The following is a 56,068-nucleotide window of genomic DNA, read 5'->3' as shown; positions in this document are numbered from 1 at the left end:
TGACGACCTTGAACGTGGCCCAGGCGCACTTGTTCTTGCCCCACCACTTGTGGTTGGTCAGCTTGACGTCGACCTTGAAGAATTCGTGGTGACGCCACTCGAACACGCGCTTCTTGACCCACTTGGTGACCGTCTTGCAGTGCTTGTTGCCCTTCTTGTCGTACCAGCAGTGCTTCTTCTGGACCTTGAACTTCTTCCAGTACCAGTGCTTGTACGGCTTCTTGTCCACGCTCACGTGGCCCTGGGCCTCGGCCTTGTGGTCGTGCGAGGGGTAGGCGCCCCAGTCCGCCTCGTAGGAGGACGAGGCGGTGGTGGTGGCGGACGCGGAAGAGGTGGTCGCGTTGGCGGCGACCGGAGCGCCGACGGCCACCACCGTGGCGGCCGCGACGCCGATCAGGATTCGTGAGACGAACCGCATGGTGAGGATCTCCTCGGGAGAGGTGTTGCTGTCCCCGTATTGATACGGCTCACCCATTGCCGCCTACTTACAAATCGCTTGATTCCCAAGAATCTTGGATAAGGCGACTTTCCTGATCTTCCTCCCTTTTCACATCCGTCACTCGGCGGCGATCACCGAGCCCTCGTACTTCTGCTTGATGAAGTCCTTGACCTTCTGGTCCTGCAGCAGCTTGCCGAGCGTGACGATGTTGGCGTCCTTCTCGTGGCCGGTCTGCACCACCAGGCCGTTGACGTACGGGTTGGCCTCGGTCTTCTCCAGCACCAGGGCCTGGCTCGCGGGCTTGAGCCCGGCCTCGATGGCGTAGTTGCCGTTGATCACCGCGGCGTCGACGTCTTCCAGCGAGCGCGGCAGCTGGGCCGCCTCGACCGGCTTGAACTGCAGGTTCTTCGGGTTGTTCACGACGTCGCGCTCGGTGGCGGCGGTGCCCACGCCGTCCTTGAGCGTGACGACGCCGTTGTCGGCGAGCAGCTTGAGCGCGCGGCCCAGGTTGGTGGCGTCATTCGGGACGGCCACGGTGGCCTCGTTCGCCAGCGCCGACAGCGCGGTGATCTTCTTGGAGTACAGGCCGAGCGGCTCCAGGTGCACCGGGGTGGTGAAGCTCAGCTTGGTGCCCTTGGAGGCGTTGAAGTCGTCCAGGTACGGCTTGTGCTGGAAGAAGTTCGCGGCCAGCTGCCCCTCGTCGAGCTGCACGTTCGGCTGCACGTAGTCGGTGAACTCGACGATCTCGAGCTTCAGACCCGCGGCCGGGGCCAGGTTCTCCTTGACGAAGTTCAGGATCTCGGCGTGCGGGACCGGGCTGGCGCCGATCTTGAGCACGGTGTCGGCGGACTCGGCCGTCTTGGCGCCGGTCTCGGCCGGGCCGGACGCGGACTGCGACGTTCCGCATGCGGCGAGCAACAGGGACAGCGCGGCAGCGCCCACAATGCTACGAATTTTCATGATTTTTTCCCTTTTATCTATGTGAAAGGAGTTATTTGTGTGAAAGACGCCGGGCGACCCAGTCGCCCAGGCTCTGCAGCAATTGCACGATGACGATGAGCAGGACGACGGTCACGATCATCAGCACCGTTTCGAAGCGCTGGTAGCCGTACCTGACGGCCAGGTCGCCCAGGCCGCCGCCGCCGAGCGTGCCCGCCATCGCGGAGTAGCCGATGAGCGCGACCACGGTGACGGTCAGGCCGGCCACCAGCCCGGGCAGCGCCTCGGGCAGCAGCACCTTCCTGACGATCTCGGTGCGGCTCGCGCCCATGGCCTGGGCCGCCTGCACCACGTCGGTGGCGACCTCGCGCAGCGCCGTCTCCACCAGCCTGGCGAAGAACGGCACCGCGCCGACGGTCAGCGGCACCACGAACGCGCCGGTCCCGAGCGTGGTCCCGACGACGAGCCGGGTGAACGGGGTGATCGCGATCATCAGCACGATGAACGGCAGCGACCGTCCCATGTTGACCACGAAGCCGAGCGCCGACTTCAGCGCGGGCAGGGGCAGCAGGCCGCCCCGGTCGAACACGACGAGCGCCACGCCCAGCGGCAGCCCGAAGAGCACGGTGAAGAGCGTGGCCCAGCCGACCATGACGGCCGACTCGCCGGTCGCCTCCCACAGGTAGGGCGCCATCTCGTCCCAGGTCATGCGGCCACCTCCACGAGCAGTCCGTTGTCACGCAGGTAGCTCAGCGCGGGCGCGGTGTCCGCGCCGGTGAGCGCGACCCGGAGCCGGCCGACCGAGCCGCCGGCCAGGTCCTCGATGGAGCCGCCGAGGATGTTGACGTCCACGTCGAACTTGCGCACCACCTCGGACACGATCGGCTCGCGCGGGTCCCCGGTGAACGTCAGCGTCACCGACCCGGCCGGGGCCGGATCGGGCAGCGGGAAGATCTCCCTGGTCAGCCGGGAGCCCGGCGTCCTGATGAGCTCGGCGATCGTGCCCGACTCCGTGATCCGCCCATCGGACATGATCGCGACGGAGTCGCACACGCTCTTGACCACGTTCATCTCGTGGGTGATCAGCAGGATCGTCAGGCCGAGCTCCTGGTTGAGCCGCTTGAGCAGCGACAGGATCGACTGCGTGGTGGCCGGGTCGAGCGCGGAGGTGGCCTCGTCCGACAGCAGCACCGACGGGTTGCCCGCCAGCGCCCTGGCGATGCCGACGCGCTGCTTCTGCCCGCCGGACAGCTGGTGCGGACGGTGCTCGGCCCGCCCCTCCAGCCCGACGAGTTCGAGCAGTTCGGCCACCCGGCGGGTGCGCTCGGCCCTGGGCACGCCCATGACCTCCAGCGGGAAGGCCACGTTGCCCGCCACCGTGCGCGAGGACAGCAGCGCGAAGTGCTGGTGGATCATGCCGATGCGCTGCCTGGCCCGGTTGAGCTCGCGGTGGCCGAGCGCGGTCAGGTCCTGGCCGGCCACCGTGACGGTGCCCGCGGTGGGCCGTTCCAGCAGGTTGACGCAGCGCAGCAGCGTGCTCTTCCCGGCGCCGCTCTGCCCGAGCACGCCGTAGATCTCGCCCTGGCGCACGTGCAGGTCGACACCGTCGAGCGCGACGGTCTTGCCGTACTGCTTGCGCAGGCCTGAAGCCTGAATCACGAAATATCCCCACGACTGAGAGCGGCCACCACCGGGGCCGCGCGAACCGACATCACCGAAGAGAAGGAGGGGTTACCGGGTGCCCGGGTGGAACGGCAGGTGGCTCAGCCTGCGCAGCACGAAACCAGGTGTGATCATGGTGAACCTTCGAGGAGGAGACGGGCGGGAGTTCGTCTTAGATGGCCTGCGCGCGCATTCGCCGGATCGGCGTCGCGGCGCTCATCGGCCGGGCCATCGCGGCCTGGCACATTCGCCCCATACGCATGCGACAACACAGCGCGCCGGCTGGGGCGCTCGGGTCGTTCGCGTATGCCTCGTTCACGCCGGTGCTAACGGTCTCTTTACTTCCCCCTATTCCCGACCGTTCCAGTGATGTACGTCACGCCCGGTAAGGATCACGCAGCGGAGTGACGCGCCCTGCGAACTCCTCCTTGAGCACGGCCATCCGCCGGCCGGGCTCGTAGCAGCGGCCCTTGTCCATTCAATGAATCATTTGTCCATGAATGTCGCCGCCCCGCCGCACGGAGTGTGCGGCGGGGCGGGCGGGACCGGGCGGGGTCAGGCGGCCACCGTGGTGGCGACCTGGGCCGGGGTGAGTGCGATGTCGAGGACCTCGCGCACGTCGCTGACCGTGTGGATGGTCAGCTCGTCGCGGACCTCGGCGGGCACGTCGTCCAGGTCCGGCTCGTTGCGTGCCGGGATGAGGACGGTGGTGATCCCCGCGCGGTGCGCGGCCAGCAGCTTCTGCTTGACGCCGCCGATCGGCAGGACCCGCCCGGTCAGCGAGATCTCGCCGGTCATGGCCACGTCGGCGCGGACCTGGCGGCCCGACAGCAGCGAGGCCAGCGCGGTGGTCAGCGTGACGCCGGCCGACGGGCCGTCCTTGGGCACGGCGCCGGCCGGGAAGTGCACGTGCACCGAGCGGTCCTTCAGCGCGGTGACCGGCAGTTCCAGCTCCGCGCCGTGCGAGCGGAGGTAGGACAGGGCGATCCTGGCCGACTCCTTCATCACGTCGCCGAGCTGGCCGGTCAGGGTGAGGCCGGTCTCGCCGGTCTCCGGGTCGGCCAGCGACGCCTCGACGTACAGGACGTCGCCGCCCGCGCCGGTGACCGCCAGGCCGGTGGCCACGCCGGGCACCGAGGTGCGCTGGCTGGACCCGGGCAGCGACGACTCGGGCACGAACCGCGGCCGGCCGATGTAACCGACCAGGTCGTCGTCGCCGACCGTGACGGGCAGTTCGTCCTTGGCCGCCACCTTGCGCAGGATGCGGGCGACCGAGCGCTCCAGCGAGCGCACGCCGGCCTCGCGGGTGTACTCGGCGGCCAGCCTGCGCAGCGCCGAGTCGTCCACCGTGACCTCGTCGGCGGTCAGGCCGGCCAGTTCGAGCTGCCTGGGCAGCAGGTGATCGCGGGCGATGGCGACCTTCTCGTCCTCGGTGTAGCCGTCGAGCGTGACGATCTCCATCCGGTCGAGCAGCGGCCCGGGGATGGCCTCCAGGACGTTCGCGGTGGCCAGGAACAGCACGTCGGACAGGTCGAGCTCGACCTCCAGGTAGTGGTCGCGGAACGTGTGGTTCTGCGCCGGGTCGAGCACTTCGAGCAGCGCGGCCGTGGGGTCGCCGCGGTAGTCGGCGCCCACCTTGTCGACCTCGTCGAGCAGCACGACCGGGTTCATCGACCCGGCCTCGCGGATGGCGCGGACGATGCGGCCGGGCAGCGCGCCGACGTAGGTGCGCCGGTGGCCGCGGATCTCGGCCTCGTCGCGGACGCCGCCGAGCGCGACGCGGACGAACTTGCGGCCCATCGCGCGCGCCACGGACTCGCCGAGCGAGGTCTTGCCGACTCCGGGCGGGCCGGCCAGGGCCAGCACGGCGCCGCTGCGGCGGCCGCCGACGACGCCCAGCCCCTTGTCCTGGCGGCGCTTGCGCACCGCGAGGTGCTCGATGATGCGGTCCTTCACGTCGTCGAGGCCGGTGTGGTCGGCGTCGAGCACGGCCCGGGCGCCGGTGATGTCGTAGTTGTCCTCGGTGCGGTCGTTCCACGGGATGTCGAGGACGGTGTCGAGCCAGGTGCGGATCCAGCCGCCCTCCGGCGACTGGTCGGAGGTGCGCTCCAGCTTGTCGACCTCCTTGAGCGCGGCCTCGCGCACCTTCTCCGGCAGGTCGGCGGCCTCGACGCGGGCCCGGTAGTCCTCCTCCTCGGTCTCGGCGGAGTCGCCGTTGAGCTCCTTGAGCTCCTTGCGGACCGCGGCGAGCTGCTGGCGCAGCAGGAACTCGCGCTGCTGCTTCTCCATGCCCTCCTGGACGTCCTTGCGGATCGTCTCGGCCACGTCGAGCTCGGCCAGGTGCTCGCGCGACCACTCGATCAGCCGGGCCAGCCGCTCGGCCGGGTCGGCGGCTTCGAGCAGCTCGACCTTCTGCGCGGTGGACAGCCACGGCGTGTAGCCGGAGCTGTCGGCCAGCACGGACGGGTCGTCGATCTGGTTGACCTGGTCGACCACCTGCCAGGCGCCGCGCTTCTGCAGGATGGTGGTGGCCAGGGCCTTGTACTCCTTGGCCAGCTCGTGCGCGCGCTCGCCGGCCGGCACCTTGTCGATGCTCTCGGCCTCCACCCACAGCGCGGCGCCCGGGCCGGTGGTGCCGGTGCCCACGCGCACCCGGTTCACACCGCGCACCACGGCGGCGGGCTCGCCGCCGGGCAGCCTCCCGACCTGCTCCACCACGGCCTGCACGCCGACCGCGCCGTAGCGGCCGTCGATGCGGGGAACGAGGAGGACCCGCGGCTTGTTGCCACCTGATGCCTGGGCGGCGTCTATCGCGGCCCGCACCTCGGAGTCGGACAGGTCCAGCGGAACCACCATGCCCGGCAGGACGACCTCGTCGTCCAGCGGCAGGACCGGAAGGATCAGGCTCTCACTCATACGAACTCCTTCAGCGGGGTTGAGTCTAACTGGCTCAATTCATTGGAGCCCGGCATTGTTCCCAACGTTGCGCCTGTTCGCTGTCAGCGATCGTAATGTTGTAAGCAATACCAAAGGGTGAGGTCTCGCGTCATCCCCGGGTGTGATGCCTGGACCAGGCCCGCGACCGTACGCTGGAGCCGATGATCTCGGCCATCGTGCGCCCGCTCAGGCTCGCGCTCCTCCTGGACGACACCGCCCCGCCCCGCGCCGGGCGGCCGCGGCTGACCTTCGCGGTGCCCGCGCCGCTGCGGCGGCTGGTGCCGTTCCGCACCGTCGAGCTGGTCCAGCTGGCCGACCTGGTGCTGGCCGTGATCCTGTTCCTGCTGATGATGGGATACGTCGGCGTCTGGGCCGCGAACGCGGCCAAGGAACGGGCGCTCGGCCTGCCCGCACCGGGTCCGGTCTCGGACGGCTACGTCTACCTGGCCGCCATCGCCGTGTCGCTGCCGGTGGCGCTGCGCGACCGGTTGCCGCTGGTCGCCTGGCGGCTCTCGGTGCTGCTGATGCCGGTGGCGCTGTGGGTGTCGGCCACGATCGGGCGGGGCGATCCGCCGTTCGTGCCGCCGGTGGTCGTGTCGTACCTGTTCGTCCTGTACTCGCTGGCGGTGCGCTCCGACCGGCGGATCGCGGTGGTGGCCTGGGTCGTCACGGTGATCATGGGGTGGATCACCCATCCCGGCTCGGCGCCGATGGTCGCCGTGATCGCCGCCGGCGTCCTGCTGTTCGGCCACAACCTGCAGGTACGCCGCTCCGCCACGGCCCGCCTGATCGCCGAGGAGCGGCGTACCAGGCAGGCCGAGGGCGCGCAGGCCGCGCTGGCCGAACGGGCCAGGATCGCGCGCGAGCTGCACGACGTGGTGGCGCACCACATGTCGGTGATCGCGATCCAGGCCGAGGCGGTGCCGCTGCGCGCCGCGGGCGACCCGGTCCAGCTCACGGCCGGGCTGGCCGAGATCCGCACGTTGTCGCTGGCCGCGATCGCCGAGCTGCGCCAGGTGCTCGGCGTGCTGCGCGACGACGACGGCCGCACCGACACCGCGCCGCAGCCCGGGCTCGACCGGCTGGACGACCTGGTCGACCAGGCCCGCGCCGCCGGGCTCAAGGTGCTGCTCGAACGGCCGTCGTCGCTGGGCGAGGTGCCGCAGGCGGTGGGGCTGTCGGCGTACCGGATCGTGCAGGAGTCGCTGAGCAACGCGATGCGGCACGCGCCGGGCGCGTCGGTGGCGGTCGGCGTCGCGCGCGACGACGACGGCGTGCGCCTGCGCGTCGCCAACGGCCCCGGCGCCCGTCCCGGGGACTCCCCCGGCGCCGGGCACGGGCTGGTGGGGATGCGTGAGCGGGCGGCGCTGCTCGGCGGCACGCTCGACGCGGGGCCGGTGGCGGGCGGCGGGTTCCAGGTGACGGCGACGCTGCCCATCGGAAGGGGTGACGACGCGTGATCGGGAGGGGTGACGACGCGTGATCGGGAGGGGTGACGACGCGTGATCCGCGTGCTGATCGCCGATGACCAGGGCATGGTGCGTACCGGGTTCACCGCGTTCCTGGGCGCCCAGCCGGACATCGAGGTGGTGGGCGAGGCCGCCAACGGCCAGGAGGCGGTCGAGCAGGTGGCCAGGCTGCGGCCCGACGTGGTGCTGATGGACGTGCGGATGCCGGTCATGGACGGCCTGGAGGCCACCAGGCGGCTGCCCGCGTCGTCGAAGGTGCTGATCCTGACCACGTTCGACCTCGACGACTACGTCTACGAGGCGCTGCGCGCGGGGGCCAGCGGCTTCCTGCTCAAGGACGCCTCCGCCGCGCAACTCGCCGAGGCGGTGCGGGTGGTCGCGGCCGGCGAGGCGGTGATCGCGCCGGGCATCACCAAGCGGCTGATCCACGAGTTCGCCCGGATGGGCGGGCAGCGGGTGCGGGCGAGCGGACGGCTGCGCGAGCTGACCGAGCGCGAGACCGAGGTGCTCATGCTGGTCGCGCAGGCGCTGTCCAACCAGGAGATCGCGCGCAAGCTGGTGCTGGCGGAGCAGACGGTGAAGACGCACGTGGGCCGGGTGCTGACCAAGCTGGGGCTGCGCGACCGGGCGCAGGCCATCGTCTTCGCCTACGAGACGGGGCTGGTGCGGCCGGGGGAATGACGGGCCGGGGGCGCCGACGTACAGTCGGCTGATGGATCCGGTTGAGCTCTTCCATCAGGTCGCGGCAACGGTGCCGGCGTACCGGTCGTTCCTGGCCGAGCAGCGCGTCGATCCCGCCCGCGTCACGTCGCTCGACGACTTCGCGCGCCTGCCGATGACGACCAAGGACGGCTACCTGCGCCGCCATCCCCTGCCCGATCTGTGCAGGGACGGGGTCATCGGCGACATGATCGCGGTTTCGTCGGGTTCGACCGGGGCGCCGGGGTTCTGGCCGCGTTCGGTGTCGGACGAGAGGATCATCGCCGACCGGTTCGAGGAGGTCTTCCGCGACACCTTCGCCGCCCGCGAACGCCGCACGCTGGCCGTGGTCTGCTTCGCGCTCGGCACCTGGGTGGGCGGCCTGTTCACCATCAACTGCTGCCGTCACCTGGCCGAACGCGGATACCCGATCACCGTGGTCGCGCCCGGCAGCGACCGGGCGGAGATCCTGCGGGTGCTGCCCGAGCTGGCGCCCCACTTCGACCAGGTGGTGCTGCTGGGCTATCCGCCGTTCCTGAAGAACCTGATCGACACCGCCGGGCTGCCGTGGGAGTCGTGGAACCTGAAGCTGGTCACGGCGGGCGAGGTCTTCAGCGAGGAGTGGCGCACGCTCGTCGCCCGCACGGCGGGCATGGCCGATCCGGTGCGCGGCATCGCGTCGCTGTACGGCACGGCGGACGCGGGCGTGCTCGGCAACGAGACGCCGCTGTCGGTGGAGATCCGCCGCTTCCTGGCCGCGCGCCCGGGGACGGCCAGGGAGCTGTTCGGCGAGTCGCGGCTGCCCACACTCGTGCAGTACGACCCGGACGTGCGCTTCTTCGAGCAGCACCAGGGCACGCTGCTGTTCACCGGCGACAACGGGATCCCGCTGATCCGCTACCACATCGCCGACGAGGGCGGGCTGTTCCCGTACGAGGACCTGCTCGATCACGTGCGCAAGCGCGGCTTCGAGCCCGCCGCACCGGGTCCGCGCCTGCCCTTCGTGTACGTGTTCGGCCGCGCGCACTTCACCGTGTCGTACTACGGGGCGAACGTCTACCCGGAGAACATCGCGGTGGGGCTGGAGCAGCCGGAGGTCAGTGAGCTGGTGACGGGCAAGTTCGTGATGGAGACGGTGGAGGACGCCCAGCGCGACCGCCACCTGACGATCACCGTCGAGCTGCGGCCCGGCGAGAAGCCGGCGGAGGAGACGGCGCGGGCCGTCGGCGAGTCGATCCTGACGCACCTGCTCCGGCTCAACAGCGAGTTCGCCCATTACGTGCCCGCCGCGCAGCAGGCCCCGTTCATCCGGCTGCGCGAAGCCGGTGACCCCGACTACTTCCCGCCGGGCGGGAAACACCGGTACACGAGGTGAAAGTCTCGTCGCTGGGTATATGACACGGTGTCGCCATCGAGTTGACGACCACCCCCGGGCTTTGTGACACTTCGTCATGAAACGTTGGTGCGAGTGGGGATGTGCTGCTGTGGCGATGTCGTTCTCCGAGACCTTGAAGGCCGCCACCTGGGGCGATCACGAGGCCGCCGAGGGTGAGAGCTACCTCGGTGAGTTGATGGGCGGGCGGTTGAGCGAGCAGGAGTACGGGGAGATGGTCGCCCAGCACTACTTCGCCTACCTCGCGCTCGACGGCGCGGCCAAGGCCCTGGCCGGACACCCCGTCGCCGGGCGTTTCGTCTTCCCCGAACTGTTCCGCGAGCCCGCGCTCGAACGCGACCTGGCCGCGATCTACGGCGCGGGGTGGCGGGAGCGGATCACGCCGTCCAAGTCCACCAGGACCCTGGTCGCCCGGATCGAGCAGGTCGCCGACTGGCCCGGCGGGTACATCGCCCACCACTACACCCGATACCTCGGAGACCTGTCCGGCGGGCAGTTCATCAGGATGGAACTGCAGAAGATCTACGGCTACCGCAAGGGCGGGGGCGTGGACTTCTACATCTTCGACGAGGTGGGCAGCCTGCCCCGGTTCAAGGACGAGTACCGCGCCCGCCTGGACGCGCTGGAGCTGGACGAGCGGGAGCAGCAGCGGATCATCCGCGAGGTGAAGCTGGCCTACCAGCTCAACACCGAGGTGCTGGCCGAACTCCTGCACGCGGTAAAGGCCGCTGCCTAACCCTCACCACCCGACCGCCACCGCCTGACCGCCGGCCCCAGCCGCCACGTGACCGCCGGCGTCTGCCGGTTACGCGAGCAGCCGACTCGCCGAAATCACGGGGTACCGAGGTCACGGGGTGCCGAGGTCGGGGAACTCGCCGGTCGCGCCGTCGATGAGTTCGCGGATGATGTCGAGGTGCCCGGCGTGCCTGGCGGTCTCCTCGATCATGTGGATGAGCACCCAGCGTAAGGTCACCGTCTCGCCGAACCAGGCCGTGCCGCGGTCGAGGAGGTCGAGATCGGCGATCACCTGGTCGGCGGCGGCCCGGGCGCGGGCGTAGAGCGCGAGGATGTCGGCGGTGGTCTCGTCGGGCTCCACCCGCATGTCGTCGCCGTCGGCCTCGATCTTGAACGAGTACGGCTCGCGCTCGCGCCCGAACGGCTCGCAGAACCAGCCGTACTCGACCACGGCCAGGTGTTTCACCACGCCGAGCAGGCTGGTGCCCGATGGGGTCAGCCGGCGGCGCACCTGCTCGTCGTCGAGGCCGTCGAGCTTCCACACCACCGCGTCGCGGTGGCGGTCGAGGCTGACGTGCAGGCTCTCCTTCTCGTCGCCCGTGAACGGCACCCGCCTTCTCATGCTCCGCCCTCCCGCCGTGCCCGGCCTTGCCCGTGCTCGGACCGTAGCAGCCGCCCCCGACAATCCGGCCCGGGCGTTGGATCGGCAGCGGGTCGGGTGCGGCACAATGGCCTTTCGTAGCCGCGGGCCGGATTCACGGGAGGCAGTCCATGGCCATCAGGAACTTCCGGAGCGGCGACGAGCCGGCGCTCTACGACGTCTGCCTGCGCACCGGCGCCAACGGCGGCGACGCCTCGTCCATTTACCGCAACGGACGGCTGCTCGGTGAGGTGTTCGTCGGCCCGTACGTCGCGCTCGAGCCGGAGCTGGCGTTCGTCCTGGACGACGGCGCGGGTCCGGAAGGCTACATCCTCGGCGCGCTCGACACGCCGGCCTTCGACGCGGAGTGCGAGGAGCGCTGGTGGCCACGGCTGCGCGAGAACTATCCGCTGGAGTCGGTGGCGCCCGACGTGCCGGACCGCTGGATCGTCGAGTGGATCCACCGGCCGCCGGCGGTCGTCCCCCCGGCCGTGACCGCCGCCTACCCCTCGCACCTGCACATCGACGTGCTCCCCCGGTGGCAGGGCGGGGGCTGGGGCGTCAAGCTCATGAACACCCTGCTGGACGCGCTCACCGAACGCGGCTCTACGGGCGTGCACCTGGGCGTGTCCACCGGCAACCCGCGAGCGATCGCCTTCTACCGCAAGTTCGGCTTCGAGGAGCTCGACAGCCGCCATGGCGCACTCTTCCTGGGCTACCGACTCAACGACGGCGAGCGCAACCGATGAGCGTCCCGGCTTGACGGCGGAGAACACGGGCAATGAGCGTCCCGGCCTGATGGCGGGGATCACGGGCGATGAGCGTCCCGGCCTGACGGCGGAGAACACGGGCAATGAGCGTCCCGGCCTGATGGCGGGGATCACAGGCGATGAGCGTCCCGGCCCGATAGCCGGGGAGCCCGGGCAATGAGTCTCCCGCCCTGACAGCGGAGGCACGGGCACTGAGCGTCTCGGCTGGATGACGGCGAGCGCGGCCGATATGCGTGCCAGCTCGAAGACGGCGAGCGCGACCGATGAGCGTCCCGGCTCGAAGACGGCGAGCGCGGCCTATGTGCGCTGCCGGAAGACGGCGAGCGCGACCAATGAGCGTCCAGGCCCAACGGGCGGCGAGTGTTTCGGCCTGACTGCGGCGAGCGCGGCCGATGAGCGTTCCGCGCATCGGCGCGGCGGCGCACGATGCGCCTGTTGGTGGCGCGCGATGGGCGGGGCGGTGGCGTGCGATGGGCTCTGCGGCGGCGCGCGCCTTACCATGGGGCCTATGCCCCGTATCTCCGCCGCGACCATCGGTGAGCACCGCGCGCAGACCCGCGATCGCATCCTCCAGGCGGTCTCGCGTCTGTCGCGGGTGCAGGGAATCGACGCGATCTCGCTGACCGACGTGGCGAACGAGGCCGGCATCACCCGCACCGTCCTGTACAACTACTACCCGGACAAGGCGGCGCTGCTGCTCGCCTTCACCGAGCGGGTCACCCAGTACTTCATCGACAGCTACGAGCGGGAGCTGCCGGAGGGCGCCTCCCCCGCCGAGCGGCTGCGGGCGTTCGTGCGACTGCAACTGGCCGGGCTGCTGGCGCATCCGCACCCGGGCGCGGCCGACCTGGGCGCCGCGCTCGGTCCGGACGCCTACCAGCAGCTCGCCGAGCACGTCGCGCCCATGCAGCGCATCCTGGTCGAGACGCTCGAAAGCGGCGTCGGCTCGGGCGACTTCCAGGTGGACGACCTGCCCGCCACCGCACGGATGATCATGGCGGTGATCGGTGCCGAGCGGGTGCCGCTGATCAGTGGCCAGGTCACGGTGGAGCGGGCGGAGGAGCTGGTGTCGGAGTTCGTCCTGCGCGCGCTGGGCAGCGCGTAACCACTGACGCCGGCAAGCCTGCCCGCTGAACGCCGGGCGACCCCGAGTCACTGATGCCGGGCAATCCCGAGTTGCTGGCACGGGAGAGCCCCTTACTCCGCTGACGCGGGCAGCCCCCAACCCGCTGGCCTCGGGCAACCCCAAGCCGCTGGCCTCGACCAACCCTCAACCTACTGACACTCAGGTGCCCCGCTGACGCTCAGGTGCCCCTGGGACGTTTCCTGTCGGAGGCCGGTGACAAGATTGCCAGCATGGACAACGGGCACGTCGAGTTCCAGTCGGCACGCGGGCGCTGGATCCTCACGGCCACGGTGCTGGGGTCCGGGCTGGCGCTGCTCGACAGCACGGTGGTCAGCATCGCGATGCCGTTCATCGGCAGGGAGCTGCACGCCGACATGGCCGGCCTGCAGTGGACCACCAACGCCTACATGCTCACCCTGGCCAGCCTGATCCTGCTGGGCGGCTCGCTCGGTGACCGCTACGGCCGGCGCAAGGTGTTCGTCATCGGGACGATCTGGTTCGCCGTGGCGTCGGCGCTGTGCGGGCTGTCGCCGAACATCGAGTTCCTGATCGCCGCCCGGGCCCTGCAGGGCATCGGCGGCGCGTTGCTGACGCCGGGCTCGCTGGCGATCATCCACGCCGCCTTCACCCGGCAGGACCGGCCGAGGGCGGTCGGCGCCTGGTCGGGGCTGGGCGGGGTGGCGACCGCGATCGGCCCGCTGCTCGGCGGCGTGCTGGTGCAGGCGGCCGACTGGCGGTGGGTGTTCCTGATCAACCCGCCGTTCGCGGCCGTCGTGGTGCTGGTGGCGCTCAGGCACGTGCCGGAGAGCAAGGACGAGCAGGCCGCCGGCCGCTTCGACGTGGCGGGCGCGGCACTGGCCGCGCTGGCGCTGGCGGGGCTCACCTACGGGCTGATCGAGCGCGGCGCGGCGCTGTGGCTGGTGCTCGGCGTGGTGCTTGCCGCCGCGTTCGTGGCGGTGGAGATCCGCAGGTCGCCCGACGCGCTGGTGCCCGTCGGCATCTTCAAGAACCACGTCTTCACCGCCGTGAACGTGGTGACGCTCATCATGTACGCGGCCATGGGCGTGGTGTTCTTCCTGCTGGTCATCCAGCTCCAGGTGGTGTCCGGGTTCGGGCCGACCGAGGCCGGCCTGGCGACGCTGCCCACCACGATCCTCATGATGCTGCTCTCGGCCAGGGCGGGTGACCTGGCCAAACGGGTCGGCCCGCGGTGGCCGATGACGATCGGCATCCTGGTGTCCGGGGCCGGGTTCCTGATGATGAGCACGATCGGGCCCGACGCGTCGTACTGGCTGCGGGTGCTGCCCGCCGTCGTGGTGTTCGGCCTGGGGCTGTCGGCCGCGGTCGCGCCGCTCACCTCGACCGTGCTGGCCACCGCCGAAGACCGCTACTCGGGCACGGCCAGCGGCGTCAACAACGCGGTGGCCCGCACCGGCAGCCTGCTCGCGGTGGCCGCGGTGCCGCCGCTGGTGGGCCTGGTGGGCGACGCGTTCAACAACCCCTCGGTGTTCAACGCGGGCTTCCGGATGGCGATGCTGGTCAGCGCCGCGATGATGGCGGTGTCGGCGCTGATCACCTTCTTCACCATCCGGACGAACGTGCTCGCCCCCGACGACTGACCACCCGACGACTGACCGCCGCCAAGGTGAGCCGCCGCGTCAGAAGGTGAACGGCTGCCGGCGCACGCTGTTGTCGAAGTTCGACAGCAGCAGCTCCGGCTCGCCCACCGACCGGATCTCGGGCAGGCGGGTCAGCAGTTCGCGGAACATGGTGCGCATCTCCTGCCTGGCCAGGTTGGCGCCGAGGCAGAAGTGCGGGCCGGGGCCGCCGAAGCCGACGTGCGGCTTGGCGTCGCGGGTGATGTCGAAGACGTCGGCGTCGGGGAAGACCGATTCGTCGCGGTTGGCCGAGCCGTAGAACAGCACGACCTTGTCGCCCTTCTTCAGCTCCAGCCCGCGCAGCGAGTAGTCTTCCGTGACCGTGCGGCGGAACTGCATGATGGGCGAGACGTAACGCACCATCTCCTCGATGGCGTTGTTGATGTGCCCGTCGAAGTCGTTCATCAGCAGGTCGCGCTGGCCCGGGTTGTCGGTCAGCAGCTTGATGCCGTGCGCCATCGTGTTGCGCGCGGTCTCGTTGCCGGCCACCAACAGCAGCGAGAAGAACGAGCCGAGCTCCTTGTCGGTCAGCTTCTCGCCGTCGATGTTCGCGGTGACCAGCAGGGAGACCAGGTCGCCCTTGGGGTCGGCGGCGCGCTCGTGGCCGAGCTTGATCACCATGCGCTGCAGGGCGAGCAGGGCGAGCATGTTCTGGCCGGCCATCTGCACGCTGCGCGCCAGGCTGGGGCGCACGCCGGTGTAGGCGGTGGAGATGTCGACGTGCTCGTGCACCTTCTCCCGCAGCTCCTGCGGGATGTCGAGCATGTCGCAGATGACGTGGATGGGCAGCCGGGCGGCCACCTGCTCGACGAAGTCGCGCGGGCCGTCCTTGACCGCGTCGTCGACGATGCGGGCGCAGGCCGCCTCGATGTCGCCCTGCAGGTTCGCCAGCATCTTGGGGCTGAAGGAGCGGGTGACGATCCTGCGCAGGCGGGCGTGGCGCGGGTCGTCCATGTTGACCATCGACTCGCCGAACACCTGCTTGATCCAGCCGGGCGGCTCGGGATTGGTGACCGCGGGTTCGCTGGAGAAGATCTTGGCGTTCCTGCTGGCCTCCACCACGTCGGCGTGGCGGACGAGGGCGTAGAAGCCCTTGCCCGAGCGCAGGAGCGGAACCTTCTTCTCCGGGAAGAACACTGGATGCTCCAGTTGCCGGAGCCGGGCGAACGCCTCATTCCGCTCTTTGAGGGGTTTGCGCCAGAAATCCAGATCGGCGAGGTCGATGTCCACCCGTCTATCCTGGCACGTTCCCGCCGTGTTAAGACCGGGTTCGGGTCGGGCGGACATTACTACCGGTATGAATGCGCTGCTCGCCGCCTGCCTGGCGCTTCCCCTCCTGTCCGGTACGTCCCACGCCCCGGCCGTCGGGTGCGGAGGACATCCGTCCGATTTCGACGGCGACGGCCGCGCCGACCTGGCGGTGGCCGCCCCCTACGCCGACCCGCACGGCCGGGCCAGGGCCGGGGCGGTGACCGTCCTGTACGGGTCGGGCCAGAAGGCCGAGCTGACCCAGCGGGACGCCGAGCCCGGCGACTCGTTCGGCTCCGCGCTGGCCGTGGGCGACTTCGACGGCGACGGGTGCGCGGACCTCGCGGTCGGCGTGTCGGAGGAGTTCGCCGGGGCGCGGGTGCCTGGCGGCGACGGCAACGGCGTGGTCCAGGTCTTCCACGGCTCCCCCGGCGGCCTGGCCGAGCGGCGGCGGCTGAGCCTGGACGCGCCGTCCAGCGACAGGTTCGGCGCCGCGCTGGCGGCCGGCGACCTCGACGGCGACGGCCGGGACGAACTGGTGGTCGGCGCGCCGAACCGGCGCGGCGGGACGGTGACCGTCTACGGCATGAAAGGCCGCAAGGCACTCCAGATCAGCCAGAAGACCCGGTGGGTGCGGCAGCGCGCGGCCGAGACCGACCAGTGGGGCGCGGCGCTGGCCACCGGCGACTTCGACGGCGACGGCCGCGACGAGCTGGCCGTGGGCGCGCCCGCCGACACGATCGCCCGCGACGGCCAGGGCTCGGTCACCGTGATCGACGTGCGGGGCCGCGGCGCGCGGCTGCTCACGCAGAGCACTCCGGGCATCATCGGCGCCGCCGAGAAGTGGGACGGCTTCGGCGCCGCGCTGGCCACCGGCGACTTCAACGGCGACGGACGCGACGACCTGGCGATCGGCGTGCCCGGCGAGGGCCTGAGCGCCAACCAGCGGGCCATGGACTACGGCGACGGCACGGTGGACGTGCTCTACGGCACGCGGCGCGGGCTGAGCACGTATCGCAGCGAGGCGTGGTCGCAGCGCGCGCTCAAGGGCGAGCCGCGCTACTCCGACAGGTTCGGCGCGGCGCTGGCCACCGGCGACCTCAACGGCGACGGCCGGGACGAGCTGGCCATCGGGGTGCCGGGCGAGAAGGCCGTGCAGGTGCTGACCGGGCGCGGCGCGGGCGGGCTGACCCGGGTGGGCAACCTGCTGATCAAGGGCCGGGGCCGTGACTTCGGCGCGGCGCTGGCCATGCTGCCCGGCTGGAACGAGCGCTACCGGACGCTGTCGGGCCGCCGGCCGCTGTACGGCCTCGTGGTGGCGGCGCCCGACCAGGGGCTGGTGCAGTTCGTCCCGGGGCGGCGCGGCGGGTCGGGGCTGCGGCTGGGCAAGGCGCGCGGCCTCAGCAAGGGCACCGGCCTGTACGGCTACACCTTCGGCTGACCCCCGAGCCTACCCCTCGGCACCTGCGCGGCGGGTACGGCCGGACGGGAACCCGGCGGCCACGGGACCGCAGCGTCCCCGCGACCGCCAGGCCGTCCGGACGTCCCGCCGCGCACCATCACAGAGATCCCTGGCCGCGAACTGATACATCCCCCGGGCCCGCGAATCGCCCGCCCGAGCCGGTCAGGAGGTGCCCGGCCGGCCGGAGGCGGCGGGGATGGTGAGGCGGTGCGCCGTCCTGGCCGGCGCGCCCCTGCGCGAGATGTACTCGAGCGTGCGGAAGTCCACCGAGAGCTCCTCGCGCGTCAGCCTGGCGACGAGGTACCCGCGCCGCTGGTCGAGGTACGAGATGTGCGGGTTCTCCTGCAGGGCCTCGGCGATCCACGTCCTGTCGCGGTAGCCGTCGCCGTCGCTGGCGATCGACGAGGTGACCAGCTCGGTGGCCACCACGGGCGAGTCCGGGTCGTCGAAGTCGGCCTTCAGCTCGGCCTGGTGGTGCATGTGCGCGTCCCCGGTCAGCACCACCGGGTTGGACGTGCGCGCCAGCGATCCCAGCAGCCGGGTCCGCTCGGGCGCGTAGCCGTCCCAGGAGTCCAGGTTCACCTCGCGGCCAGGACCGACCTTGTAGTCCCGGTGCGTCATGAGGATCTGCTGGCCGAGCAGGTTCCAGCGGGTGTCGGAGCCGCGCAGCCCGCTCTCCAGCCAGCGCCACTGGTCGTCGCCGAGCAGGGTGCGGCTGTCCGAGAGCCGGTCGTCGCAGCCGGCCCGGACGCCGTCCAGGCAGGCCTGGTCGTCGCGGAACTGGCGGGTGTCGAGCAGGTGGAAGCGGGCCAGCGACCCCCACGAGACGCGCCTGTTCACCCGGAGCGCGGCGCCGTTGAGGCTCTGGCGGCGCAGCGGCATGTTCTCGTAGTAGGCGCGGAACGCCTCGGCCCGGCGGCGCGCGAAGCCGGGCGCGTCGGTGCTGGAGACGGGGCCCGCCCAGTTGTTCTCGACCTCGTGGTCGTCGAAGGCGACCAGCCAGGGCGCCACGGCGTGTGCCGCCTGCAGGTCGCGGTCGCTCTTGTACTGGGCGTGCCTGAGCCGGTAGTCGGCGAGCGTGGCGCACTTGCCCGGCGTGTGCGTGCGGACCCGCCCGGCCAGCGCGGTGTAGCCGCTGGGGCCGTACTCGTAGAGGTAGTCGCCGAGGAAGACGACCAGGTCGGGCTCCTGCTCGGCGAGCCTGCGGTAGGCGGTGTAGTAGCCGTGCTCGTAGTGCGCGCAGGCGGCGACGGCGAAGGTCAGCGGCCGCTCGCCCACGGGGGTGGTCCTGGTGCGGCCGGACGGCGACAGCCTGCCCTCGGCCTTGAACCGGTAGAAGTAGTCACGCCCGGGTTCCAGGCCCTGAACCTCGACGTGCACGCTGTGCGCGGCGCCCGGGCGGGCGGTGGCCGTGCCGGAGCGCACGACGGAGGCGAAGCGCTCGTCGGTGGCGACCTGCCACTCCACGTCCAGGTCGCGGGAGGGCATGCCGCCCCGGCCGTCGCCGCCGAGCGGGTCGGCCGCCAGGCGCGTCCACAGCACGAATCCGTCGGTGGACGGATCACCGGAGGCGACGCCCAGGGTGAACGGGTCGCTTTTGAGGGTTCTGGCGGGCGGTGTGAGGAAAGCGAAGCTTGCCGCTGCGAGGAACGTTCTGCGGTCCACACGCAAGGTATGTCCGGCTCGGCTGACCCTGCCGTGACAGCGGAGTCAAGCGAAGGTGAACACCGTCGGTCGGCCTCCGCGGGCTCGCCGTACGAACCCGCCGTGCGGCGAACCGTGCGGCGAACCGTGCGGCGCCCCCGCCGCACGGGGGCGCCGCGCGGGTTCACAGGGTGGCGAGCTCGTCGCGCAGCGCCGGTGCGGAGGTGTAGTGCACGCCGGTCATGCCGAACGCCCGCGCCCCCGCCACGTTCTCCGGCCGGTCGTCGATGAACGCCATGTCCGCCGGATCGCCGCCGAGCTCACCGGCCACCCGCTCGTAGATCTCCCGATCCGGTTTCACCAGCCCCATCCGCCCGCTGTAGAACCGCTGCTCGATGGCGGCGATCCAGGGCAGCTCGTCGAGCCCGTCGGCGAGGCAGACGGGCGCGTTCGACAGCAGCGCCACACCCACCCCGCGATCGAGCAGCTCGTCGAGGACGGCGATCACGGGCGCGTTCGGGTGGGCCCAGCTCGCCACGTCCATGGCGACCAGTTTCGCCATCTCGGACGCGCTGACCGGCCTGCCCAGCACCGCCGCCCAGTAGGCGGACGGGCTCAGCGCGCCCCGGTCGAACTCCAGCCGGTGTTCCCAGTAGCCGCGCTCGAACGCCGCGGGCTCGGTGCCCGCCGTCCGCGCCATGACCTCGACGTCGGACGGCGGCTGAGGAAGGGACAGGACGTTGCCGTAGTCGAAAACGAACCACTTCATGCGAGGAATGGTCGCAGATGCGGGGTGAGCGCCGGGCAGCCCAGGTATTTCTCGGCCGTGTGGAAGTCGATCCAGTCGAGGTTGACGAGTTCTTCGACGTCGATGCCGGTGAAGCTGTGACACAGGTCGGGCGGGATGGCGGCGATGTCGTCCTTGTCGGCGATGTTCACCCAGCGCCTGACGCCCTTGGGACGTTCGCCGCGGCCGTTGATCGGCGCGGGCAGCAGCCGCTCGAAGATGACGTTGCGCATGCCGAGCGGGCTGCCGAGCGTGAGCAGCAGGTCGACCTCGAGGTCGGGGTTGGCCCACAGCGTCTCGTAGGTGACGACGCTGCCCAGCGAGTGCGCGATGACCACCCTGGGACGGTTGCGCCGGATGACGTCGGCGACGACCCGCCGGCACTCCTCCCGCCTGCCCTGATCGCCCAGGTAGGCGGCCACCTCCGGGGCGAACAACCGGGCGAAGGCCGCCGACCGGCCGTCGAGCGCGGTCAGCAGCCAGCCGGTGAACGACTTGAGCGCGCCGGTGAGGTGCTCACCCACGCCCAGGTTCCTGGCCCACTCGACGAGCACCTGCTGCGCGCCCGACTCCATCCTGGCCACGTCGCCGTTCGCGGCCGCGCCGGCGTGCTCGCCGTCGATCAGGTGGTGCGAGAAGTAGGCGATCTCGCTGAAGTGCGTCTTCGACTCCCCGCCCAGCGCCTGGCACAGGTAGCGGTCCCATTTGACGCGCATCGCCTCGGCCGCCCCCGCCGCCGAACCGCCCGCCTGCTGGAAGTACTTGTACTTGCCGATGCCGTGCACACCGACGATCCCCGTCACAGCGCCTCCCCGTTCTCGAATTTCGGCGATAACGGCATACGCCGCCCGGCCTTCCCGCGTCAAGACCGGCCGGAGTTTAGCCTTGCCTAAAGGTTTAGGCAGAGCTAAAGTAGAGGTAACGAGCAGCGAGCGTCGAGAGCGAGACCGCGATGGCCCTTCGCCGGAACACCTCAGCCGAAGTGGGCGGCCTCGCCCAGGAAGTGGTCGACGAGATCACCTGGTACATGCGGGAGCACAAGATAACCCGGGCCGATCTGGCCGCGTCGCTGGGCGTATCGGCGGGGCGGGTGAGCCAGATCCTGTCCGGCGACGAGAATCTGACGCTCCGCACGCTCGGCGCGGTGATCGACGCGCTCGGCGCCCGCCTGGAATTCACGCTCGGGGACGCGGAAGGGTCGTCGTCCGCGCTGCCCGACCCGCTCTGAGCGGCCCTCATCGCGTCAGCGCCGTTCCTTGGGCCGCCGGGCGCGCGCCCCGGCCGTGCCGCCGGGCTCGGCGGACGCCCCGTTCATCGACGGCGTCTTCCCGTTCCCCGAGGCCGGCGTGAACCGCGGCAGCGAGCGATAACCCGACCGGTAGGCCGAGGCCAGCAGCCGCATCAGGTCGCTCTCCGCGTCGAGGCGGAGGATGTCGTGCAGCCGGGTCGGATCGTTCAGGTAGCGCTCGTACCTGGCCAGCTTGGTGTGCCGTGACCCGTTCAGCGCAGTGACGATCTTCGACCTGGCCGCGCCGTCCTCGATCAGCGCGGCCACGTCCAGCTTCCGCTCGATCGCGTCGAGCCTGGCGTGCACCCGTTCGCGGCGGCGTTCCTCGGCCGACAGGCGCTCGCGGATGCGCTCGTAGTAGCGGTGCGCGGCCATGCTGAGCTCGTGGACGCTCCAGGATTCGTCCACCCGCTTCTCGCACCAGCGCCGCTGGTCCTCGGCCATCGCCTGGTCGAGCTTGGCCAGCAGCGACACCAGCCAGAACGTGGCCGCCTCGCGGGCCAGCGAGCGCCGGTAGTCCTCCCTGGTGCGCATCTGGCTGAGCCACAGCCCGCTCGGCGCCATCGCGCCCAGCACCGTCGCGAGGTGCTCGCTCAGCAACGCGCCGCCGAGCAGCGCGAACCCGGCCGAGACGGCTCCGGTCAGCAGCGTGATGGCGGCGGCCAGCGGCCACCCGGAGCGGCCGAAGGGGCGGCCCTTGCCCTGGCAGCGGAGTAACAGGAACCCGGTGGCGGAAACGACGGCCAGCCCCACCGTGAGACCGATCTGCCAGCCCGGCGGCGCTTGCAGCATGGAATCCGTCCTCCCCTGCGGCACGTTCCCCCCATACTCGCAGCGACGGCAGTGGTTGAAAATGGCGTTGCGCGCGGTATATCCCGGCCAGATACGGTGACACTCCCCGAAGAACGCCATCACGCAGGACAGGAGCGCCCGCCATGCCAGGCCCGCTGGTCGTCAACGACTCGGTCGTCATCCCGGAGACCGAGCTCGCCTGGCGGTTCTCGCGCTCGTCCGGGCCCGGTGGCCAGGGGGTCAACACCACCGACAGCCGGGTGGAGCTGACGTTCGACGTCGAGTCGAGCACGGCGCTGCCGCCGGCGTTGAAGGCCAGGGCGCTGGAGCGGCTCGACGGCCCGACGATCACCATCGCCGCCTCGGAGTACCGCTCGCAGCTGCGTAACCGGGAGGCCGCCGAGCACCGGCTGGCGCAGCGCATCAGGGAGGCCATCGCGCCGCCGCCCAAGCGCCGCCGGCCGACCAAGCCGGGGCGCGGCGCCGTGGAGCGGCGGATCGCCGCCAAGAAGCACCGCTCCGACGTCAAACGGCTGCGCCGCGACCCCTGAGAAGAACGTCTCAGAAGACCGGCTGAGAAGAACGTCTCAGGAGGCCGGCTGAGAAGAATGCCTCAGGAGATCGACAGGGCGGGTTCCCTGATCGGGGCCGGGCACAGCTCGCCGATCACCCGCCGCACCTGCGCGCGCAGGTCGGCCGCAGTCAGCCGGCCCTCGTCGTCGAAGTGCGGGCAGGCCGGCGAGACCACCAGCTCGGCCCCCATCACCACGGCCCCCATCCCCTGCAGCTGCTTGTACAGCTCCGCCTGCGCCCACATCGCGCCGCACGCGCGGGCGCTGGCGCTCATGACGGCCACCCGCTTGCCGTCCAGCCACTTGCCCGTCGCCATCCACCGCAGCGCGTGCAGCAGCTCGGCGGGCAGCAGGCTGTGCTCGGGCGCGGTCAGCAGCACCGCGTCGGACGAGGCGAGCAGCCGCAGCAGCCGGCGCACCGGCCCAGGCGGGGGCCCGGCGGCGTACGGCGGCACCTCGTCCAGGCCCTGCCACGTCTCGAACTCGACGTCTTCCGGCAGCTCACCGGCTGCCGCCTCCAGCAGCCTGTAGATGAACGACTCCGCGTGGAGGCTGGCGGCAATCCCGGTGACTTTCACCCTTACTCCCCAAGGGTCGTGGTGTTAGTCGGAAACTGCCCGATGCCGGGGATGTCCAAGACCATCCCCCGGTCAAAAGCGAGCACGAGCTTGGCCGGGGGACGAATGCGATGCCCTAGAGGCGGGCATCCTCCCGCTCGCGCGGCCGCCGGAAGATCATGACGAGCACGCGCAGCACCAGAATGGCCGCGATCACCAGCAGGTTGTAGCCGATGAGCTGGAACAACGTGGTCTTGCCGAGCACGATCGGGCCGCCGTCGACGCCGAGCAGGATGACGGCCATGAGCCCGGCCGTGGCGCCGAGCACGGTGAGCTGCACCTGATGCAGCAGCCCGGTCACGTAGCGGCGGTCACGGTCGTCGGCGAGCAGGCGCACGTTCATGCTGAACCGGCCGTGCTCGGCGGCGCTGGCGATGCGTTCCACCCGGCGCGGCAGGCGGCGCAGCATGGGCAGCAGCGCCGCGAGCTCCTGCGTGACGGTCTCCTTGACGGTGCCCGCGTCGACCTGCTCGGCCAGGTAGCGCCCGGCGAACGAGCGGGCCTCGCCGATCAGGTTGAAGCCGGGCGAGAGCCGCACCAGCGTGCCCTCCAGCGTGGCCAGCGCCCGGAAGACGGCGGCCACCTCGGGCGGGATGGACAGCCCGTGCATCGAGACGATCTTGAACAGGTCGGTGAACATCTGCACGCTGTTCATGCCCGGCGCCAGGTGCTTGGCCATGAACTGGCCGAGCGCCCGCTCCAGACCCGCCTCGTCGATCTCCTCCGGCCTGGGCACGACCTCCAGCAGCGCGTCGGTGACGCCAAGGGGGTCCTGCCGGTTCATGGCCAGCAGGAAGCGCTGCAGCGCCGAGCGGACGGAGGCGTCCAGGCGGCCGACCGAGCCGAAGTCGAGCAGGCCGAGCGTGCCGTCGCCGAGCAGCATGAGGTTGCCCGGGTGCGGGTCGGCGTGGAAGACGCCTTCGACCAGGATCTGCCTGAGCAGGCAGTCGAGCAGGTCGCGGGCCAGGTCCGGGCCCTGGTCGCGGGTGGCGGTGGTGACCGGTTTGCCGTCCAGGCGCTGCATGACGAGCACGCGCTCGGTGCACATCGCGGCGACCGGCGCGGGGTAGGTGACCTGGCCGCCGTTGGAGGCGGCGACGGCGGCCATGTTGGCGGCCTCGATGCGGAAGTCGAGTTCTTCCCCGATGGCCACGGCGAAGCCTTCGGCCAGGTCGCGCAGGCCGAGGGCGCGGCCCCAGCGGGTCCTGGACTCCAGGGTGCCGGCCAGCCTGCGGACGATGTCGAGGTCCTTGGCCACCACGCGGCCGATGCCGGGCCGCTGGATCTTCACCACCACGCGCTCGCCGCCGTGCAGCCGGGCGGCGTGCGCCTGGGCGATGGAGGCGGCGGCCAGCGGCGTCCGGTCGAACTCGGCGAACACCTGCTCGACCGGGCCGCCCAGCTCGGCGGCGAGCACCGGCTCGATCAGCTCCCAGGGCGCGGGTGCGACGTGGTCCTGCAGCCTGGCCAGCTCGTCGATGAACTCGGCGGGCAGCAGGTCGCGCCGGGTGGAGAGCACCTGGCCGAGCTTGACGAACGTGACGCCGCCGTCGTCCAGGGCCTCGCGCAGGGACCGGGCCAGCCGCACCTTGCCCGAGCGGTCCTCGAGCCTGTCGCCCCGGCCGCGCAGGTACGGGCCGAGCCCGTGCCTGATGGCGATCCTGGTGATCTGGGAGTAGCGCCGGCCTCTGGACAGGCGGCCGCGCAGCGAGCGGACGGCCTCCAGCGGCCCGGGGATCGTGCCCGGCGGGACCAGCGCCTCGGCCAGCACCAGGATCACCATGGGGATCAGCACGACGCACATGATCATCAGGAAGAGGATCCACATGGCGCCGATGCCGGGGTCCTTCTCGTCCTTGAAGATGTCGAGTATCGGCGACAGCAGCGGCCCGGCCAGTGTGAAGGCGAGCAGGGCGGCCAGGAACGTGCGGACGACGCCCAGCCTGGTCCCGAGTAAGCGCTGCGCCGCCGCCGCGAGGACCAGGACCAGGACCAGCCCGGTGCTCGAGATGGCCAGCGTGACGGGGAAGTCCATGGGGACAGATCATCCCATAGCGGGAGACTGCCCCCTTGTCGTCGCTGAGGGCGCCCTCAGGCGCGGGCGGCGGCGCGGGCGCGGCGCTCGTCGCGGCGCTCGACGAACCTGGCGGCCGTGGTCTCGGTCTTGGCCAGGAACTCCGCCAGCTCCTCGCGGGCCGCCTCGCCGCTCGCGTCGAGCCCGGTCTTGTCGAACACGGCCCACTGGCGCAGCACCGGCATGAGCACGTCGTCGAGGTGCAGGCGCAGGTCGTAGATGCCCTCGTTGGCGATGATCATCGCCTTGCGCGCGAAGCCCTCGATGTTGGAGCCGGGCATCTGGAAGGTGGTGACGACGTCGGTGATGGCGCGCATGGTCTGGTTCGGGTCCAGCTCGAAGGCGGACTTGAGCAGGTTGCGGTAGAAGAGCATGTGCAGGTTCTCGTCCGCGGCGATCCTGGCCAGCAGCCGCTCGCAGCCCTCGTCGCCGGAGGCCCTGCCGGTGTTGCGGTGCGCGATGCGGGTGGCCAGCTCCTGGAAGGAGACGTAGGCGAGCTGCTGCAGCATCGTGCCGTACTCGGTGACGAAGCCGCTCTCCATGTGCCGCATGCGGGCACGTTCCAAGGCGACGGGGTCGACCGCGCGGGTGACGGTCAGGTAGTCGCGCAGCGCCGTGCCGTGGCGGTCCTCCTCGGCGGTCCAGCGGTGCACCCAGGTGCCCCACGCGCCGTCACGGCCGAACGTGGTGGCGATCTCGTGGTGGTAGCTGGGCAGGTTGTCCTCGGTGAGAAGGTTGACGATGAGGGAGATCCGGGCCGGCTCGGGGATCTTGGAGTCGCCCTCCTGCCACGCCTGGCCCCCGTAGACGCCGTCGAAGTCGCGGCCTTCGCTCCACGGGACGTACTCGTGCGGGAACCACTCTTTGGCCATCTGGTGGTGACGGTCGAGTTCCCCGGCCACGACCGGCTCGAGCTCGTGCAGCAGTTCCGTCTGAGTCATCGCCATAAAAGATCTTCTCCTTCAGGTTACGGCACCGTAGGTTAGGCTACCCGAAGGTCACGGCGTTCCAAGAGCGTGGTGACCAGCACCACACGCCCGGGCGCTCAGCGGCGGTCCTCGATCTCCCACAGGTGGTCGAGCACGTGCCAGACGGTGCGGCGCAGCGCGTAGCGGGGCGGCCAGCGGGTGGTCGCGGGCGGCTGCCAGGGCCGCGACAGCGCCTCGGCCAGTTCCTCGCGCATGGCGTCGCGATCGGCCACCGACTTGAACGGCTTGTGCCTGACGCCGGCCTCGCGGGCGTAGGCGCGCTCGGCGTCGGTCACGTGGGCGACCATCTTGGTCAGGTCGCGCCCGCCGCCGCGCGGCCCCTTGGCCAGCTCCTCCGGAGACTCGGCGGCGACCTCGTCGAACATGGCCCAGGCCGCGCGCAGGATGCGTACCTGACGCGCGGCCTCCGGCCCGGGCAGCGGCTCGTCGTCGAGGCCGGGCAGCGCGTACGGCACGCCGAAGTCGGTGGTCGGGCTGCCGGGGATCCGGGCGACCACCTCCGGGTCGCCAGGCTCGAACGACAGCCCGGCCCGCTCGGCCACCCGCCGGTAGCGCGGCACGTACGTCATGAGCCGGTCGAGCGCCGCCTCCTCGCCCTTGCCGATCCGGCACCAGCCGGGCCAGTCGATCGAGCAGGCGAAGACCTTCTTGGGGCCGAGTTCCAGGTAGACACGGTTCATACCGGCCAGCGTGCCACCCGTACCTGTCAGGACGCGTCAGGTTCAGATCATGTCGATGAGATCGGCCACCGAGTCGACCACCAGCGACGGCCGGTAGGGGAACCGGTCGATCTGGTCGCGCTGGGTGACGCCGGTGAGCACCAGGATCGTGAACAGCCCGGCCTCCATGCCGGAGACGATGTCGGTGTCCATCCGGTCGCCGATCATCGCGGTGGTCTCGCTGTGGCCCTCGATGGCGTTCAGCGCGCTGCGCATCATGCGCGGGTTGGGCTTGCCGACGAAGTACGGCTCGACGCCGGTGGCCTTGGTGATCATGGCCGCGACCGCGCCGCAGGCGGGCAGCGAGCCCTCGGTGGACGGGCCGATCGGGTCGGGGTTGGTGGCGATGAACCTGGCGCCCGCCTCGACCAGCCGGATGGCCCGGGTGATCTGGGTGAAGCTGTAGGTGCGCGTCTCGCCGAGCACCACGTAGTCGGGGTCGAGGTCGGTCAGGATGTAGCCGACCTCGTGCAGGGCCGTGGTCAGCCCGGCCTCGCCGATGACGTACGCCGACCCGCCCGGCCGCTGGTCGTCCAGGAACTGGGCGGTGGCCAGGGCGGAGGTCCAGATGGACTCCGCGGGCACGTCGAGTCCGGCGCCGCTGAGACGCACCGACAGGTCGCGCTGGGTGTAGATCGAGTTGTTGGTCAGGACCCTGAATCGTTTGCCCGATTCGTCGAGCCGCTTGATGAATTCGTCCGCACCGGGGATCGGCCGTCCCTCGTGGACGAGGACGCCGTCCATGTCGGACAACCAGGAGTCGATCCGCTTACGCTGAGTCACCCGGCCATCGTAGCGAGCGCCGCCCGGCGGCCCGGCGGCCGGGAGGCGTCAAGACCTGCGTGGCAGCGCTGGACGCGGCGTCCCGGACCTGAACAATGTTCTTCATGTCGTTCACTGAAGCCGCGCTGGACATGCGGGACGAACTCGTCGAACTGCGCCACTCGCTGCACACCACGCCAGAGGTCGGCCTGCATCTGCCGCGCACGCAGGAGAAGGTGCTCTCGGCGCTGTCCGGGCTGCCGCTGGAGATCACCACGGGCACGACGCTGAGCTCGGTCACCGCGGTGCTCAGGGGCGGGCGTCCCGGCCCATCGGTGCTGCTGCGCGGGGACATGGACGCGCTGCCGGTGACCGAGCGCAACGACCTGCCGTACCGGTCGCAGCTGCCCGGTCAGATGCACGCGTGCGGGCACGACCTGCACACCGCCATGCTGGCCGGGGCGGCGCACCTGCTCACCGCGCGGCGCGACGAGCTGGCCGGTGACGTGATCTTCATGTTCCAGCCGGGAGAGGAGGGCGAGGAAGGCGCCAAGCACATGATCGGCGAGGGCGTGCTCGACGCGGCGGGCCCGCGCCCGATCGCCGCCTACGGCATGCACGTGATCTCCTCGTTCCTGCCGCGCGGGCTGTTCGCCTCGCGCCCGGGACCGATCATGGCCGCCGCGGACGTGTTCTGCGTGACGGTGAAGGGCCGCGGCGGCCACGGGTCGAGCCCGCACCGGGCGCTCGACCCGATCCAGGCCGGCTGCGAGATGGTCACCGCCATGCAGACGATGGTGACCAGGACGTTCGACGTCTTCGACCCGGTCGTGGTGACCGTGGGCACCTTCCACGGCGGCTCGGCCGACAACGTGATCCCGGACGAGGCGCGTTTCGAGGCCACCGTGCGCACCTTCAGCAAGGAGAACCGGGTGCTGGTCAAGCGCCGCCTGGTGGAGCTGGTACAGGGCATCGCGGCCGCGCACGGGATGTCGGTGGAGACCGAGTTCGGCATGGGCTACCCGGTGACCGTGAACGACCCGGTCGAGTCGGAGTTCGCGGGCACGACGGCCGACGAGCTGTTCGGCCCCGGCCGGTTCTTCGTGGCGCCGCAGCCGGTGATGGGGTCGGAGGACTTCTCGTACGTGCTGGAGCAGGTGCCGGGGGCGTTCGTCTTCCTGGGGGCGTGCCCGCCGGATCGCGACCCGGCGACCGCGCCGTACAACCATTCGCCTGAGGCGCAGTTCGACGACTCGGTGCTGCCCGACGGCGCCGCACTGTACGCCTCGCTGGCCCACGCCAGGCTCGCCGCGCACGCCGCCACCGCCCCGGCGGAAGCCGGCGCATGAGCATGCGGGCCTGGGTGGTGGACCGGCCAGGACCCATCGGCGGCGGGCCGCTGGTCCCGGTGGAACGGCCGGTGCCGGCGCCCGGGCCCGGTGAGGTGCTGGTGCGGGTGGAGGCGTGCGGGGTGTGCCGCACCGACCTGCACCTGGCCGAGGGCGACCTGCCGCCCAGGCGGCCGCGCGTATCCCCCGGTCACCAGGCCGTCGGGCGCACCCCCGACGGCCGCCGGGTCGGCGTGGCCTGGCTGCGCTCGACCTGCGGCCGCTGCGCGTACTGCCGGCGCGGCGCGGAGAACCTGTGCCCGGGCTCGGCCTACACCGGCTGGGACGCCGACGGCGGGTTCGCCGAGTACCTGGTGGCGCCCGCGGACTACGTCTACCCGCTGCCCGGCGACGTGCCCGCCGAGCGGCTGGCGCCGCTGCTGTGCGCCGGGATCGTCGGCTACCGGGCACTGCTGCGCTGCGAGCTGCCCGCGGGCGGGCGGCTGGGTATCTACGGCTTCGGCGCCTCGGCGCACCTGACCGCGCAGGCGGCGCTCGCGCTGGGCGCGACCGTGCACGTGGTGACCAGGTCGCCGGCCGCCCGGCGGCTGGCGCTGGAGCTGGGCGCGGCCTCGGCCGGCGAGCGCCCGCCCGAGCCGCTGGACGCGGCGATCCTGTTCGCCCCGGTGGGCGGCCTGGTGCCGGTCGCGCTGGAGTCCCTGGACCGGGGCGGCACGCTGGCCGTGGCCGGCATCCATCTGAGCGACGTCCCGGCGCTGAACTACGAGCGGCACCTGTTCCAGGAACGCACGCTGCGCAGTGTCACGGCCAACACCCGGGCCGACGGGCGGGCCTATCTGGAGCTGGCGCTGGCCCGTCCGCCGGAGGTGGCGACGGTGCCGTACGCGCTCGGCGACGCCGCCCGCGCCCTGGCCGATCTGGCTACCGGGCAGGTCAGCGGGGCCGCGGTCCTGATCGTGTGACACCCTTCCGCTGATGGCGCTTAGCGTCATCCACCCCGGTCATGAAGGAAAGTTACATTAGCCTCACAACATCTGGAGATTATTGACGCTGATTCGGTGCGATCGTAGGGTCCGGTCATCACTACAGATCCCCAACAGGTCCCACATCCCCCGGAGCGGTACATGAAGCGAGTAGCAGCGGTAGTGGCGTTGCTCGGTCTTGCCACCGCCACCGCAGCGTGCAGCGGTGGCACCCCCAACAAGTCCGGCGGCTCAGGCGGTGGTGGCGGCGGGCTGTTCACCACGGTCGACGTGACGCGTCCCGGCCTCGACGCATCGGCGCCGGCCAACCCGTACAACCCGAAGGGCAACTCGTTCGTCGGCTACAACGCCATGAACATCGCCTACGTGAAGAACCACTTGACCGACCCCAACCAGGCGCTGCCGGGCATCGCGGAGAGCTGGGAGATCGCGCCGGACAACTCGTCCATCACGCTGAAGCTCCAGCCGAACGCCAAGTGGTCCGACGGCAAGCCGGTGACCTCGGAGGACGTCAAGCTCTCCATCGGCATCGCCTACACCCAGGGCAGCACGGCCTTCTCCATCACCCCGGGCGCCGCGGGCGCCGCAGGTGAGGTCACGGTCGTGGACGAGAAGACCCTGAAGATCACCCAGGACATGGCCAACCCGAGCCCCAAGTTCGCCCGTGGCGTGCTCGACACCATCGTCCTGCCCGCGCACATCTGGAACGGCGTGCTGCCGGCCGACTTCTGGGACAAGCTCAAGGCCGCCCGCGGCGAGGGCGCCGAGGCCGAGAAGGTGCGCGAGGAGATCACCGGGCTGGGCGAGAAGGTCATCGCCTTCGCCCCGGCCAAGGACGTCTCCGCCGGCCCGTTCGTGCTGGAGCGGGTCAACCCCGGCGAGGCGCTGCTGAGCAAGAACCCCAACTTCTACAACGCCGCCAACGTGGCGCCGTCGCAGGTGAAGTTCCTCAACTACACCGGCAACGAGCAGATCTGGAACTACCTCACCTCCGGCAAGCTCGACCACTCCGGCTTCGTGGCGGCCCCCACGGACGTCATGAACCGGATCAAGCAGTCGGCCGGCAACGAGGTCATCAAGGGCTACTCGCCGGTCGCGGTGTCGCTGGCGTTCAACCAGTCCAAGAAGCCCTATGACAACGTGCACGTGCGCCGCGGCCTGGCCTACCTGATCAACCGCGAGGAGGTCACCAAGGTCGCCTCCCCCGAGGGCGGCACCGCGGCCGTGACCACCAGCGGCATCCACCAGAAGGCCGCGCCGTCCTGGATCGGCGACACGCTGGGCCAGCTCGAGCCGTACGCGCCCGACGCGGCCAAGGCCGAGGAGGAGTTCAAGAAGGCCGGCCTGCAGAAGAAGGACGGCAAGTGGACCCTGGCCGACGGCACGCCGTGGAAGGTCTCCATGAACGCGCCGTCCGGCTTCACCGACTGGGTCGCCGCGCAGGAGAACATCAAGAGCCAGCTGGTCAAGAACGGTGTCGACGCCGAGGTCGTGACCGTCGCCGACTACCCGCTCTACCTGCAGGAACTGGCGGCCGGCAAGTACGACGCGGGCTTCTGGCTGATCGCGCTCGGCCCGGCGCCGTACGACATCTACCAGCGCCTGTACGGCGCGTCCAACGGCTGGATCAACGTCGCGGGCAAGGTCACGCACGCCGCGCCGGGCAAGTCCGGCAACTGGATGGGCGGCCCCGAGGAGATCGAGGTCGACGGCGCCAAGGTCAACCCCGGTGAGCTCACCGCCAAGCTGAACTCGACCGCGGCCGAGGAGGCCAAGCCGATCATGGTGCAGCTGGCCAAGGCGGCCAACCAGGACCTGCCGGTCATCCAGCTCTGGGACTACGTGAACAACCAGTTCGTCAACAACAGCCGCTTCACCGGCTGGCCGCGCGACGAGGAGATCCTGCGCTCAGGCGGCAAGGTGCAGATCGCCGGCGTGTGGATCCAGCTCGGCATGGTCAAGCCGAAGCAGTAACCACATGACGGTCTTCACCCGGCGACTCGCGGGCCACCTGGCCCGCGGGTTCGTCATGATTCTCATCGTCGCGACGATCACCTTCTTCATCGTCAACAACATCCCCGGCGACCCGCTCGCGGCCAAGTACGAGAAGCTCGTCGAGCAGGGCATGTCGCCGGACGCTGCCGCGCAGGCGGTCAAGGTGCTCTACGGGTTCAAGCCGTCGGGCACCCTCTGGGAGCAGTACCTGGACTACATGAGCGGCCTGGTCACCTTCGACCTGGGCACCTCCACCTCCAGGCCCGGCACCCCGGTGCTGGACGTGCTCGCCGAGAAGACCCGATGGACCGTTCTACCGGTGCTGGCCGGCACGCTGCTCAGCTTCATCGTCGGCATCGTGCTCGGCGTCTACGCGGCCATCAAGCGCACCGGCAAGCTGGGCGACGCGCTGGCGATCTCCGGCTCGCTGCTGCACGGCATCCCGCAGTACGTGCTGGCGATGCTGCTCGTGGTCATCTTCGCCACGCTCATCCCGATCCTGCCCGACAGCGGCCCGGTGGACATCCTGTTCGAGCCCGGGTTCAACGCCGGCTACATCGGCTCGCTCGTCTCGCACGCGGTGCTGCCGGTGGCCACGTACGCGCTGTCGGCCTACGGCGGCTGGATCCTGGCGATGAAGTCGAGCGTGGTCACCGTGCTCGGCGACGACTTCATCCTGGCCGCCGAGCTGCGCGGGATGAAGCGGTCGATCGTGTTCCGCTACATCGCGCGCAACGCGATCCTGCCGCTGTTCACGATCCTCGCGCTGTCGCTGGGCCTGCTGCTCGGCGGCGCGGTCTTCATCGAGAAGATCTTCAACTATCCGGGTCTGGGCCTGCTGCTCATCCAGAGCGTCGAAGACCGCGACTACGCGCTGATGAGCGGCGCGTTCCTGCTCATCACGGTGGCGACCATCCTGGCCAACATCGTGGCCGACCTGTTCTACACCGTGATCGACCCGCGGGTGCGCAGCGGAGAGGAGGCGGCATGAGCGCCACGCTCATCCCCGAGACGGGCTCGGCCGCCGCGGCCATGCGGCGCAACTTCTGGCGCGGCGTCTGGCGCGTGATGAAGCGCAAGCCCAGCAGGATGGCCGGCGTCGTCATCGTCGTCGGCTTCGCCTTCATGGGCGTCTTCGGGCCGATGTTCCTGCCCGAGCACCTGCCTAGCGACGTCAACAAGCTCACCCAGCCGCCGAGCTGGGAGCACTGGTTCGGCACCGACCCGCAGGGCAGGGACGTGCTCGCGCTGGTCATCACCGGCTCGCGCTACGTGCTGCTCAGCGCCGCGGTGACCGCGATCATCACGGTCGTGCTGGGCACCTCGATCGGCCTGTTCTCCGGGTTCAAGCGGGGCCGCTGGGACACCGTGCTCATGCGGGTCACCGACATGAAGCTCACCATCCCCGGCCTGCCGCTGCTGCTGGTGCTGGCCACGGTGTGGAAGTTCGGCAGCCCGATCCAGATGGGCCTGGTGCTCGGCCTGCTCGGCTGGGGCGGCGTGGCCAGGGCGGTGCGCGCGCAGACGCTGTCGCTGCGCGAGCGCGGCTTCATCGAGGCGGCGCGCGGCCTGGGCCTGTCCACGACGCACATCGTGGGCAAGGAGCTGCTGCCGAGCATGGCGCCGTTCATCGCGATGAACATGCTCATCGCGGTCACCGGGGCCGTGTACGCGCAGGTCGGCCTGTTCTTCCTGGGCGTGCTGCCGTACGAGTCGGACAACTGGGGCGTCATGCTCAACCTCGCGGTGTTCCAGGCGGGCGCCATGATCCAGCCGTACGCGCTGGGCTACCTGCTCGCGCCGCTGCTGGCGATCCTGCTGCTCACGCTCGGCATCGTGCTCGTGGTCGACGCCATGGACGAGATCTTCAACCCCCGGCTGCGTGAGGAGTAAGGGTGTCGCAAGAAGCGCCGGGAGTGCGCATCGGCGGCCTCACGGTCGTCTACAAGACGCCGGCGGGCGAGCTGCCCGCCGTGCGCGACGTCTCGCTGACACTGGAGCCCGGCACGATCACCGGCATCGTCGGCGAGTCGGGGTCGGGCAAGTCCACGCTGGCGTTGTCGCTGCTCAACGCGGTGCAGCCGCCGGGCAGGATCTCCGCGGGCAGCGTGGAGATCGACGGGCTCGGCGAGGTGACGGGCTTCCAGGGCGAGCAGCTGCGCAAGGCCAGGGGCCGGCACATCGGCTACGTCTTCCAGGCCGCGCAGAACTCGCTGAACCCGCTCAAGACGGTCGGCAAGCAGCTGCTCGACCTGGGCCGCTCGCACGGCGTGGCGGACCCGCGCGCCCTGATCCGTGAGGCCAGGGACCTGCTCGGCCGGATGGGCCTCGACGGCGCGCGCGTGCTCGACTCGCACCAGCACGAGCTGTCCGGCGGCATGCGCCAGCGCGTGGGCATCATGCTGGCGCTCGTGCTCAACGCGCACCTGGTGGTGCTCGACGAGCCGACCACCGCGTTGGACATGATCACGCAGTCGAATATCCTGAAGATCATTCGTGAGGTGCACGAGGAACGCGGCCTCACGACGCTCGTCATCACGCACGACATCGGCGTGGTGGCCGAGGTCGCCGACAGGCTCGCGGTCATGTACGGCGGGCGGCTCGTGGAACAGGGCCCGACCAGGGAAGTGCTCGGCTCGCCCCGGCACCCCTACACCAAGGGCCTGATCAGGGCCATCCCCCGGCTCGTCGGCGACATCGACGAGGCCCAGGCGCTGCCCGGGCGACCGCCGACGCTGGCGACCGTGCCTAAGGAGGGCTGCGTGTTCAGGGAGCGGTGCGCCGCGCGCATGGACGTCTGCGACACCGTCGACCCGCAGGCCGTCGCCGACGGGCCGAGGATCGTCGCCTGCCATGCGGTGACCGTGAAGGAGCACGCGTGATTACCGGGACCGGGATCGTCAAGACGTTCAAGCAGCGCGGCAGCGTGCTCGGCGGCCGCGAGGTGCGGGCGCTGCGCGGGGTCGACTTCTCGATCCCCAAGGGCGGCGCGGCCTCGTTCATCGGCGAGTCCGGCTGCGGCAAGACCACGCTCGGGCGGATCATCGCCGGGCTGGAGAGCCACGACGAGGGCGAGATCAGCATCGACGGCATCGCCATGTCGTCGCTGAAGCCCAAGCACCGCCAGCCGCACTTCCGCAAGATCCAGATGATCCATCAGGACCCGTACTCGGCGCTCAACCCCACCCGCACCATCCACCAGACCCTGCACGCGCCGCTGAAGCTGCGCGCCAAGCAGACCGGCAGGTCGGGCCAGTGGATCGAGGAGCGGGCTGCCGAGGTGCTGTCGCTGGTCGGCCTCGACCCCGGCACGGTGCTGTCGCGTTACCCGCACCAGCTCTCCGGCGGCATGCGGCAGCGGGTGGTCATCGCCCGCGCGCTGACCGTCGACCCGGAGATGCTGGTGGCCGACGAGGCGGTCTCGATGATCGACGTGTCGCTCCGGCTGGGCATCCTGGCGCTGCTGAAGGACCTGCGTGAGCGGCTCGGCGTGAGCGTGCTGTTCATCACCCACGACGTGGCCACCTCCCGCTACATCGGCGCCGACGGCGAGCTGTACGTCATCTACCGCGGTCAGGTGGTCGAGCGCGGCCCGGTCGACACGGTCATCGCCGACCCGGTGCACCCGTACACGCAGTCGCTGCTGTCGGCCATCCCCGTGCTGCACGGCCTGGAGGAGCCGGGCGAGCAGCCGGTGACGCCGCTGACCTCGCTGGACGACAGCCGTCCCGACACCGGCTGCCTGTTCGCCGGGCGCTGCCCGTTCGAGGGCGAGCGGTGCGCGGCGGAGCGGCCGCTGCTCCAGCTCACCGAGGGGATCCCGCAGGAGCACGCGTGCTTCTACCCCGAGCGCCGCAGCGTGATCGCGCGCCCGGCGAGCGGGGTGTGAGCCGCGTGTCCCACGACGTCGCGGTCACCTCGGATCTCACCGCGGCGGCCGAGGTGGCCAGGGCCGCGCTGACGCTGGACGCCGGGGAGGCGCCCGCGCTGGTGCGCAGGCTCGCCATGCCGCCGGCCGGCCGCCGCTGGACGGCGCTGGCCACCGAGGGCGGGGTCGTCATGGCGTCGGTCTCGGGCCGTGACCCGGAGTCCGGGCACATCGACCTGCTGGCCGTGCATCCGGCGGCGCGGGGGCGCGGGCGGGGCAGGGCGCTGGTGGGCGCGGCCGAGGAGTGGCTGCGCGCGCAGGGCGCGCGTCAGGCGCGCTTCGCCGGGAACCCGCCGTGCTACGCCTGGCCGGGCATCGATGTGCGCTACACCGCCGCCGCGTGCCTGGCCGAGAGCCTCGGCTACGAGCGGTACCACGTGGCCTGGAACATGACCGCGGACCTCGACGCCGACCTGTCCGTCGCCGACGACCTGGCTCGGCTCGACGCGGCCGGGGTGCGCGTGCGCGCGCTCGGCCCGGCGGGCGACGGGGACGACGCCGGGGAGCGGGCGCGCGTGGCCGCGTTCGTCGAACGCGAGTGGAACGACCGGTGGGCCTGGGAGGCGGCCAGTGCCTCCGGGCTGCACTACGCCGAGCGCGACGGCGAGATCCTGGCCTTCGCCGCCTGGGGCGCGCGCCCGCGCTGGTTCGGCCCGATGGGCACCGCCGAGGCGGCCCGCGGCCTGGGCCTGGGCCGGGTGCTGCTGCGCAGGTGCCTGGCCGAGCAGCGGGACTCCGGCCAGGCGAGCGCCCAGATCGGCTGGGTGGGGCCCTTGCGGTTCTACTCGCACGCCGTCGGCGCGCGAGCGGAACGCGTCTTCTGGCTCTACCGGCGCGACCTGGCGTGATGTCCTTCTTCGTAGAGGAGCCCGCCCTGGGGGTGTGCGGGCTCCGGGCAGAGGTCACGGGGGTCCTCGCCCGCCTCCAGGCGCTTGCCGAGCGCGTCGGAGCCCCACAGGTGGTCCAGGAACGGCTCCACCGCGAAGTCGCCGGGGTAGAGCGTCCTGGCCACGTGCAGGATGGACAGGCCGGTCAGCACGGGCCTGAAGGCGGCCGGGTCGTGGACGTGCAGCTGCACCCCGCGTACCGGCAGCCCGGCGTGCTTGTGGAAGGTCGGCGTGAACCAGGTGTCCCTGAACCTGACCCCCGGCAGGCCGAGCGCGGCCAGCGCGGGGGCGAAGGCGTCGTCCGCGTACGGGGCGCCGATCAGCTCGAACGGCCGGGTGGTGCCGCGGCCCTCGGAGAAGTTGGTGCCTTCGAGCAGGCCGGTGCCCGGGTAGACCAGGGCGGTGTCGGGGGTCGGCATGTTGACCGAGGGCATCACCCAGGGCAGCCCGGTCTCGGCGAAGGTCGTCCCGCGCCGCCAGCCCTCCATGGTGACCACCGTCAGGTCCAGGTCGAAGCCGAACAGCCGGGCCAGTTCCCCGGCCGTCCTGCCGTGGCGCAGCGGCAGCGGGAACCTGCCGACGAAGCTGGCGAAGGCCGGGTCGAGCGGCGGGCCCTCCTCGGCCGTCCCGCCGAGCGGGTTGGGCCGGTCGAGCACCACGAACCGCAGCCCCAGCCGGGCCGCGGACGCCATCAGGTCGTACATGGTCCAGACGTAGGTGTAGAAGCGGGCGCCGACGTCGGCCAGGTCGAAGACCAGCGTGTCCACGCCGGAGGCCGACACGACGGCGTCGAGTTCTGGGCCGTCGATCTGGTGGGTGTCGAACAGCGGCAGCCCGGTTCTGGGGTCGGCGGGGTCCTGCTCGCTGTACCCGGCCTGGGCGGTGCCGCGCAGGCCGTGCTCGGGGCCGAACAACGCGGTCAGCGGCACGCCCGCGGCCAGCAGCGCCACGGGGGTAGGGGTCAGGTCGGGCAGGACTCCGGTGGGGTTCGTGATCAGGCCGAGGCGCGTGCCACCCGCGAGTGCGGGATCCGCGGCCAGCCGTTCGGCTCCGGTTCGTACGTAAGGCATGGAACCCATTGTCTGAAAGATATTTACAAGAGAGAAGTAAAGGGTGGAAATTAGCGTCATGATTGATCCGCTCCCCGAGCTGTCCACCGAACAGAGCGATCCCCGCTACAGCCAGATCGACCGGCTGCCGACGGCGCAGATCGCCCGACTGATGAACCAGGCCGACGCGGCCGTGCCCGCCGCCGTCGCGGTGGTCATCCCGGCCATCTCCGACGCCATCGACGCGATCTGCGCGCGCATGGCCCAGGGCGGCCGGCTGCTGTACGTCGGCGCCGGCACCTCGGGACGGCTGGCGGTGCTGGACGCCTCCGAGTGCCCGCCCACCTTCGGCACCGACCCGTCGCTGGTGCAGGGCATCATCGCGGGCGGTCCCGACGCGCTGACCCGCTCCATCGAAGGCGCCGAGGACGACGCCGAGGCCGGGGCCGCGGCCATCAAGGACCTCGACGCCGGTCCGCTGGACTCCGTGGTGGGCGTGTCGGCCAGCGGGCGGGCCCCTTTCGTGCTCGGCGCCCTGGCCGAGGCGTCGGGGCGGGGCGCGCTGACCGTGGGCCTGTCGTGCAACGAGGGCGCGCCGCTGTCGGCCGCCGCCGAGCACGCGATCGAGGTGGTCGTCGGGCCTGAGGTGGTGACCGGCTCGACCAGGCTGAAGGCGGGCACGGCGCAGAAGCTGGTGCTCAACATGATCTCGACGATCACGATGGTCAGGCTCGGCCGCACGTACGGCAACAAGATGATCGAGATGTCGGCGATGAACAGCAAGCTGGCCGGCCGCGCGGTGCGCATGGTCAGCGACATCACCGGCGCCGACCACGACACGGCGGGCGAGGCGCTGGACGCGGCCGGCGGCCAGGCCAAGATCGCGGTTCTGATGATCAGGCACGGGCTGGACGCCGACGGCGCCCGCGCGCTGCTGGAGGAGCACGGCGAGCGGCTCAGCGACGCGCTGAGCGGCTGAGACTGCGAGATCAGGGGGAAGACATGTCGGATCGGCTGGAGGCCGTCCTGGCGGACGCCGTGCCGCGGGTCTGCGCGGCCGCGGTCGCGCTCATCGCCGTGGACGGTTCCGTCGTGGCCGCCGCGGCCACCGGCGAACTGGTCAGGTACGCCGACGCCGAGGGCACGCCGGCCGCCGACCGGCCGCCCGCGCGCCGCGACTCCGTCTTCGACCTGGCCTCGATCAGCAAGCTGTTCACCACGTCGGTGGTGATGTCGCTGGCCGAGCAGGGCAGGCTCGGCCTGGACGAGCCGGTGTCCGGCTGGATCCCCGGCGTCGACGCGCGGATCACGCCGCGCCGCCTGCTCACGCACACGGCGGGCTTCCAGCCCACCCGCCGCATCGACCTGGAGCTGCCCGACGCGGACGCGGCCACGCGCCTGGCCGCCATGCTCGGCACGCCCGTCACGGAGCCGGTGGGCGAGAGGTACCTGTACTCCGACGTCGGGCTGGTGATGGCGGGCCGGCTGGCCGAACTGGCCGGGGGCCTGTCCCTGGACGCGCTGGTACGCGAGCGGGTCACCGGCGTGCTGGGGCTTTCCGACACCGGTTACCGCACGATCGGCGACGCCGCCCCCGCCCAGCGCGTGGCGGCGACCGAGTGGAAGCCGGAACGCGGCGGGGTCGTGCGCGGCGAGGTGCACGACGAGACCGCCTGGGCGCTGGGCGGGGTGGCCGGTCACGCGGGGGTGTTCGCGACCGCCGACGACCTGCTGGCCTTCGGCGAGACGCTGCGGCTGGGCGGCGGCGCGATGCTGCGGCCGGAGTCGGTCGCGGAGATGCTGCGCGACCAGGGGGTGGCGGGCGCGCCCTTCCGCCACGGGCTCGGCGTGCGCATCGGCGACCCGGGCATCGTCGGGCCGCTGACGTCCGCCTGGGGGCATTCGGGGTTCACCGGCACGTCACTGGTGGTCGACCGGGAACGGCGGCTGAGCGTGGTGCTGCTCACCAACGCGGTGCACCCGCTGCGCGGCCGCGACGGGGTCAGGGAGCTGCGGAACGCGGTGGCCGCCGAGGGGCTGCGCCTGGCCGGATGAGGCGGCGTAGCGTGAAGGCATGTCCGTGCAACTGAACCACACCATCGTGGCGGCCACCGACAGGGACGCCACCGCCGACTTCCTGACCGACGTGCTCGGCCTGGCTTCCGCGCAGACGTACGGGCCTTTCAAGGTCGTCACACTGGCCAACGGGGTGTCGCTGGACGTCGTCCAGACCGGCGACGACATCGTGCCGCAGCACTACGCCTTCCTGGTCGGCGACGACGAGTTCGACGCGATCTGGGGGCGGATCAAGAACCGCGGCCTCACGTACTGGGCCGATCCGTTCCACCGGCATCCCGGGCAGATCAACACCAACGACGGAGGCCGCGGCCTCTACTGGGACGGCCCCGACGGGCACAACCTGGAGATCCTGACCGTCCCCTACGGCGGCTGGCCCGAGCGGGCGTAGCGGTTTCGTAGCGGCTCAGGGCGCCAGGGCCTCCAAGGCCTCCTCGGCGCGGCGCATGGCCTCCTTGGCGTCCGCCGTGACGATCTCCTGGTCGAAGTTGAGGTCGTGGAACACCTCGGTCACGCCCTGCGCGGCCAGGTTCGCCACGTCCTGCCTGATCTGCTCAGGCGAGCCGGTGAGCGGCCGCCGGTCGGGGGCGTCGTCGCGGGCGGTGATCCTGGTGACGCCGCGGCAGACGAACCGCAGGCGCCCGGGGTCGCGCCCGGCCTCGCGCGCCGCCTGCTTGATCGTCTCGACCGCCTCGGCGACGGCCGTCAGGTCGTGCCTGCTGGCGCTGATCCAGCCGTCGGCCAGCCGCCCGGCCCGACGCAGCGCGGCCGGCGCGGCCCCGCCGAGCAGGATCGGCGGCGGCCCCGGCTCGGGCTTGGGGTCGACGTGGGCGGGCGCGACCCGGTAGAACTCGCCCCGGTGCTCGACCACGTCGTCCGTCCAGGCCTTGCGCAGCACCTCGACGAACTCCGCTCCCCTGGCCCCGCGCCGCTCGAAGCCGACGCCCGCGGCCTCGAACTCCTCCTCCAGCCAGCCCAGCCCGAGCCCGGCCGTCAGCCGCCCGCCGGACAGCGTCTGGAGCGTGGCGAGCTGCTTGGCCAGCACGACCGGCTGGACGAACGCGTTGATCACGGCCACGCCCAGCCCGATCGAGTCCGTCACCCCCGACAGGTGGCCGAGCGTGATGAGCGGGTCGTGCACGGCCCGGTAGGTCGGCCCCATGGGGTGCCCGACCGGGTAGAGGACCCGCTGGAAGGTCCACAGGTCGTGATAGCCCAGCTCCTCGGCCCTGGCGGCGACGTGACGGAGATTGCCCGGCGTGGCCCACGGCCCTGATTGGGGTACGGCGAAACCGATTCTCATGCCCCCAGTCTGACCGACCCGATCACTTGGCCCCACAGGTGGAACGCCGCGGAACAGCACGGAACGCCTCAGGAGGTAAATCCCCCATCGGAAAAGGGAGACCGTCCGTGAGAACCAATGCGCTGCTCGTCGCGTTCGCGTCCGCCGCCCTGCTCACCGCCGTGGCACCGCCGGCACAGGCACAGGCTCAGGCCGAGACGGGGTTCTTCATGATCCAGAACTTCAGGTCGGCCCTGTGCCTGCAGCCGGAGCGGAACACCCCCGACGACGCCGTCATCGTCCAGCGGACCTGCAACCGCGACGATCCGATGCAGCACTGGGTGCTCATCAAGCTGGACGACAACCACCGCCAGTTCCTCAACCGCGCGACGGCGCGCTGCATGGAGACCAGGACCGGCGCCAAGAACGGCGACCGCATCGACCAGTGGATCTGCAACAACATCTCCAACGAGCGCTGGACCTGGAAGCCCAACTCGGCCGGGTTCGCCTCTCCGATCAGGTCGAACGTCAGCGGGACCAACAGCCACTGCCTCGACGTGCCCGGCGGCCAGGGCACCGAGGGCCTGCCGATGCAGCTCTACGTCTGCAACAGCACCACCGCCCAGGCGTTCTACGTCTTCGAGGTCTGAGACCCGGGGCTGCGCACGGGGGCCTGGACCCCCGGCGCCGCCCCCTAGTCTGTACCGGTGGGTCTGGAATCTGAGCTGGCGGGCGTCGCCGCCGCGTACGGCGGCACGGGCGAGCCCGTCTTACACCCGACGCGTACCGACGTCGTCGTGCTGCGCAGGGGCGAGGTGGTGGTCAAGGCGCACTCCCGCCGTGACGAGCCGGAGGAGTTGCGCCCCCGGGTGCGGGCGGTGGCCTCGGCGGCGCTGAGCGGGCTCATGCTCGCCCCGATCGTCCCCGACGTGCTGACGGTCGCGGGCCGGGCGGTGACGGTGTGGCCGGCGGGCCGGCCGATCTCGCAGGACGACGATCCGGGCCTGGCGCCGTGGGAGGAGGGGGCCAGGCTGCTGGCCAGGCTGCACGCGGTGCCGCTCACGCTGCTGCCGCCGCTGCCGCCCGCCGGTGGTCCGGCGCGGGCGGCCAGGGCGGTGCTGCGCATGCCGGGCGACGGGCCGGTCGAGCAGCTGATCCGGCGCGCGTTCAAGGAGCTGCCCCCGCCGGAGCCGCTGCCCGGCCTGCTCACGCACGGCGACTGGCATCTGGGCCAGCTCGTGCACCGCGACGGCTGGCTGCTCATCGACGTCGACGACCTGGGCGTCGGCGACCCGGCGTGGGATCTGGCCAGGCCGGCCGCCTGGTACGCGGCCGGGCTGCTCGACCCGGAGGTGTGGGAGCGGTTCCTGGGCGCGTACCTGGCCTCGGGCGGGCCGGCGCTGGGCCGGGGCGACGACCCGTGGCGGCGGCTCGACGTGCCGGCCCGGGCGCTCACCGTTCAGCTCGCCGCGGTGGCCGTGCTGAACGCCGATCGCGAGGGCCGGGAACTGGACGAGGTCGAACATTCGTTGGTCGAATCGTGCAACAGAATCGTCAGAGCATGACGGGCTCGCGCACGATAGGTTTGCCTTCAAACGGCGAAGTCAAGGAGTGGGACTAATGCAGTGCCCCAAGTGCCGCGGGAACATGCGGACATACGAGCGCAACGGCGTCCACATCGAGCAGTGTGACAACTGCCGTGGGATCTTCCTGGACTACGGCGAGCTCGAGACGCTGACCCGGATGGAGTCGCAGTGGCACGGCGCCCCGCCGGCCGCCCCCGCCCCGCCCGCCGGTCCCGCGTGGGGCGCGCCCCACGGTGGCCACCACGGCGGCTACGGGCACCACCGTGGTCAGCGCAGCTGGGTGGGAATGCTCTTCTCCACCTGATCGGAACGGGCCGCGTACTCGCCGGTACGCGGCCCTTCGCGGCTCCGCCCGGTCGGCGGGCCGCTAGCTGGGGAACTTCTCCGGGTCCACGTTCGCGGTGCGGGCGTTGCCGCCGGAGATCGAGTGCAGCGTGATCCGCCAGTCGTGCCAGAGGATCTGCGTGGCGGTGTAGGTGGTCTTGAACTTCACCGTCTTCTGGAAGCGCTCGAAGCTGCACTGGCGGGTGAACGCGCGGGTCTTGCCGTCCCAGTCCACGCCGTGCGTGAAGTAGATCTTGTAGCTGCCGTCGCGCACGCCGCGCACCCTGAACTTCGACTTCTTGCGCACGTACACGCTGAAGGCCTTGCTGCCGCCCTTGACGACGGTGACCACCGCGTCGCGCGAGCCGCCGTTGTGGATCTGCAGCGAGCTGCGGCCGTTGAGCGTCGACCTGCGGATGAACGCGCCGTTGCCGAGCCGCCTGGTCTTCTTGCCCGCGGCCTTCACCTCGACGACGTCGGCCGGGTAGTCGCCGGCGCCCTGCAGGCTCTCGCCGGCCTCGTCCAGGGTCTTGAGCTGGTCGCCCAGGTCGCTCAGCACCGCCGACGACGTGCACAGGTCCTGCTCGGCCACCTTGCCCACGGTGGAGCCGAGCTCGGTGGCGAAGGAGCGCAGGCTGGCCACGTACGCGTCGTGCTGCGTCCGCACCTCGACCGGCGGCGCCAGCGCGGCCAGCGCGTCGGCGGCCCCGCTCAGCGCCTCCTCGGCCCGCTCCACGCGCTGGTTCAGCATGCGCACGTTGCGCGCGCCGGCCAGCGCGTTGATCGCGGCCAGCATGGTCTTGTACCGCGTGTCGAGCTCGCCCTTGTACGCCTCGGCGGTCAGGACGCCCGGGTTCGGGCTGCCCGTCGGGGAGACGGCGGGATCGGCGCTCGGGTCGGCGCCCGGGTCGGCACTGGTGTCCGTGCCGGTGCCGGTCTCCGAGCCTTCGCCGCCGGCCGAGCCACGCACGGTCGCCGAGCCGCCGGCCGGCGCGGCCGGGGGCGTGGAGACACTGCACGCGCCCACCGTGAGTACCGACAGGGCGAGAACGCAGGAGAACAACCGGGGGGCAGACACCTGCCACACTATCGCCCGATTGATCCCCGCACGTCAATTACGATTCAGCCAGGCCGTCGTCCCGATCCTGTCGCAGCCACCGGGTGATGCCCAGCAGTTCGAGGAACGGCACGTCGTGGCTGGCCACGATGAGCGCGCCCCGGTAGGCGGACAGCGCCTGGGCGAGCTGGCGGACGCTGGGCATGTCCAGGTTGTTGGTGGGCTCGTCCAGCAGGAGCAGCTGCGGCGGCGGCTCGGCCGACAGCAGCGCGGCCAGCGTGGCGCGGAAGCGCTCGCCGCCCGACAGCGTGCCGACCGCCTGGTTGACCCGCTCGCCGCGGAACAGGAAGCGGGCCAGCCGGCCGCGCACCTCGTTCACCGACGCCGACGGCGCCAGCGCCCGGACGTTGTCCAGCACGCTGAGACCGTCGTCGAGCAGGTCGAGCCGCTGCGGCAGGTACCGCACCTGGACGTGCGCGCCGTGCTCGACGATGCGCTTGAGCAGCGTGCTCTTGCCCGAGCCGTTCGGCCCGAGCAGCGCGATGCGTTCCGGCCCGCGCACGACCAGCGTCTCCAGCGGGACGCGCCGCGCAACGTCCGTGCCCACCTCCGCGTCCACCTCGGTGTCGGGGTCCGGGTCCTGGGCTCGGGCGCCGCCGGGTGGCGGGTCGAGCGGCAGGGTCAGGACGGTGCGGCCGGCGGGCACCTCGGTGGCCGGCAGGCTGATGCGGATCTCCGCGTCGTCCCGCACGGCCTGCTCGGCCTCGCTGAGCCGTTCGCGTGCCTCCTCCAGCTTGTCCGCGTGCAGGTTGCGGTACTTGCCCGCCGACACCTGCGCGGCCCGCTTCTTGGCCCCGGCGACGATCTTCGGCATGCCCTCGGCGGACTTCTTTCCGTACCGCTCGCGCCGGTCGAGCTTGGTTCTGGCCTCGATCAGCTCGCGTTGCTGCCGCTTCACCTCGCCTTCTGCGGTGCGCACCATCCGCTCGGCGGACTCCTGCTCGGCGGCGAGCATGAGCTCGTAGTCGCTCAGGTTGCCCCCGTAGACGCGGACGGCGCCGTCGCGCAGCTCGGCGATCTGGTCGACCAGGTCGAGCAGCGCCCGGTCGTGGCTGACCACCAGCAACACCCCGGGCCAGGACGAGACGGCGGCGTAGAGCCGGGTGCGCGCGTCCAGGTCGAGGTTGTTGGTGGGCTCGTCGAGCAGCAGGATGTCGGGCCGTTTGAGGAACTGCGCGGCCAGCGCGACCATGATGGCCTCGCCGCCGGACAGCGTGCCCACCGTGCGGTCGAGCCCGACGTGGTCGAGCCCGAGCCGGTCGAGCTCGGCCCGCGCGCGCTCCTCGACGTCCCAGTCGTCGCCGACGGCGGTGAAGTGCTCCTCGCGGACGTCGCCGCTCTCGATGGCGTGCAGCGCCGCCCGCGTACGGCTGATGTCCAGCAGGTCGGAGACGGTACGACCGGCCTCCAGCGGGACGTTCTGCGGCAGGTACCCGACCACCCCGGCCGCCGAGACGCCCCCGGACTGCGGGGACAGCTCACCGGCGATGATCTTGAGCAGGGTGGACTTGCCCGACCCGTTGACCCCGATCAGGCCGGTACGGCCGGCGGGGAAGGCGGCGTCGAGCCGGTCGAGCACCTGGGTGCCGTCAGGCCACCCGAAGGACACACGGTCGACGACCAAAGAAAAAGACATAAGGCGATTCCCATCACAAAAGTCGAAATTTCGTGACTTGGCGGGAAACACCGCTGATGCGCGCCCAAACAGAACGAGCAGATCCGCCGACGACGGCGAGGATCGAGCAGAGGTCCAGGAGGATGCGCGCAACTGCCCACGACAGGGCGGAACGGCGCGGTGCCCGCGACCTCAGATCCTCACGTCAACTGCCCCCAGGGCTCGGCGATAAGACCTGGTGACTATATGTGATCCACTTCGAGGAAGGCAAGCCCGCGCGCCCGGCCCCGGCCTGTAAGGGTTGAGTTGAACAAGGCCATTACCGCAGGGTGGAGGTCATGCACTCCCGAGAGCCGCACGACCCCCTCGCCCTGACCGTCGTCTCCTCCCACGTCACGTCCGAGGGCGTGGTCTCCTATCTGCGCTGCGCCTGCGGCGCGTGGGAGGTGCGCACCGCGAGCCTGGTGGGCAGCACGTCACGGGCTACCGCAGCGCCGCGATGACCTCGTTGGCGGCCCGCTCGCCCTCGGTGGCGCCGCCGTTCATGAAGCCCTGGAAGTCGTAGGAGGTGTGCTCGCCGGCGAGGTGGATCCGGCCCTGGGCGACGCCCTCGTACCCGGCGTACCTGTGCAGGTAGCCGACCGGCCAGTAGGAGTAGGCGCCGAGCGCGTTGGGGTTCTTGTGCCAGGCGGAGAGCTGGGCGCGGCCGTTCCACTGCGCCCTGGTGCCGGGGAAGACCGTGTCGATGCCGGTCAGCGTGGACCCCGCCAGGGCGCGCACGTACGGGTCGGCGTTGGTGGGGAAGGGCGTGGCCGGGTTGAGCGCCCTGGCCGCGTCGCCGCCGCTGTACTGGATGAGCACGCCGGTGGTGCCCGGCTGGCCCTTGGTGGTGTCCCAGCACTGCTGCCAGGGCAGGTCGGTGAAGCAGTCGCCGGCCGAGACGCCGGGCCAGGGGCCGGTGCCGACCCAGGTGCGCCGGTTGGTCTGCAGGTTGAGCTTGGTGACGTGGCCCATGCGGGCGTCGCGCAGCAGGTTCGTCATGCGCGGGTCGAAGCCGGCCCGCGACAGATCGAGCCCCTGCAGGACGGGCAGCGGCACGGTGAGGATCGTGTGGTCGGCCACGACCGTCCTGGTGGTTCCCGCGTTGTCGAAGGTGAGCGTCTGGGTGCCGTCGCTGTTGGCGCGCACGGCCAGCAGCCGCCAGCCGAGCCGCACGCCGCCCGCGGGCAGGCTCGCCGCGATGGCCCCGGGCAGCTGGTCGTTGCCGCCGACGATGTGGTAGCGCTCGTCCGACAGGCCCCAGACGTTGAAGTGGCCGGGGTTCGGCTGGTAGCCCATGAGCAGGATGAGCGCCAGCGACGACTGGTCGGGGGTCTCGGCGCCGTACTCCACGTTGTAGGCGACGTCGAAGTAGCGGCCCAGCGGCGCGGAGTGGCCGCCGGGCACGCGCGACTCGATCCAGTCGTAGATGCTCAGGTTGTCCAGGGCGACGCCGGTCGGCGTGGCGTCGTCCCACCTCACCTCGCCGGCGGCCTGCAGGTCGGCGCGCAGGCTCTGGTAGACGGCCTTGAAGTCCTCGTCGGCCTGCGCGCGCGGGTAGTAGGAGCCGTTGAAGTGCAGGATCTCCTCGGCGCCGTTCGGTCCCGCGCCGGCGAAGTTGATCGTGGGCAGGTCGAAGCGGCGGCACAGCTCCAGCATCTTCTTGTGCTCCTGGTCGATCAGCTCGCCGCCGATCTCGGAGGTCTGGCCGTTCAGCCAGATCGAGCGCTGGGTGTACATGCGGCCGCCGACGCGGGCCGGGTCGGCCTCGTACACGATGGGGGTCGCGCCGGCGTCGCGCAGCGTGAGCGCGGCGGTCAGCCCGGCGATCCCGGCGCCGACGACGGCGACCCTGGCGGGCTTGAGCGGCGGCCTGAGCACGTCCTCGGCGCGGGCCTGGCGCGGCAGCGCGACCGCGGCGCCCGCGCCCAGCCCGACCAGCGCGGCGCGCTTGAGCAGCTCGCGCCGGGCGAGCGCGTCGTGCGCGGCCGCCTCGGCGCGCAGTCCGCGCAGCTCGTCGACGGGCAGGCGGAGCAGCTCGGCGTCGCGGTGGTCGCGGACGAGTCGCCGCAGGACACGCATGGGAGACGTACGAGGCATGGGGGGTGTGCCTTCCTGTTCGGGAACGCCTTCAGCGTGAAGATCGAATGCCCGGAGCGACAGTGGGCAGCACGTAACCGATCAGGACCATCGACTGACACAGTGCAGCCGTCCTAAAGTCGGCACCACACCCCTCCAGGAGGTCAGGATGTCCAGCATTCCCGCCTTGCTGCGCGATCGCATAGCCGCCACCCCCGACGCCGAGGCCTATCGGGTGCCGTCCGACGACGGCTGGATCTCACTGTCGTGGCGGGAGGTGGGCGAACGGGTCAGGCGTCTGGCGCTCGGCCTGGCCGGGCTGGGCGCGGGTCCGGGCAAGCGGGTGTCGATCCTGTGTTCCACCCGGCTGGAATGGATCCTGGCCGACCTGGCCGTGCTGTCCACGGGCGCGGCCACCACGACGATCTACCCGTCCAACACGGCGGCGGAGTCCGCGTTCGTGATCAACGACTCGGGCAGCGTGATCGTCATCGCCGAGAACGACGACCAGGTCGCCAAGCTCAGGTCGGTGCGCAAGGAGCTGGCGGACGTCACCCACGTGGTCGTCATCGACGGCGCGGCCGGCGACGACGGCTGGGTGGTCACGCTCGACTCGGTGCCCACCGACGAGGGCGACCACGACGCGATGGTCGACGCCATCACCGCCGACGACCTGGCCACGCTCATCTACACCTCCGGCACCACCGGCCGGCCCAAGGGCGTGGAGCTGACCCACGACAACTGGCTGTTCGCGGCCGGCTCGGTGCGCGAGATCGAGCTGCTCACGCCGGACGACCTGCACTTCCTCTGGCTGCCGCTGTCACACTCGTTCGGCAAGCTGCTGGAGGTCGTGATGATCGACGCCGGCGTGCCGACGGCCATCGACGGCCGGCTCGACAAGATCGTGGAGAACCTGGGAACGCTCCGGCCGACGTTCATGGCCGCCGCGCCGCGGATCTTCGAGAAGGTGCACAACACCGTGGCGGCGACCGTCCAGCGTGAGGGCGGGGCCAAGCTGAAGATCTTCAACTGGGCGCGCCAGACCGGCATCAGGGTCAGCCGCGCCCGCCAGCGCGGCGCCACCATCCCGCTGACCACCCGCATCGAGTACGCACTCGCCGACCGCCTGGTCTTCGGCAAGCTGCGCGAGCGCTTCGGCGGCCGGATCCGCTACTTCATCTCGGGCGCAGCGCCGCTGTCGAAGGACGTGGCCGAGTTCTTCGACGGCGCCGGGCTGACCATCCTGGAGGGCTACGGCCTGACCGAGACGTCGGCGGGCAGCTTCCTCAACCGTCCCGAGTCGGTGAGGTTCGGCTCGGTCGGCCCGCCGCTGCCCGGCACCCAGGTCCGCATCGCCGAGGACGGCGAGATCCTGGTCGGCGGGCGCGGCGTGATGCGCGGCTACCACGGCCTGCCGGACGAGACGGCCGAGGCGCTGGTGGACGGCTGGCTGCACACCGGCGACATCGGCGAACTCGACTCGGCCGGCCGGCTGATCATCACGGACCGGAAGAAGGAGCTGATCAAGACCTCGGGCGGCAAGTACGTGGCGCCCACCTACCTGGAGGGCCGGATCAAGGCGGCCTGCCCGTTCCTGTCGCACGTGTTCGTGCACGGCGACCGGCGCAACTACTGCACCGCGCTGGTGACGCTGGACATGGACGTGGTCAGGCCGTGGGCCGAGGCCGAGGGCCTGCCCACCGACCCGGAGCGGCTGCGCGAGCACCCGCGGCTGCGCGAGGAGGTGGGCAGGGCGGTCGACCAGGTCAACGCCGACCAGGCCGGCTACTCCACGATCAAGAAGTTCGCCGTGCTGGCCGAGGACTTCTCGGTGGAGTCCGGCGAGCTGACGCCGAGCCTGAAGGTCAAGCGCAAGGCGGTCGAGGAGCGGCACGGCAAGGTCCTGGACTCCTTCTACACCGACTGACCCCTCGGTCTCCTACAGCACCCGCTTGACCCCCGGCAGCGAGCGGACCAGGTAGGCCAGGGCCCAGCACAGCGGCAGTGAGACGGCCGCCGCCAGCGTGAACTTGACGATCGCGGCGGCCTCCAGCCACCGCAGCGCGTGGCCGACCGCGACGAGCACGAGCGGGTGGAGCAGGTAGACGGCGTAGGCGTGCTGCGACAGGAACCTGCCGCGCGGCCCCTGCCGGTGGAAGCGCTCCCTGAACAGCACGCTCAGCCCGATGATGATCCCGACGGCGAACACGGACTGCCAGGTGGCCATGAACGCGCCGCCCAGCGGCCCGGGCAGGACGAACGCGGCGGGCAGCAGCGCCGCACTGGCCAGGGCCGCGGCCAGGAGGCCGAGCCGGGCGGCCCGCCGGGGCAACGTCTCGAACCAGCCGCGCCGGTGCGCGGCTGTCCCGGCCAGGAACATGGCGGCGTACTGCGGCAGGAAGTCCGGGGTGGGCAGCCCGAGCACCGGCACGTACGTCCCGGTGGGCACCCATATCCGCCACAGGACGGTGACCGCGGCCAGGCCGAGCGTGAACAGCGCGATCGAGCGGAACCGGGGCGGAGCCGGCGGGGGCGCCTGGATGCTGTCGCGCCGGCGCCGCCACAGCGCGTACAGCAGCGAGAAGGCGAGCAGGACCTCGACGAACCACATCTGCCCCGGGTCCCAGCTCACCAGGTAGAACAGCCAGTACGGCAGCTCGTCGTGGGCGGCGTAGGCGTCCAGGGTGACCAGCGGGCGCAGGAGCACCAGGAAGATCAGCAGCGGCACGCCCAGGCGCAGTAACCGCTCGCGCGCGAAGGCCCGCCCGCCCTTGCGATCGTGCGAGCCCGGGGTGAACAGGCCGGAGATCAGGAAGAAGAACCCCATGAAGAAGGCCTGGTTGAACAGCACGAACAGGTCCAGGATCCGGCCGGAGGGGTCCTGGGCCGGCTCGACGTAGAACCAGAGCGGGATGTTGCCGTAGGTGACGGCGACGTGGTGCAGCACGACCAGCGCGGTCAGCACGACGCGCAGGTTGTCGATCGCGCCCAGCCTGGTCACGGCTTTGGTCTCGGTCTTCATGCGCGTACCGCCCTCTCCATCAGCTCGGCCAGCTCTCCGGCGTGTGCGTCCAGGTCGTGGTCGGGGTTGGCCACCCAGTAGGCGAACATGGCGTCGACGGCCGCGGAGTGCGTGACGGCCATGACGCGCTGGTCGAAGGCGCGGAACTCGCCGGTCCGCTGGCCGAACTCGTAGATCCGCTCCAGCGCCTGGTAGCCCTCCTCGTTGGCCTTGACGCCGTAGCGCGGCCGCCCCTCGGCGTCGCGCAGGTTCATGAAGATCTCGCCCAGGGCCTTGAGCTGGTCGCGGTGGCCGCGCATGTGCTCGGCGACACCCAGGATCTGGGTTCTGAGCAGTTCGGTGGGCGTGGTGAGGCCCCGCATCTCGGCCAGCACGTACTCGTAGATGCCGGTGTAGGTGTGGTCGACGATCTCTTCCATCAGCTCGTCCTTGCCGGCGAAGTGGTAGGAGATCACGCCCTTGCTGATGCCGGCGTGCTTGGCGATGCGCGCCAGGGACGCCTGCGCGAAGCCAACGTCGGCGATCACCTCGATGGCCGCGGCGATGATCTGGGCGCGCCTGGCCTCCTCGATGAACGACCGGCCCTTCTGGCCGCTTGGCTCATTTTCTGACCGCATGGCCAAAATTTAGCACACGCGGCCAGAAAGGCCGGTGAGCGCGGCGGAATCTCAGGCCAGCCGGGACCGGTAGACCCGCCTGGCGCGGCCGATCAGGGCCAGGTGGTCGGCGAGCTGGGCGTGCGCGGCCAGCCGGGCGTGCTGTTTGATCAGGTCCTCGAGCAGGTCCAGCCACTGCAGGCACCAGCGGACGTCGTCCTGCCTGGCGACCTGGCGGCCGGCCACGTCGACGTAGACGGGGCTGGTCAGGGCGTAGCCGGTGGTGGTCAGGGTGCGGGGGTGGTGCGGTTCGCACAGGACCTCGGCGATGACGTACGTGGGCTCGTCGATCACCAGGTCGGCGGTGACGGTCAGCGCGTCACCATCCGTACCATCCGTGGCGAGCTGTTCGGAGGTGGCCAGGCGTTCGGCGGCGGCCTGGACGCCCGAGGCCGTGCGCAGGCGTACCGCGGCCACCTCGGGGCCGGTCGCGGTCGCGGTGACGCGCAGCCGCGTTCCCTCGCGCACGTCCAGGACGTCGCCCGGGCCGTGCCCGGCCACGTCCAGCTCCAGCCACGGCCCGGTGGTGGCGAACGTGCGGCCGGCGCGCACCGCCGCCGCGAACGACTCGGCGGTCAGTCCACCCTCCACCCGGGCGTAGACGCGGGCCCAGCCCGGCGGGTTCGACTGGTTGTCCGAACGGGTGAAGGAGATCATCGAGTCGGTGCCCGCGGTCACGGCCAGCCGGTTGCCGGCCCCGATCAGCCGCCGGTACACCGCGGCCGTGCCCGGGATCGAGGAGTGGTTGAGCACGTCCAGGCTGTCCACCAGGCCGAGCGCGGCGTCGGCGACGATCTCGCGGGCGGCGCAGTTGCGCGGCTGCGGCCAGACGATGGCCTTGGGCGGGTCGGCCTCGCCGAGAGCGGTGTGGAACGGATGGCTGTAGCCCACGATCGCGCCCAGTTCACGCAGCTCGCGCAGCCCTTCGGCGTTGGGCGGCCAGTCGGCGTCCCCGGCGAAACCGGTGTGGAAGCGGCCGGGCGCGCCGCGCGGGGCGAAGGCGTAGGCGTGGCCGAGCAGGTCGTTGCGGTACTCGACGCCCATCCTGGCCACGTGCGTGCCGTCGGACCAGGGCAGGTCGGTGCCCATCCAGTGGTCGAGCGCCTCACGGTCGTAGACGCGCGGCCCCGACACGTTCCCGGCCACCAGGTTGAGCACGTGCAGGTCCTCGCCGTGCTGCGCGGCCGCCGCGTCCGCGGGCACGCCCACCAGGTCGCCGGCCCAGTTCAGGTGGACGTGCATGTCGCCGCCGTACCAGCCGCGGGCCGCGGCGTCGTGGACGCGCCGCGGGGCCAGCTCGACCAGCAGTTCCTCGCCCCGGCGCGGGGTGAGCCCGACGGTGGCCGGCGCGTACTCCATGCCGCGCGCGACCGTGATCGTCAGCGGCGCGGCGGGGACGTCGAGCACGAGGTCGTCGCCGTGGAAGTACGGGCGGCCGTGGTAGTCGTGGCGGTTCGGGGTGTCCGGCGGGAACCAGCCGCGCCCGCCCGCGCTCACCACGCTCCACCGGCACGGCATGCCCGCGACCAGCCGTAACCGGGCCGGCGGCGCCAGCCGCAGCAGCCCGTCGATCCTGACGCGGACGCCGTCCACCACGATCACCGTGTCCAGGTCCACCTCGACCAGCCAGGCGCCGCGCGGGCCCAGCAGTCGCTGCTCGTCGTCCACGCCGACCCGGACGCCGTCGTCGCGCCGCGAGTCGATGAGCAGCGGGATCCGCTCCTCGCCGCGGCCGGGGAGCGGGACGGACGGCACCTGATCCGTCCCGCGGCCCTCCGCCTGGCCGCCGCCGGGGAGCAGCACGAACGGCGCCCCGCCGTCCCGGCGCGCCACCCGCCCGCCCTGGCCCTCCGGCGGGACGGCGTCGGACGGGTGCGGCGTGCGGGCCGGCGCCAGCACCGTGCGCGGCGCGCCTTCGAGCACGACCTCGTCGCCGACGCGGATCGCGAGCAGGTGCGCGGGCAGGTCGCCGTCGAGCGTGTCACGCAGGAGCACGTCGAAGTCGGCCTCGCCGAGGTGGGTGACGACCTGGTCCAGCGGCTCGCCGGGATAGCGGGCGGCGGCCCACTTGACGGCCAGCCCCCAGAACCGCTCGAACAGCGGCTTGGGCAGCACCCTGCGGACGGCGAAGAACTTCACGTACGGGATCGGCGGGTCGCCCCAGGTGATGCCGTGCCGCGTGAGCAGCCCGCCGTACTCGGCCAGTGCCCTGGCCACGGCGTCCGGCAGCATCGGTTCCGCACACATAGGCGCCTTCTCCCCCAGTCGGATCGCGGCGCCGCCATCGTGACACGGACCTGCGGCGGGACCGAGCGCGCGCGAGGACGGTGGATGGTGATATTTCCGCCCGGGGAGAGGTATCTCCACCCTTGGGGTTCCCGATCCGCACCCCGCCCGCCCGAAACCACCGGCGCCGGTCCGCCCGATACGGGTGATCCCGAGGCGCGGGGTTCAGTGGCGTTTGAAGGCGGACAGGAGGCGGTCGGCGGCGAGAGCCGGGGTGAGGGTGCCGGCGAGGACCTGGCGTTCCACGTCCGCGGAGATCGCCGTCACCTCGGGGTCGTGCCGCAGCTCGGCCAGCAGCCGGTCACGGACCAGGGTCCAGGTCCAGCCCACCTGCTGGCGGCGGCGTTTGGCGTCCAGGTCCAGGGCGTCCTGGTGGGACAGGATCTGGCTCCACACGTCCTCCAGGCCGTCCCCGGTGAGCGCGCTGCAGGTCAGGACGGGTGGCGGGGCGGTGTCGGAGCGGAGCATGCGCAGCGCGCCGGCCAGCTCGCGAGCCGCCTTCCTGGCCGCCATCGCGTGCTCGCCGTCGGCCTTGTTGACCGCGATGACGTCCGCCAGCTCCAGGACGCCCTTCTTGATCCCCTGCAGCTGGTCGCCGGTGCGGGCCAGGGTGAGCAGCAGGAACGTGTCGACCATGTCGGCGACCGAGGTCTCCGACTGGCCGACGCCGACCGTCTCCACCAGCACGGTGTCGAAGCCCGCCGCCTCCACCACCACCATGGCCTCCCTGGTGGCCTTGGTGACGCCGCCGAGCGTGCCCGACGTGGGCGAGGGCCGGATGAACGCGTGCGGATCGGCGGAAAGGCGCGCCATCCGGGTCTTGTCGCCGAGGATGCTGCCGCCCGTCCTGGTCGAGGACGGGTCGACGGCCAGCACCGCGACCTTGTGGCCGAGCCCGGTCAGCAGGGTGCCGAGCGCGTCGACGAACGTGGACTTGCCCACCCCGGGCACCCCGGAGATGCCGACCCGGCGCGCCCGTCCCGACAGCGGAGTCAGCTCCACGAGCAACCGCTGGGCCAGCTCCTGGTGGTCGGGCCGGGTGGACTCCACCAGGGTGATCGCCCTGGCGATCCAGGTGCGGGAGCCTTCCCGCACGCCGTCGGCGTAGTCCTCCAGCGAGCGCACGCGCCTCGTCCCCTTTCTTCGGCTTGATCAGCCTAACTTCTGGCGACTCCCCGAAAGCCCGCGATCATGCCGTGCCGGAACGGGACGCGCCGAGCCCGTGCTCGCGCTCGCGCTCGCCGAGCCCGTTCTCGCTGAGCCCGCACTCGGTGAGGAAGTCGAGCACGAGCGGCCCCGCGAGGTGGCGGAACTCCTCGAAGTAGGCGTGCCGCGCCCCGGGCACGAGCTCCAGCCTGGCCCCCGTGATCCGCTCGGCCAGCAGCGGCGCGTTGGCCGCCGGATTGAACACGTCATCGGTGCCGTGCACGATCAGCGTGGGGGCGGTGACGCGGGGCAGGACGTCCCAGGCGTCGTGCTCGGCGCTGGCGGCCAGGTGGCGGCGGCGGGCGAAGGCGGGCATGTCCGGGTCGCCGGTGGTCCGGTACGGGCCGGGATGGGTGTCGAGCCAGGCCGGGGTGTACATGAGTTCGAGCAGCGCCCGCCGGGCCGCCTCGCGATCGGGCTGGGCCAGCGACCTCCTGACCGCGTTGTCCCGCTCGATCCCCCGGGTCCCGCCCGGCGACGTGCAGCCGAGGATCAGGCAGCGCACCCGCTCTGGATGCTCGGCCGCCAGCCACTGGGCCACCCGACCGCCCATCGAGGTGCCGTAGACGTGGGCGCGTTCGACGCCGAGGTGGTCGAGCAGGTCGATCACGTCGCGGGCGAAGCCCCGGGTGCTGTAGGGCTCGTCCGGTTTGCCGCTGGCGCCGGTGCCCCGGTAGTCGAAGGTGATCGTCCGGTGGAGGTGCTCGAAGTCCTGCCGGACGCCGTCCCACCAGTGGTGGTCGTTGGCCTGGCCCTGGAGCAGGAGCAGCGGCTCGCCGCCGGGGACGCCGCCGCGCTGGTAGGCGAGGGCGACGCCGTCGCGGGCTTGGGTGAAGGGCACCGGCAAAGGTTACATTTCCCCGCCCCGTGGCCTGCCGCCGGTTTGTGGCCTGCCGTCGGTTTGTTTCGCCGGGCGCGGGGTGGCGTCCGTGAGGAGGCGGCCCCGGATGAGCCAGTAGAGACCCGCGACCAGCCCGCCGCCCGCCTGCGCCAGGACTACCTCGCACAACCACAGCGCGGGCAGCGCCGCCGCGTCCGCCCGGGGCGCCAGGCGCGCCCGCCACAGCGACACCGCCATCGCGGCCGTCCCGGCGAGCATGACCAGGCTCGCCGGCCAGGCCGCGAGCGTGACCAAGTCCCCCGCACCGGCCCCCATCCAGAGTTCCAC

General features: G+C 71.4%; 53 protein-coding genes (1 of these 53 cut by a window edge). 26 read left to right on the top strand and 27 right to left on the bottom strand.

Going from position 1 to position 56,068, the window contains the following annotated elements; translation table 11 throughout:
- The 5 genes from HII36_RS16715 to lon all read right to left on the bottom strand — a co-directional run.
- Positions 1-475: the 5' portion of a hypothetical protein gene (locus tag HII36_RS16715; RefSeq protein ID WP_173524109.1), read on the bottom strand. Its footprint begins 176 nt before the window's first position; only the first 475 of its 651 coding nucleotides appear in the window; the start codon lies at positions 473-475; its stop codon lies beyond the left edge, outside the window.
- Between the two features lie 81 nt (positions 476-556).
- Positions 557-1,399, bottom strand: coding sequence for a MetQ/NlpA family ABC transporter substrate-binding protein (locus tag HII36_RS16710; RefSeq protein WP_173524108.1), 843 nt, complete (start codon positions 1,397-1,399; stop codon positions 557-559).
- Positions 1,400-1,430: 31 nt separating this feature from the next.
- On the bottom strand, positions 1,431-2,087 hold the full coding sequence (locus tag HII36_RS16705; RefSeq protein ID WP_173524107.1) for a methionine ABC transporter permease: 657 nt from the start codon (positions 2,085-2,087) through the stop codon (positions 1,431-1,433).
- Entirely contained in the window at positions 2,084-3,037 is a 954-nt protein-coding gene (locus HII36_RS16700) for a methionine ABC transporter ATP-binding protein (RefSeq protein WP_173524106.1), read from the bottom strand. The genes HII36_RS16705 and HII36_RS16700 overlap by 4 nt, the downstream gene beginning before the upstream one ends.
- A gap of 558 nt (positions 3,038-3,595) precedes the next feature.
- Positions 3,596-5,956, bottom strand: coding sequence for an endopeptidase La (gene lon / locus HII36_RS16695; protein WP_173524105.1), 2,361 nt, complete (start codon positions 5,954-5,956; stop codon positions 3,596-3,598).
- Positions 5,957-6,138: 182 nt separating this feature from the next.
- Here lon and HII36_RS16690 point away from each other — a divergent pair, with 182 nt between their 5' ends.
- The 4 genes from HII36_RS16690 to HII36_RS16675 all read left to right on the top strand — a co-directional run bounded on the left by HII36_RS16690 (position 6,139) and on the right by HII36_RS16675 (position 10,274).
- A complete protein-coding gene (locus HII36_RS16690; protein ID WP_173524104.1) occupies positions 6,139-7,437 on the top strand; it encodes a sensor histidine kinase in 1,299 nt (432 codons plus the stop codon).
- A gap of 42 nt (positions 7,438-7,479) precedes the next feature.
- Positions 7,480-8,127 carry a response regulator gene (locus HII36_RS16685; RefSeq protein ID WP_173524103.1) on the top strand — a complete coding sequence of 216 codons (648 nt, stop codon included), beginning with the start codon at positions 7,480-7,482 and terminating at the stop codon, positions 8,125-8,127.
- A 31-nt stretch (positions 8,128-8,158) separates the two neighbouring features.
- A complete protein-coding gene (locus HII36_RS16680) occupies positions 8,159-9,520 on the top strand; it encodes a phenylacetate--CoA ligase family protein (protein ID WP_173524102.1) in 1,362 nt (453 codons plus the stop codon).
- A 115-nt stretch (positions 9,521-9,635) separates the two neighbouring features.
- Positions 9,636-10,274, top strand: coding sequence for a biliverdin-producing heme oxygenase (locus tag HII36_RS16675; RefSeq protein ID WP_173524101.1), 639 nt, complete (start codon positions 9,636-9,638; stop codon positions 10,272-10,274).
- Between the two features lie 111 nt (positions 10,275-10,385).
- On the opposite strand, the gene HII36_RS16670 is transcribed toward HII36_RS16675, so the two are convergent.
- Complete coding sequence (locus HII36_RS16670) at positions 10,386-10,895, bottom strand: DinB family protein (protein WP_173524100.1); 510 nt, start codon at positions 10,893-10,895, stop codon at positions 10,386-10,388.
- 149 nt (positions 10,896-11,044) lie between these two features.
- On the opposite strand from HII36_RS16670, the gene HII36_RS16665 reads away from it, so the two are divergent.
- The 3 genes from HII36_RS16665 (at position 11,045) to HII36_RS16655 (ending at position 14,428) form a co-directional block, all read left to right on the top strand.
- Entirely contained in the window at positions 11,045-11,662 is a 618-nt protein-coding gene (locus HII36_RS16665; protein ID WP_173524099.1) for a GNAT family N-acetyltransferase, read from the top strand.
- Between the two features lie 529 nt (positions 11,663-12,191).
- Complete coding sequence (locus tag HII36_RS16660) at positions 12,192-12,788, top strand: TetR/AcrR family transcriptional regulator (RefSeq protein ID WP_173524098.1); 597 nt, start codon at positions 12,192-12,194, stop codon at positions 12,786-12,788.
- A 251-nt stretch (positions 12,789-13,039) separates the two neighbouring features.
- Positions 13,040-14,428, top strand: a complete 1,389-nt coding sequence (locus tag HII36_RS16655) for an MFS transporter (RefSeq protein ID WP_173524097.1) — start codon at positions 13,040-13,042, stop codon at positions 14,426-14,428.
- A 39-nt stretch (positions 14,429-14,467) separates the two neighbouring features.
- Here the strand turns inward: HII36_RS16655 and HII36_RS16650 are convergent, their stop codons facing one another.
- Positions 14,468-15,697 carry a cytochrome P450 gene (locus HII36_RS16650; protein ID WP_328807742.1) on the bottom strand — a complete coding sequence of 410 codons (1,230 nt, stop codon included), beginning with the start codon at positions 15,695-15,697 and terminating at the stop codon, positions 14,468-14,470.
- Positions 15,698-15,764: 67 nt separating this feature from the next.
- Here HII36_RS16650 and HII36_RS16645 point away from each other — a divergent pair, with 67 nt between their 5' ends.
- Complete coding sequence (locus HII36_RS16645) at positions 15,765-17,156, top strand: FG-GAP and VCBS repeat-containing protein (RefSeq protein WP_173524095.1); 1,392 nt, start codon at positions 15,765-15,767, stop codon at positions 17,154-17,156.
- 183 nt (positions 17,157-17,339) lie between these two features.
- Here HII36_RS16645 and HII36_RS16640 read toward each other — a convergent pair whose 3' ends face one another.
- From HII36_RS16640 to HII36_RS16630, 3 genes are all read right to left on the bottom strand, one after another.
- Positions 17,340-18,842, bottom strand: a complete 1,503-nt coding sequence (locus tag HII36_RS16640) for an alkaline phosphatase D family protein (RefSeq protein WP_173524094.1) — start codon at positions 18,840-18,842, stop codon at positions 17,340-17,342.
- Between the two features lie 163 nt (positions 18,843-19,005).
- Complete coding sequence (locus tag HII36_RS16635) at positions 19,006-19,590, bottom strand: HAD family hydrolase (protein ID WP_173524093.1); 585 nt, start codon at positions 19,588-19,590, stop codon at positions 19,006-19,008.
- Positions 19,587-20,411, bottom strand: a complete 825-nt coding sequence (locus tag HII36_RS16630) for a hypothetical protein (RefSeq protein WP_173524092.1) — start codon at positions 20,409-20,411, stop codon at positions 19,587-19,589. The genes HII36_RS16635 and HII36_RS16630 overlap by 4 nt, the downstream gene beginning before the upstream one ends.
- Positions 20,412-20,560: 149 nt before the next feature.
- Here HII36_RS16630 and HII36_RS16625 point away from each other — a divergent pair, with 149 nt between their 5' ends.
- A complete protein-coding gene (locus tag HII36_RS16625; RefSeq protein ID WP_173524091.1) occupies positions 20,561-20,836 on the top strand; it encodes a helix-turn-helix domain-containing protein in 276 nt (91 codons plus the stop codon).
- Positions 20,837-20,851: 15 nt separating this feature from the next.
- Here HII36_RS16625 and HII36_RS16620 read toward each other — a convergent pair whose 3' ends face one another.
- Positions 20,852-21,688 carry a hypothetical protein gene (locus HII36_RS16620; protein WP_173524090.1) on the bottom strand — a complete coding sequence of 279 codons (837 nt, stop codon included), beginning with the start codon at positions 21,686-21,688 and terminating at the stop codon, positions 20,852-20,854.
- A gap of 143 nt (positions 21,689-21,831) precedes the next feature.
- Between HII36_RS16620 and arfB the strand changes: the two genes are divergently transcribed.
- Positions 21,832-22,239, top strand: coding sequence for an alternative ribosome rescue aminoacyl-tRNA hydrolase ArfB (gene arfB / locus HII36_RS16615; protein ID WP_173524089.1), 408 nt, complete (start codon positions 21,832-21,834; stop codon positions 22,237-22,239).
- Positions 22,240-22,301: 62 nt separating this feature from the next.
- Here arfB and HII36_RS16610 read toward each other — a convergent pair whose 3' ends face one another.
- The 5 genes from HII36_RS16610 to HII36_RS16590 form a co-directional block, all read right to left on the bottom strand.
- Positions 22,302-22,838, bottom strand: a complete 537-nt coding sequence (locus HII36_RS16610) for an NADPH-dependent FMN reductase (protein ID WP_173524088.1) — start codon at positions 22,836-22,838, stop codon at positions 22,302-22,304.
- 115 nt (positions 22,839-22,953) lie between these two features.
- Positions 22,954-24,912, bottom strand: a complete 1,959-nt coding sequence (locus tag HII36_RS16605) for an ABC1 kinase family protein (protein WP_173524087.1) — start codon at positions 24,910-24,912, stop codon at positions 22,954-22,956.
- Positions 24,913-24,968: 56 nt separating this feature from the next.
- Positions 24,969-25,898 (bottom strand): acyl-ACP desaturase, encoded by a 930-nt coding sequence (locus HII36_RS16600; protein ID WP_173524086.1) that lies wholly within the window; start codon positions 25,896-25,898, stop codon positions 24,969-24,971.
- 98 nt (positions 25,899-25,996) lie between these two features.
- Positions 25,997-26,620 (bottom strand): DinB family protein, encoded by a 624-nt coding sequence (locus tag HII36_RS16595; protein WP_236003567.1) that lies wholly within the window; start codon positions 26,618-26,620, stop codon positions 25,997-25,999.
- A gap of 42 nt (positions 26,621-26,662) precedes the next feature.
- The gene (locus HII36_RS16590) at positions 26,663-27,442 is read right to left on the bottom strand and encodes an HAD-IIA family hydrolase (RefSeq protein WP_173524085.1); all 780 of its coding nucleotides are present in this window, start codon (positions 27,440-27,442) and stop codon (positions 26,663-26,665) included.
- Positions 27,443-27,546: 104 nt separating this feature from the next.
- On the opposite strand from HII36_RS16590, the gene HII36_RS16585 reads away from it, so the two are divergent.
- The 8 genes from HII36_RS16585 to HII36_RS16550 all read left to right on the top strand — a co-directional run bounded on the left by HII36_RS16585 (position 27,547) and on the right by HII36_RS16550 (position 36,524).
- Positions 27,547-28,770: a M20 metallopeptidase family protein gene (locus HII36_RS16585; RefSeq protein WP_173524084.1), complete on the top strand. Its 1,224-nt coding sequence runs from the start codon at positions 27,547-27,549 to the stop codon at positions 28,768-28,770.
- Positions 28,767-29,732: a zinc-binding alcohol dehydrogenase family protein gene (locus HII36_RS16580; protein WP_407940800.1), complete on the top strand. Its 966-nt coding sequence runs from the start codon at positions 28,767-28,769 to the stop codon at positions 29,730-29,732. The genes HII36_RS16585 and HII36_RS16580 overlap by 4 nt, the downstream gene beginning before the upstream one ends.
- A gap of 162 nt (positions 29,733-29,894) precedes the next feature.
- Positions 29,895-31,727 (top strand): ABC transporter substrate-binding protein, encoded by a 1,833-nt coding sequence (locus HII36_RS16575; RefSeq protein ID WP_173524083.1) that lies wholly within the window; start codon positions 29,895-29,897, stop codon positions 31,725-31,727.
- A gap of 4 nt (positions 31,728-31,731) precedes the next feature.
- The gene (locus HII36_RS16570; RefSeq protein ID WP_173524082.1) at positions 31,732-32,739 is read left to right on the top strand and encodes an ABC transporter permease; all 1,008 of its coding nucleotides are present in this window, start codon (positions 31,732-31,734) and stop codon (positions 32,737-32,739) included.
- Positions 32,736-33,641, top strand: a complete 906-nt coding sequence (locus HII36_RS16565) for an ABC transporter permease (RefSeq protein ID WP_173524081.1) — start codon at positions 32,736-32,738, stop codon at positions 33,639-33,641. The genes HII36_RS16570 and HII36_RS16565 overlap by 4 nt, the downstream gene beginning before the upstream one ends.
- 2 nt (positions 33,642-33,643) lie before the next feature.
- The gene (locus HII36_RS16560; RefSeq protein WP_328807741.1) at positions 33,644-34,630 is read left to right on the top strand and encodes an ABC transporter ATP-binding protein; all 987 of its coding nucleotides are present in this window, start codon (positions 33,644-33,646) and stop codon (positions 34,628-34,630) included.
- Positions 34,627-35,637 (top strand): ABC transporter ATP-binding protein, encoded by a 1,011-nt coding sequence (locus HII36_RS16555; protein WP_173524080.1) that lies wholly within the window; start codon positions 34,627-34,629, stop codon positions 35,635-35,637. Before HII36_RS16560 ends, HII36_RS16555 begins: the two co-directional genes overlap by 4 nt.
- Before the next feature lie 5 nt (positions 35,638-35,642).
- Entirely contained in the window at positions 35,643-36,524 is an 882-nt protein-coding gene (locus HII36_RS16550) for a GNAT family N-acetyltransferase (protein ID WP_173524079.1), read from the top strand.
- Here HII36_RS16550 and HII36_RS16545 read toward each other — a convergent pair.
- Entirely contained in the window at positions 36,503-37,633 is a 1,131-nt protein-coding gene (locus tag HII36_RS16545; protein ID WP_173524078.1) for an exo-beta-N-acetylmuramidase NamZ family protein, read from the bottom strand. The genes HII36_RS16550 and HII36_RS16545 overlap by 22 nt on opposite strands.
- Positions 37,634-37,691: 58 nt before the next feature.
- Here HII36_RS16545 and murQ point away from each other — a divergent pair, with 58 nt between their 5' ends.
- From murQ to HII36_RS16530, 3 genes are read left to right on the top strand one after another with little or no spacing between them, the layout of a single operon-like run.
- Entirely contained in the window at positions 37,692-38,591 is a 900-nt protein-coding gene (murQ, locus tag HII36_RS16540) for an N-acetylmuramic acid 6-phosphate etherase (RefSeq protein ID WP_173524077.1), read from the top strand.
- Positions 38,592-38,614: 23 nt separating this feature from the next.
- On the top strand, positions 38,615-39,667 hold the full coding sequence (locus HII36_RS16535; RefSeq protein ID WP_173524076.1) for a serine hydrolase domain-containing protein: 1,053 nt from the start codon (positions 38,615-38,617) through the stop codon (positions 39,665-39,667).
- Between the two features lie 19 nt (positions 39,668-39,686).
- Positions 39,687-40,079: a VOC family protein gene (locus HII36_RS16530; protein ID WP_173524075.1), complete on the top strand. Its 393-nt coding sequence runs from the start codon at positions 39,687-39,689 to the stop codon at positions 40,077-40,079.
- A gap of 15 nt (positions 40,080-40,094) precedes the next feature.
- On the opposite strand, the gene HII36_RS16525 is transcribed toward HII36_RS16530, so the two are convergent.
- On the bottom strand, positions 40,095-40,991 hold the full coding sequence (locus tag HII36_RS16525) for a TIGR03619 family F420-dependent LLM class oxidoreductase (protein ID WP_173524074.1): 897 nt from the start codon (positions 40,989-40,991) through the stop codon (positions 40,095-40,097).
- Between the two features lie 107 nt (positions 40,992-41,098).
- Here HII36_RS16525 and HII36_RS16520 point away from each other — a divergent pair, with 107 nt between their 5' ends.
- From HII36_RS16520 to HII36_RS16510, 3 genes are read left to right on the top strand one after another with little or no spacing between them, the layout of a single operon-like run.
- On the top strand, positions 41,099-41,620 hold the full coding sequence (locus tag HII36_RS16520; protein WP_173524073.1) for an RICIN domain-containing protein: 522 nt from the start codon (positions 41,099-41,101) through the stop codon (positions 41,618-41,620).
- A 57-nt stretch (positions 41,621-41,677) separates the two neighbouring features.
- A complete protein-coding gene (locus HII36_RS16515) occupies positions 41,678-42,535 on the top strand; it encodes a phosphotransferase (protein WP_173524072.1) in 858 nt (285 codons plus the stop codon).
- Between the two features lie 55 nt (positions 42,536-42,590).
- Positions 42,591-42,860: a TFIIB-type zinc ribbon-containing protein gene (locus HII36_RS16510; protein ID WP_173524071.1), complete on the top strand. Its 270-nt coding sequence runs from the start codon at positions 42,591-42,593 to the stop codon at positions 42,858-42,860.
- A 63-nt stretch (positions 42,861-42,923) separates the two neighbouring features.
- Here the strand turns inward: HII36_RS16510 and HII36_RS16505 are convergent, their stop codons facing one another.
- Both HII36_RS16505 and HII36_RS16500 read right to left on the bottom strand, forming a co-directional pair.
- Entirely contained in the window at positions 42,924-43,958 is a 1,035-nt protein-coding gene (locus HII36_RS16505) for a hypothetical protein (protein WP_173524070.1), read from the bottom strand.
- A gap of 37 nt (positions 43,959-43,995) precedes the next feature.
- Positions 43,996-45,633: an ABC-F family ATP-binding cassette domain-containing protein gene (locus HII36_RS16500; protein ID WP_173524069.1), complete on the bottom strand. Its 1,638-nt coding sequence runs from the start codon at positions 45,631-45,633 to the stop codon at positions 43,996-43,998.
- A 317-nt stretch (positions 45,634-45,950) separates the two neighbouring features.
- On the opposite strand from HII36_RS16500, the gene HII36_RS16495 reads away from it, so the two are divergent.
- Positions 45,951-46,115 carry a hypothetical protein gene (locus tag HII36_RS16495; RefSeq protein WP_173524068.1) on the top strand — a complete coding sequence of 55 codons (165 nt, stop codon included), beginning with the start codon at positions 45,951-45,953 and terminating at the stop codon, positions 46,113-46,115.
- On the opposite strand, the gene HII36_RS16490 is transcribed toward HII36_RS16495, so the two are convergent.
- Entirely contained in the window at positions 46,096-47,733 is a 1,638-nt protein-coding gene (locus tag HII36_RS16490) for a flavin monoamine oxidase family protein (protein WP_217369594.1), read from the bottom strand. The genes HII36_RS16495 and HII36_RS16490 overlap by 20 nt on opposite strands.
- Positions 47,734-47,899: 166 nt before the next feature.
- On the opposite strand from HII36_RS16490, the gene HII36_RS16485 reads away from it, so the two are divergent.
- Positions 47,900-49,657 (top strand): AMP-dependent synthetase/ligase, encoded by a 1,758-nt coding sequence (locus HII36_RS16485; protein ID WP_173524066.1) that lies wholly within the window; start codon positions 47,900-47,902, stop codon positions 49,655-49,657.
- A gap of 12 nt (positions 49,658-49,669) precedes the next feature.
- On the opposite strand, the gene HII36_RS16480 is transcribed toward HII36_RS16485, so the two are convergent.
- The 6 genes from HII36_RS16480 to HII36_RS16455 all read right to left on the bottom strand — a co-directional run.
- Entirely contained in the window at positions 49,670-50,752 is a 1,083-nt protein-coding gene (locus HII36_RS16480; RefSeq protein WP_173524065.1) for an acyltransferase family protein, read from the bottom strand.
- Positions 50,749-51,369, bottom strand: coding sequence for a TetR/AcrR family transcriptional regulator (locus HII36_RS16475; RefSeq protein ID WP_173524064.1), 621 nt, complete (start codon positions 51,367-51,369; stop codon positions 50,749-50,751). Before HII36_RS16475 ends, HII36_RS16480 begins: the two co-directional genes overlap by 4 nt.
- Before the next feature lie 51 nt (positions 51,370-51,420).
- Entirely contained in the window at positions 51,421-53,655 is a 2,235-nt protein-coding gene (locus tag HII36_RS16470) for a CehA/McbA family metallohydrolase (RefSeq protein WP_236003566.1), read from the bottom strand.
- A gap of 204 nt (positions 53,656-53,859) precedes the next feature.
- A complete protein-coding gene (gene meaB / locus HII36_RS16465; RefSeq protein ID WP_173524063.1) occupies positions 53,860-54,819 on the bottom strand; it encodes a methylmalonyl Co-A mutase-associated GTPase MeaB in 960 nt (319 codons plus the stop codon).
- A gap of 64 nt (positions 54,820-54,883) precedes the next feature.
- Positions 54,884-55,741: an alpha/beta fold hydrolase gene (locus HII36_RS16460; protein WP_173524062.1), complete on the bottom strand. Its 858-nt coding sequence runs from the start codon at positions 55,739-55,741 to the stop codon at positions 54,884-54,886.
- Between the two features lie 9 nt (positions 55,742-55,750).
- Positions 55,751-56,068 (bottom strand): hypothetical protein (locus tag HII36_RS16455; protein WP_217369592.1); only part of this gene is annotated, 318 nt, incomplete at its 5' end.

The sequence above is a fragment of the Nonomuraea antri genome (assembly GCF_013283785.1).
Taxonomy (GTDB): Bacteria; Actinomycetota; Actinomycetes; order Streptosporangiales; family Streptosporangiaceae; genus Nonomuraea; species Nonomuraea antri.
The sequence above is the reverse complement of the archived record's forward strand: the minus strand, read 5'-3'. Positions and strand labels throughout refer to the sequence as shown.

Excerpts from the sequence above, each read along its gene's own strand:
- lon (WP_173524105.1), bottom strand. The coding sequence starts at position 5,956 with ATGAGTGAGAGCCTGATCCTTCCGGTCCTGCCGCTGGACGACGAGGTC.
- HII36_RS16575 (WP_173524083.1), top strand. The coding sequence starts at position 29,895 with ATGAAGCGAGTAGCAGCGGTAGTGGCGTTGCTCGGTCTTGCCACCGCC.
- HII36_RS16480 (WP_173524065.1), bottom strand. The coding sequence starts at position 50,752 with ATGAAGACCGAGACCAAAGCCGTGACCAGGCTGGGCGCGATCGACAAC.
- HII36_RS16545 (WP_173524078.1), bottom strand. The coding sequence starts at position 37,633 with ATGCCTTACGTACGAACCGGAGCCGAACGGCTGGCCGCGGATCCCGCA.
- HII36_RS16495 (WP_173524068.1), top strand. The coding sequence starts at position 45,951 with ATGCACTCCCGAGAGCCGCACGACCCCCTCGCCCTGACCGTCGTCTCC.
- HII36_RS16675 (WP_173524101.1), top strand. The coding sequence starts at position 9,636 with ATGTCGTTCTCCGAGACCTTGAAGGCCGCCACCTGGGGCGATCACGAG.
- HII36_RS16485 (WP_173524066.1), top strand. The coding sequence starts at position 47,900 with ATGTCCAGCATTCCCGCCTTGCTGCGCGATCGCATAGCCGCCACCCCC.
- HII36_RS16710 (WP_173524108.1), bottom strand. The coding sequence starts at position 1,399 with ATGAAAATTCGTAGCATTGTGGGCGCTGCCGCGCTGTCCCTGTTGCTC.
- HII36_RS16580 (WP_407940800.1), top strand. The coding sequence starts at position 28,767 with ATGAGCATGCGGGCCTGGGTGGTGGACCGGCCAGGACCCATCGGCGGC.
- HII36_RS16670 (WP_173524100.1), bottom strand. The coding sequence starts at position 10,895 with ATGAGAAGGCGGGTGCCGTTCACGGGCGACGAGAAGGAGAGCCTGCAC.
- HII36_RS16535 (WP_173524076.1), top strand. The coding sequence starts at position 38,615 with ATGTCGGATCGGCTGGAGGCCGTCCTGGCGGACGCCGTGCCGCGGGTC.
- HII36_RS16470 (WP_236003566.1), bottom strand. The coding sequence starts at position 53,655 with ATGTGTGCGGAACCGATGCTGCCGGACGCCGTGGCCAGGGCACTGGCC.
- HII36_RS16525 (WP_173524074.1), bottom strand. The coding sequence starts at position 40,991 with ATGAGAATCGGTTTCGCCGTACCCCAATCAGGGCCGTGGGCCACGCCG.
- HII36_RS16510 (WP_173524071.1), top strand. The coding sequence starts at position 42,591 with ATGCAGTGCCCCAAGTGCCGCGGGAACATGCGGACATACGAGCGCAAC.
- HII36_RS16625 (WP_173524091.1), top strand. The coding sequence starts at position 20,561 with ATGGCCCTTCGCCGGAACACCTCAGCCGAAGTGGGCGGCCTCGCCCAG.
- murQ (WP_173524077.1), top strand. The coding sequence starts at position 37,692 with ATGATTGATCCGCTCCCCGAGCTGTCCACCGAACAGAGCGATCCCCGC.
- HII36_RS16705 (WP_173524107.1), bottom strand. The coding sequence starts at position 2,087 with ATGACCTGGGACGAGATGGCGCCCTACCTGTGGGAGGCGACCGGCGAG.
- HII36_RS16490 (WP_217369594.1), bottom strand. The coding sequence starts at position 47,733 with ATGCGTGTCCTGCGGCGACTCGTCCGCGACCACCGCGACGCCGAGCTG.
- HII36_RS16565 (WP_173524081.1), top strand. The coding sequence starts at position 32,736 with ATGAGCGCCACGCTCATCCCCGAGACGGGCTCGGCCGCCGCGGCCATG.
- HII36_RS16595 (WP_236003567.1), bottom strand. The coding sequence starts at position 26,620 with ATGAACCGTGTCTACCTGGAACTCGGCCCCAAGAAGGTCTTCGCCTGC.
- HII36_RS16585 (WP_173524084.1), top strand. The coding sequence starts at position 27,547 with ATGTCGTTCACTGAAGCCGCGCTGGACATGCGGGACGAACTCGTCGAA.
- HII36_RS16655 (WP_173524097.1), top strand. The coding sequence starts at position 13,040 with ATGGACAACGGGCACGTCGAGTTCCAGTCGGCACGCGGGCGCTGGATC.
- HII36_RS16635 (WP_173524093.1), bottom strand. The coding sequence starts at position 19,590 with ATGAAGTGGTTCGTTTTCGACTACGGCAACGTCCTGTCCCTTCCTCAG.
- HII36_RS16665 (WP_173524099.1), top strand. The coding sequence starts at position 11,045 with ATGGCCATCAGGAACTTCCGGAGCGGCGACGAGCCGGCGCTCTACGAC.
- HII36_RS16620 (WP_173524090.1), bottom strand. The coding sequence starts at position 21,688 with ATGCTGCAAGCGCCGCCGGGCTGGCAGATCGGTCTCACGGTGGGGCTG.
- HII36_RS16605 (WP_173524087.1), bottom strand. The coding sequence starts at position 24,912 with ATGGACTTCCCCGTCACGCTGGCCATCTCGAGCACCGGGCTGGTCCTG.
- HII36_RS16645 (WP_173524095.1), top strand. The coding sequence starts at position 15,765 with ATGAATGCGCTGCTCGCCGCCTGCCTGGCGCTTCCCCTCCTGTCCGGT.
- HII36_RS16600 (WP_173524086.1), bottom strand. The coding sequence starts at position 25,898 with ATGGCGATGACTCAGACGGAACTGCTGCACGAGCTCGAGCCGGTCGTG.
- HII36_RS16660 (WP_173524098.1), top strand. The coding sequence starts at position 12,192 with ATGCCCCGTATCTCCGCCGCGACCATCGGTGAGCACCGCGCGCAGACC.
- HII36_RS16570 (WP_173524082.1), top strand. The coding sequence starts at position 31,732 with ATGACGGTCTTCACCCGGCGACTCGCGGGCCACCTGGCCCGCGGGTTC.
- HII36_RS16680 (WP_173524102.1), top strand. The coding sequence starts at position 8,159 with ATGGATCCGGTTGAGCTCTTCCATCAGGTCGCGGCAACGGTGCCGGCG.
- HII36_RS16500 (WP_173524069.1), bottom strand. The coding sequence starts at position 45,633 with ATGTCTTTTTCTTTGGTCGTCGACCGTGTGTCCTTCGGGTGGCCTGAC.
- arfB (WP_173524089.1), top strand. The coding sequence starts at position 21,832 with ATGCCAGGCCCGCTGGTCGTCAACGACTCGGTCGTCATCCCGGAGACC.
- HII36_RS16690 (WP_173524104.1), top strand. The coding sequence starts at position 6,139 with ATGATCTCGGCCATCGTGCGCCCGCTCAGGCTCGCGCTCCTCCTGGAC.
- HII36_RS16530 (WP_173524075.1), top strand. The coding sequence starts at position 39,687 with ATGTCCGTGCAACTGAACCACACCATCGTGGCGGCCACCGACAGGGAC.
- HII36_RS16475 (WP_173524064.1), bottom strand. The coding sequence starts at position 51,369 with ATGCGGTCAGAAAATGAGCCAAGCGGCCAGAAGGGCCGGTCGTTCATC.